Origin of the sequence: Streptomyces montanus, assembly GCF_005786655.1 — a bacterium.
Lineage (GTDB): Bacteria > Actinomycetota > Actinomycetes > Streptomycetales > Streptomycetaceae > Streptomyces > Streptomyces sporangiiformans.
Genome location: NZ_VBZC01000003.1, coordinates 93967 through 151637, shown reverse-complemented (window position 1 = coordinate 151637; position 57671 = coordinate 93967). Strand labels below are relative to the sequence as shown.

The 57671-nt window shown below is 70.1% G+C and carries 45 protein-coding genes, 4 pseudogenes and 1 riboswitch (1 of these 50 running past the window's edge); of the genes and pseudogenes, 28 read left to right on the top strand and 21 right to left on the bottom strand.

Annotation, left to right across the window (positions count from 1 at the left end):
* The 5 genes in view from FE633_RS03335 to FE633_RS03315 are tightly spaced (at most 11 nt apart) and all read left to right on the top strand, a layout consistent with a single transcriptional unit that may run on beyond the window.
* Positions 1-154, top strand: partial view of a glycosyltransferase gene (locus FE633_RS03335; protein ID WP_246113386.1) — the 3' end only. It extends 1292 nt beyond the left edge of the window; 154 of the gene's 1446 nt are visible here — the last part of the coding sequence; the start codon falls outside the window, past its left edge; it ends in the stop codon at positions 152-154.
* Positions 151-981, top strand: a complete 831-nt coding sequence (locus tag FE633_RS03330) for an SDR family NAD(P)-dependent oxidoreductase (RefSeq protein WP_138043549.1) — start codon at positions 151-153, stop codon at positions 979-981. The genes FE633_RS03335 and FE633_RS03330 overlap by 4 nt, the downstream gene beginning before the upstream one ends.
* Positions 978-1607 carry a DUF1349 domain-containing protein gene (locus tag FE633_RS03325; RefSeq protein ID WP_138043548.1) on the top strand — a complete coding sequence of 210 codons (630 nt, stop codon included), beginning with the start codon at positions 978-980 and terminating at the stop codon, positions 1605-1607. Before FE633_RS03330 ends, FE633_RS03325 begins: the two co-directional genes overlap by 4 nt.
* An 11-nt stretch (positions 1608-1618) precedes the next feature.
* The gene (locus FE633_RS03320) at positions 1619-2620 is read left to right on the top strand and encodes a methyltransferase (protein ID WP_246113385.1); all 1002 of its coding nucleotides are present in this window, start codon (positions 1619-1621) and stop codon (positions 2618-2620) included.
* The gene (locus tag FE633_RS03315) at positions 2611-3855 is read left to right on the top strand and encodes a hypothetical protein (RefSeq protein WP_138043546.1); all 1245 of its coding nucleotides are present in this window, start codon (positions 2611-2613) and stop codon (positions 3853-3855) included. The genes FE633_RS03320 and FE633_RS03315 overlap by 10 nt, the downstream gene beginning before the upstream one ends.
* Before the next feature lie 73 nt (positions 3856-3928).
* Here FE633_RS03315 and FE633_RS03310 read toward each other — a convergent pair whose 3' ends face one another.
* Positions 3929-4978: a Gfo/Idh/MocA family protein gene (locus FE633_RS03310; protein ID WP_138043545.1), complete on the bottom strand. Its 1050-nt coding sequence runs from the start codon at positions 4976-4978 to the stop codon at positions 3929-3931.
* 117 nt (positions 4979-5095) lie between these two features.
* A complete protein-coding gene (locus FE633_RS03305) occupies positions 5096-6034 on the bottom strand; it encodes an aldo/keto reductase (RefSeq protein WP_138043544.1) in 939 nt (312 codons plus the stop codon).
* A 371-nt stretch (positions 6035-6405) separates the two neighbouring features.
* Between FE633_RS03305 and FE633_RS03300 the strand changes: the two genes are divergently transcribed.
* The 12 genes and pseudogenes from FE633_RS03300 to FE633_RS48035 all read left to right on the top strand — a co-directional run.
* Positions 6406-7131 carry an HAD family hydrolase gene (locus FE633_RS03300; protein ID WP_240436713.1) on the top strand — a complete coding sequence of 242 codons (726 nt, stop codon included), beginning with the start codon at positions 6406-6408 and terminating at the stop codon, positions 7129-7131.
* Entirely contained in the window at positions 7125-8420 is a 1296-nt protein-coding gene (locus FE633_RS03295; RefSeq protein WP_171059779.1) for a ferritin-like domain-containing protein, read from the top strand. Before FE633_RS03300 ends, FE633_RS03295 begins: the two co-directional genes overlap by 7 nt.
* A complete protein-coding gene (locus FE633_RS03290) occupies positions 8417-9319 on the top strand; it encodes a hypothetical protein (protein WP_138043542.1) in 903 nt (300 codons plus the stop codon). The genes FE633_RS03295 and FE633_RS03290 overlap by 4 nt, the downstream gene beginning before the upstream one ends.
* Positions 9320-9445: 126 nt before the next feature.
* Positions 9446-10855, top strand: coding sequence for an APC family permease (locus FE633_RS03285; RefSeq protein ID WP_138043541.1), 1410 nt, complete (start codon positions 9446-9448; stop codon positions 10853-10855).
* A 96-nt stretch (positions 10856-10951) separates the two neighbouring features.
* On the top strand, positions 10952-13675 hold the full coding sequence (locus FE633_RS03280; RefSeq protein ID WP_138043540.1) for a helix-turn-helix transcriptional regulator: 2724 nt from the start codon (positions 10952-10954) through the stop codon (positions 13673-13675).
* 197 nt (positions 13676-13872) lie between these two features.
* Complete coding sequence (locus FE633_RS03275; protein ID WP_171059777.1) at positions 13873-16728, top strand: type I polyketide synthase; 2856 nt, start codon at positions 13873-13875, stop codon at positions 16726-16728.
* A 46-nt stretch (positions 16729-16774) separates the two neighbouring features.
* Entirely contained in the window at positions 16775-17866 is a 1092-nt protein-coding gene (locus tag FE633_RS03270) for a prephenate dehydrogenase (protein ID WP_138043538.1), read from the top strand.
* A gap of 252 nt (positions 17867-18118) precedes the next feature.
* A complete protein-coding gene (locus FE633_RS47000) occupies positions 18119-18271 on the top strand; it encodes a hypothetical protein (RefSeq protein WP_171059776.1) in 153 nt (50 codons plus the stop codon).
* 12 nt (positions 18272-18283) lie between these two features.
* Positions 18284-19198, top strand: coding sequence for a sugar phosphate isomerase/epimerase family protein (locus FE633_RS03265; protein ID WP_138043537.1), 915 nt, complete (start codon positions 18284-18286; stop codon positions 19196-19198).
* A 28-nt stretch (positions 19199-19226) separates the two neighbouring features.
* Positions 19227-19931 (top strand): EboA domain-containing protein, encoded by a 705-nt coding sequence (locus FE633_RS03260; RefSeq protein WP_138043536.1) that lies wholly within the window; start codon positions 19227-19229, stop codon positions 19929-19931.
* A gap of 2 nt (positions 19932-19933) precedes the next feature.
* Positions 19934-20800, top strand: a complete 867-nt coding sequence (locus FE633_RS03255; RefSeq protein ID WP_138043535.1) for a TatD family hydrolase — start codon at positions 19934-19936, stop codon at positions 20798-20800.
* A 7-nt stretch (positions 20801-20807) separates the two neighbouring features.
* Positions 20808-20981: pseudogene (locus FE633_RS48035) on the top strand (metabolite traffic protein EboE); the annotation flags it as partial.
* Here the strand turns inward: FE633_RS48035 and FE633_RS03245 are convergent.
* Positions 20969-22067 (bottom strand): annotated as a pseudogene (locus tag FE633_RS03245) (SWIM zinc finger family protein); the annotation flags it as partial. The pseudogenes FE633_RS48035 and FE633_RS03245 sit on opposite strands and share 13 nt — an antisense overlap.
* Positions 22068-22520: 453 nt before the next feature.
* Between FE633_RS03245 and FE633_RS03240 the strand changes: the two are divergent.
* The 3 genes and pseudogenes from FE633_RS03240 to FE633_RS03230 form a co-directional block, all read left to right on the top strand.
* On the top strand, positions 22521-24038 hold the full coding sequence (locus FE633_RS03240; RefSeq protein ID WP_138043534.1) for an AAA family ATPase: 1518 nt from the start codon (positions 22521-22523) through the stop codon (positions 24036-24038).
* A gap of 549 nt (positions 24039-24587) precedes the next feature.
* Positions 24588-25112 carry a hypothetical protein gene (locus tag FE633_RS03235; RefSeq protein WP_138043533.1) on the top strand — a complete coding sequence of 175 codons (525 nt, stop codon included), beginning with the start codon at positions 24588-24590 and terminating at the stop codon, positions 25110-25112.
* Between the two features lie 70 nt (positions 25113-25182).
* Positions 25183-25904 (top strand): annotated as a pseudogene (locus tag FE633_RS03230) (IS5 family transposase); the annotation flags it as partial.
* Positions 25905-26233: 329 nt separating this feature from the next.
* Here the strand turns inward: FE633_RS03230 and FE633_RS03225 are convergent.
* The 6 genes and pseudogenes from FE633_RS03225 to FE633_RS03195 form a co-directional block, all read right to left on the bottom strand.
* Positions 26234-27124, bottom strand: coding sequence for an alpha/beta hydrolase (locus FE633_RS03225; RefSeq protein WP_138043532.1), 891 nt, complete (start codon positions 27122-27124; stop codon positions 26234-26236).
* A gap of 140 nt (positions 27125-27264) precedes the next feature.
* Positions 27265-28191: pseudogene (locus FE633_RS49675) on the bottom strand (AraC family transcriptional regulator); the annotation flags it as partial.
* Positions 28192-28221: 30 nt separating this feature from the next.
* Positions 28222-28890 (bottom strand): thymidine kinase, encoded by a 669-nt coding sequence (locus FE633_RS03215; RefSeq protein ID WP_119102311.1) that lies wholly within the window; start codon positions 28888-28890, stop codon positions 28222-28224.
* Between the two features lie 277 nt (positions 28891-29167).
* Positions 29168-30412, bottom strand: a complete 1245-nt coding sequence (locus tag FE633_RS03205; RefSeq protein ID WP_138043530.1) for an alkaline phosphatase family protein — start codon at positions 30410-30412, stop codon at positions 29168-29170.
* Positions 30412-30999 (bottom strand): DUF5998 family protein, encoded by a 588-nt coding sequence (locus tag FE633_RS03200; protein ID WP_171059775.1) that lies wholly within the window; start codon positions 30997-30999, stop codon positions 30412-30414. The genes FE633_RS03205 and FE633_RS03200 overlap by 1 nt, the downstream gene beginning before the upstream one ends.
* Before the next feature lie 41 nt (positions 31000-31040).
* Entirely contained in the window at positions 31041-33845 is a 2805-nt protein-coding gene (locus tag FE633_RS03195) for a bifunctional acetate--CoA ligase family protein/GNAT family N-acetyltransferase (protein WP_138043529.1), read from the bottom strand.
* Positions 33846-33999: 154 nt separating this feature from the next.
* Between FE633_RS03195 and FE633_RS03185 the strand changes: the two genes are divergently transcribed.
* Positions 34000-34281 carry an HPr family phosphocarrier protein gene (locus FE633_RS03185; protein ID WP_138043528.1) on the top strand — a complete coding sequence of 94 codons (282 nt, stop codon included), beginning with the start codon at positions 34000-34002 and terminating at the stop codon, positions 34279-34281.
* Between the two features lie 146 nt (positions 34282-34427).
* On the opposite strand, the gene FE633_RS03180 is transcribed toward FE633_RS03185, so the two are convergent.
* The 4 genes from FE633_RS03180 to FE633_RS03165 form a co-directional block, all read right to left on the bottom strand.
* Positions 34428-35123: a GntR family transcriptional regulator gene (locus FE633_RS03180; protein WP_138043527.1), complete on the bottom strand. Its 696-nt coding sequence runs from the start codon at positions 35121-35123 to the stop codon at positions 34428-34430.
* Between the two features lie 210 nt (positions 35124-35333).
* Entirely contained in the window at positions 35334-36116 is a 783-nt protein-coding gene (locus FE633_RS03175; RefSeq protein WP_138043526.1) for a M23 family metallopeptidase, read from the bottom strand.
* A 12-nt stretch (positions 36117-36128) separates the two neighbouring features.
* Positions 36129-36287: riboswitch (cyclic di-AMP (ydaO/yuaA leader) on the bottom strand.
* A gap of 213 nt (positions 36288-36500) precedes the next feature.
* Positions 36501-37871 carry a M16 family metallopeptidase gene (locus FE633_RS03170; protein WP_138043653.1) on the bottom strand — a complete coding sequence of 457 codons (1371 nt, stop codon included), beginning with the start codon at positions 37869-37871 and terminating at the stop codon, positions 36501-36503.
* 17 nt (positions 37872-37888) lie between these two features.
* Positions 37889-39232, bottom strand: a complete 1344-nt coding sequence (locus FE633_RS03165) for a M16 family metallopeptidase (RefSeq protein ID WP_171059774.1) — start codon at positions 39230-39232, stop codon at positions 37889-37891.
* Positions 39233-39468: 236 nt separating this feature from the next.
* Between FE633_RS03165 and FE633_RS03160 the strand changes: the two genes are divergently transcribed.
* Positions 39469-41919: a DNA gyrase/topoisomerase IV subunit A gene (locus tag FE633_RS03160; RefSeq protein ID WP_138043524.1), complete on the top strand. Its 2451-nt coding sequence runs from the start codon at positions 39469-39471 to the stop codon at positions 41917-41919.
* 71 nt (positions 41920-41990) lie between these two features.
* Here the strand turns inward: FE633_RS03160 and FE633_RS03155 are convergent, their stop codons facing one another.
* Positions 41991-43100, bottom strand: a complete 1110-nt coding sequence (locus tag FE633_RS03155; protein WP_246113383.1) for a CobW family GTP-binding protein — start codon at positions 43098-43100, stop codon at positions 41991-41993.
* 356 nt (positions 43101-43456) lie between these two features.
* On the opposite strand from FE633_RS03155, the gene FE633_RS03150 reads away from it, so the two are divergent.
* Positions 43457-44008, top strand: coding sequence for a DUF6082 family protein (locus FE633_RS03150; protein ID WP_246113382.1), 552 nt, complete (start codon positions 43457-43459; stop codon positions 44006-44008).
* A gap of 183 nt (positions 44009-44191) precedes the next feature.
* Complete coding sequence (locus tag FE633_RS03145) at positions 44192-44428, top strand: hypothetical protein (RefSeq protein WP_138043521.1); 237 nt, start codon at positions 44192-44194, stop codon at positions 44426-44428.
* A 53-nt stretch (positions 44429-44481) separates the two neighbouring features.
* Here the strand turns inward: FE633_RS03145 and FE633_RS03140 are convergent, their stop codons facing one another.
* Positions 44482-45645 carry a citrate synthase/methylcitrate synthase gene (locus FE633_RS03140; protein WP_138043520.1) on the bottom strand — a complete coding sequence of 388 codons (1164 nt, stop codon included), beginning with the start codon at positions 45643-45645 and terminating at the stop codon, positions 44482-44484.
* Positions 45646-45754: 109 nt separating this feature from the next.
* Between FE633_RS03140 and FE633_RS03135 the strand changes: the two genes are divergently transcribed.
* The 4 genes from FE633_RS03135 to FE633_RS03120 all read left to right on the top strand — a co-directional run bounded on the left by FE633_RS03135 (position 45755) and on the right by FE633_RS03120 (position 50490).
* Positions 45755-47014, top strand: a complete 1260-nt coding sequence (locus FE633_RS03135) for a citrate synthase (protein WP_138043519.1) — start codon at positions 45755-45757, stop codon at positions 47012-47014.
* Between the two features lie 52 nt (positions 47015-47066).
* Complete coding sequence (locus tag FE633_RS03130; RefSeq protein ID WP_138043518.1) at positions 47067-48017, top strand: ferredoxin family protein; 951 nt, start codon at positions 47067-47069, stop codon at positions 48015-48017.
* A 71-nt stretch (positions 48018-48088) separates the two neighbouring features.
* Positions 48089-49813, top strand: a complete 1725-nt coding sequence (locus tag FE633_RS03125) for a sensor histidine kinase (RefSeq protein ID WP_138043517.1) — start codon at positions 48089-48091, stop codon at positions 49811-49813.
* Positions 49810-50490, top strand: coding sequence for a response regulator (locus FE633_RS03120; RefSeq protein ID WP_138043516.1), 681 nt, complete (start codon positions 49810-49812; stop codon positions 50488-50490). Before FE633_RS03125 ends, FE633_RS03120 begins: the two co-directional genes overlap by 4 nt.
* A gap of 10 nt (positions 50491-50500) precedes the next feature.
* Here FE633_RS03120 and FE633_RS03115 read toward each other — a convergent pair whose 3' ends face one another.
* The 6 genes from FE633_RS03115 to FE633_RS03090 form a co-directional block, all read right to left on the bottom strand.
* Complete coding sequence (locus FE633_RS03115; RefSeq protein ID WP_138043652.1) at positions 50501-52093, bottom strand: solute symporter family protein; 1593 nt, start codon at positions 52091-52093, stop codon at positions 50501-50503.
* A 20-nt stretch (positions 52094-52113) separates the two neighbouring features.
* Positions 52114-52677 carry a DUF485 domain-containing protein gene (locus FE633_RS03110; protein ID WP_138043515.1) on the bottom strand — a complete coding sequence of 188 codons (564 nt, stop codon included), beginning with the start codon at positions 52675-52677 and terminating at the stop codon, positions 52114-52116.
* Between the two features lie 68 nt (positions 52678-52745).
* On the bottom strand, positions 52746-53423 hold the full coding sequence (locus FE633_RS03105) for a response regulator transcription factor (protein WP_138043514.1): 678 nt from the start codon (positions 53421-53423) through the stop codon (positions 52746-52748).
* Positions 53420-54571 (bottom strand): sensor histidine kinase, encoded by a 1152-nt coding sequence (locus tag FE633_RS03100; protein ID WP_246113381.1) that lies wholly within the window; start codon positions 54569-54571, stop codon positions 53420-53422. Before FE633_RS03100 ends, FE633_RS03105 begins: the two co-directional genes overlap by 4 nt.
* Positions 54568-55092, bottom strand: a complete 525-nt coding sequence (locus FE633_RS03095) for a CcdC protein domain-containing protein (protein ID WP_138043513.1) — start codon at positions 55090-55092, stop codon at positions 54568-54570. Before FE633_RS03095 ends, FE633_RS03100 begins: the two co-directional genes overlap by 4 nt.
* Positions 55093-55277: 185 nt before the next feature.
* Positions 55278-57401 (bottom strand): DNA gyrase/topoisomerase IV subunit B, encoded by a 2124-nt coding sequence (locus FE633_RS03090; RefSeq protein ID WP_138043512.1) that lies wholly within the window; start codon positions 57399-57401, stop codon positions 55278-55280.
* Positions 57402-57671 lie beyond the last annotated feature (270 nt).

The window sequence follows — 57671 nt, the reverse complement described above, 5'->3', positions numbered from 1 at the left end:
GGCCTTCCCCCGCCTGCTGGACGCCCTGCTGCTCGAACCCCTGACATTCCGGCAGACCGCCGCTCAGCCGCCGTGCCCGGCAACGGACTTCGCCGCGGCCAGGGGGCCCGCCGGCTCGCCGGGCCCGATCGCCATGGACAAGGAGAGCTCATGACCACGCATCCGCAACGGTACGACGACCGAGTCGCCCTGGTGGTCGGCGGGGGCCGAGGCATCGGTGCCGCCGTTGTGGAGACGTTCGCCCAGCAGGGCGCCACCGTGGTGGCCGCCGACGCGGAGTTGCTCACCTCGGACGTCAACCACTACCGCAGCAAGCGGGTCGGCGGATACGCCGCCGCCCGTGAACTCGCGCAGAATCTTCAGGACAAGGGACTCAGCGTGTCCGCCGCCGATGTGGACGCCGGCGACGAGGACTCCGTACGCGCCCTGCTGGCCCGCGTCGACGAGGAGCACGGTCGGCTCGACGTGGTGGTGAACGCCTTCGGCATCACCCACATCTCCAAGGTCGAGGACATGACGCTCGCCCAGTTCGAGTCCGTCGTCTCCGGCAACCTCAACGGAGTCTTCCTCTTGTCCAGGTACGCCATTCCGTTGCTGCGCCGTGCCGGAGGCGGAGCCATCGTCAACTTCTCCTCCATCTCCGGACGGATGGGCTTCGCGAAGGAGGCTCACTACTGCGCCGCGAAGTTCGGGGTGATCGGTTTCACCGCGTCCCTCGCCAAGGAACTCGCGACGAGCGGCATCCGGGTCAACGCCGTGTGCCCCGGCATCGTCCGCTCGAACATGTGGGACTACCTGCTGAGCGAGTTCGTCCGCCCCGGGGAGACGGAGGAGGAGTGCTGGGAGCGGATGCGGGCCCTGATCCCGCAGGGCGAGTTCCAGACCCCGCAGGACATCGCCGACGCCGTCCTGTACCTCGCCTCGGCGCCCCGGGTCACCGGCCAGGCCATCAGCGTCGACGGCGGGATGGCCCAGCCGTGACCCAGGTCTCCAGGGCGCCCCGGCCCGAACCCGGGGCGCCCTTCCCTGGCGAGTGGTCCTGGCTGGGACCGCCGGCGGAGTGGACCGCGGGGCCGTCGTCGGGCGAGCTCCGGCTGACGGCCGGGGCCGGTGCCGACCTGTACGCGATGCCCGCCGTCCGGGAGGTCGACGCCCTGCCGGCCCTGGTGCGGCGCTTCGACGGCGACTTCCGACTCCAGACCCACGTCACCGTCGAAGACGGCGACACGTTCGCGGACGCGGGCGGGCTCGTCGTTCTGACCGGCGCCGGCTCCGTCAAGGTGTGCGTGGAGCGCACCACCTCCGGGTCCTGGGCCGTCGTCACTGTGGCGTCCCTGCCGCACTCCGACGAGGCCATGGGACCCTCCCTTCCCGGCCCTGCTGTCGAACTCCTGGTGACCCGTCAGGGACAGCGGTTCGCCGCACTGTTCCGCACTCCGGTCCGCACTCCGGCGGACGGGGACTGGCGGTTCGCCCGCACGTTCACCTTGCCCGATTCCCGTGAGGTCTGGGCGGGCGTGTTCGCCCAGGCCCCGCTGTCCGACAGATGTACGGCCGTTTTCCGCGGCCTGTCGTCCAGTCCCGTACCCCTGCGCGACCGCAGATGAAGGAGCCCGACGTGACCGTCGTCGCACCGACCCTGTTCAATGAACTCCATTGGAACTACTGGAAGACCAAGGTCTTCGTCAGCGCCATGCAACTGGGTGTCTTCACCCAGCTCACCGAAGGACCCGCCGACTCCGCGACCCTGGCCGACCGCCTCGGGCTGAGCGAGCGCACCGCCCCCGACTTCCTCGATTGCCTGGTGGCCATGGGGCTGCTCCGGCGCGACGCCGGCGTCTACACCAACACCGAGGAGAGCGCCCAGTACTTCGACCGCGGCACGTCCCACACCTACCTGGGCGATGTCATGCTCACCGAGGCCGGCCACCTCGGCAACGACCTGACGGCCGCCCTCAGGGCGGAGCGGTCCCGGGAGGGCGCCTCCAGTGCCCGCGAGTTCTACGACAACACCTATGCCGACGCCGACCGCACCGCTTCGTTCCAGCGGGCCATGACCGCGATGAGCTACGAGTCCGGGGCGGCCCTGGCCGACCGTCTGCCCTGGGGGCGGTACCGGACGTTCGTGGACGTCGGCTGTGCCGAGGGCGCCGTGGGCGTGCACCTGCTGCGGGCACACCCGCATCTGAACGGCATCGGCTTCGACCTGCCGGGTGCCCGGGCCGGCTTCGAGAAGTACACCGCCGCCCACGGTCTCGCCGACCGGGCAGTCTTCCAGGGCGGCGACTTCCTCCGGCAACCGCTGCCCGCCGCCGATGTCGTGATCTTCGGCCACGTCCTGCACAACTGGGACCTGGACGTCAAGCTCCACCTGCTGGGCCAAGCCCATGCCGCGCTGCCGCCCGGGGGGCTCGTCGTGGTGTACGAGGCGCTGATCGACGACGACCGCGAGCGCAACGTCGTCGGACTGCTGCTCAGCCTGATGATGCACCTGTCACTGCCCGGCGGCTTCGACTACACCCCGGCGGACTGTGCCGAGTGGCTGCGCGAGACCGGGTTCACGGACATCCGCGCCGAGCACCTGGCCGGGGCGGAAGCGATGGTCGTCGGATGCAAGTGAGCGGACTGGAGCGGCTGGCCCGGCGGGTGCCCGGCGACGCCACCCCCGAGTCGTTCGCCGACTACCTGGCCGAGGTCTCGCGGGACCTCCTGGACACACCCGAGCCGTTGTCCGCTCAGGAGGCCATTGCCTGGGCCGGGCGCAAGGCACGTGCGCTGGGCCTCGCCCCCGACCGGCTCGCGGAGGACCTGGGGCGGGCGCTCGCCCAGACGGGCTCCCTCGGCCCGGACGAGGTCGCCGAGTACCGCCGCAACCTCGCGACGCTGCTGCCCGGGGCCGCCGTGGCCCAGGGCGGGCGGCCGCCGGACCCGGCCGAGCTGTACGAGGCGCTGTACCAACTCGGCCGCGAGACGGTCGGGTTTCTGCGGAAGGCTCTCCTCGGCAACGACCGGACGGTGGTGTTCCTCGGCACGGACGCCGAGTTCCTGAAGATCTCGTACGACGTGTGGACGGGGGCCTCGGACGCGTCCCGCGCCTTCTACCTGAGCCGACTCTCGCTGCTCAGCGGTGCCGAGCAGCGGATCCTGGCCCGTACCCGGCACGAGGTGTTCGGCGCGGACGGAGTCTGTGACAACGCTGTCGGCGGGGCCAGCGGCGGACGGCACTTCGCCTGGATGGACAACGGGCTCGTGGCCTCGCAGCTGTACCTGCTGATCACGGCCGCCCGGGAGCGGGCGGCCGCCGGTGAGGCTGTATTCGGCGAGTTGTTCCCGCGGAAGTTCCGCGAGGAGCTGATCCACGGTCTTGAGCAGGCCAAACGGCGCGACCAGGGACCGCTGACTCTGTTCGGGACGGCCCACCCCCAGGTGGACGCGGTGATCCGGCAGGGCATGGACGAGGGTTTCTTCGCGGCGCGCTGCGGTGAACTGACCCGGCGTTTCCGCACCGAGGTGGGCCGCAACGCGTCCAACCCGGTGATCGTGGACATCGGGGCCAACGGCACCCAGCCCTGCCTGCTCCTCGGCGTCCTGACATCCGGGCTCGTACCGCCGCCGTCCGTGGTCCTGTTCACCTCGGGGCGCCGGGCCTGGGGCCCCGATTCCCCGGCGTTCCGCAGCATCGCGGTGACAGGGCGTTTAGCCATGGCCGTGGAGTCCGTGAAGACGTACATGACGAACTACCGGGGAACGGTGGAGGGTGACGCCCGGGAACTCGCCGTGACACCACCGGACCAGCAACTCCTCGCGTTTTTCAAGCAGTTGGCCTTCCATCGGGCGGCTTTGGAAGAGCGTTGACCCACTCCGGAGAATCACGGAAGCCGTACCACGGACCGCTGTGGTCCGTGGTACGGCTTCCTGCTGATGTCTGTCAGGACGCGGCGTCCGCCCGGGCCACCCGCACTCGCCCGCCGGTCGTCAGCGACTCCCGTACGGCCATCGCCAGCCGGACAGCGCGCACCCCCTCGGGGACGCCCGGCGCCGGGGGCGTGCCGGCTCCGACACAGTCGACGAAGTGGCGCAGGGCGGCGGCGCTGATCCGGCCTCGGGAAGGAAGCTCCCAGTTCTCTCGCACGGCCTCGGCGTGCTCGGCGGTGGCCCACGTCAGGGCGTTGACCATGTGGTCGCCTCCGGTCAGCACGGCCTGCCCCCGCTCGGTGCAGACGGACAGCCGGGCCGGGGTGCGCAGGGCCTCGACGCCGAGGTTGCCGCCGGTGACGACCGCGGTGCCGCCACCCTCGTACCGGATGGTCACGGCGATGCCGTCCTCCAGGGAGCCGCTGCGGTAGGCGCCGCCCTCGGCGTGCACGGAGACCGGCTCGCCCAGCAGGAAGCCCAGAGTGTCGAAGGTGTGGCAGGTGTTCTCGTTCACGATGCCGTTGCCGTTGGCCGGGTCCCACACCCAGGCGGGGCTGTCGTCGCGGGGCAGCACCAGATCGGCGTTGGCCACCAGGGGCCGGCCGAGCGGACCGTCGAGGAGTTCCCGCAGCCGTACGACCGCGGGCAGGTGCCGCAGGCAGAAGTCCAGCATCACCGGTGTCGCCGGGTACTCGGCGCACAACTGGGCCAGTGCCTCGGCGTGCGCGTCGTCCGTGGCGAACGGCTTCTCCAGGAAGAGGGCGAGCCCCGCCTCCGCCACCTCGCGGATCAGCTTCTCCCGGCCACGCGGCGGCACGGCGAGGACGACGGCATCCAGCTCCTCCTCGGCGATCATGCCCAGGCCGTCGCGGTAGGCCCTGGCGCCGAGTTCCCCGCCGAAGGCATCCAGGTCAAGGCCCTGGCTCTCGGGGTCGAGATCGGCCACCGCCACCAGGTCGGCACCGTCCATCCGGGCGATCTCCTGGGCGTGACACCGGCCGAAGCCCAGCCCCACCACCCCGAACCGGAGCGGACGGCCGGACCGGCCGTCGGACACAGACATACAAAACCTCCTGAGTCGTCGGGAAAAGCGGGACCCGGCGGGGCGGCCGGTCCGGCTGTCGAGAAAGTCACGGACTCGGGGAAGCCACGCGTTCGCCGCAATCACGGGGCAGAAAGGTCACGAACCCGGCGCGCCCCACGCGACGTCGCCGCTCGGCCACGTCCTCTCGGCGACATCGGCGAAGCACCCGAGCACCGCCTGAAGCAGCCCTGGCTCGGCGGCCGTCTCCACCGCCAGCAGGTTGCGGTCGAGGTGGACCGGATCACCGGCGCCGGTGAGCACCGCGTCAAGGTGCGGGCAGGCGAGGGCGTACCGCATGGCGAGGGAGGCGAGATCGGTGCCGTGTGCGGTGCACAGGGCGGCAGCCTCGCGGGCGGCAGCCTTGAGCGCGGGGTGAGCCGGGTGCCATTCGGGCGGGCCTGCCTGAGTGAGCAGGCCCATGGCCACAGGGCTGCCCAGTATCGTGGCCACCCCCCGGGCGCGCCAGTCGGTGGCCGGTTCGGCCAGGCTCTGGTCGTGGAGGCCGTAGCGGCAGTACGTCTGTACGACATCGACCCCGGCCTGCTCGACGGCCGTACCCAGTGGTTCGAGCAACAGCCCGGACACGCCGACGGCGCGGGTCTTGCCCTCGTCGCGGAGCGTGGCGAGCAGGGGCAGTACCTCGCCGAGTATCTGCTCCGGCCGCCCGTACTCGATGTCGTGGGCGAAGAGCACGTCCACATGGTCGGTGCCGAGTCGGCGCAGACTGTCCTCCAGGCCGGCGCGGATCCGGCCGGGGGAGAAGTCGAAGGTCTCGGGTACGTAGCTACCCACCTTGGTGGCGAGCACCACCTCGTCGCGGCGGCCGCGCAGCGCCCGGCCCACCATCTCCTCGGCCAGGCCATCGCCGTACGAGGGCGCGGTGTCGACGAGTGTGATGCCGGCGTCCAGGCCGCGTCGCAGGACGCGTACGCAGTCGTCCGGGGAGCGGCGGGCGAAGATGCCCATGAACGTCGTCGTCCCGAGGCCGAGCCGGGAGACCTTCAGCCCGGTACTCCCCAACGTGCTGTATCTCATGACGGCACCCTCCGTTAGGTCCCGGGCCGGTCCGCGCCCGGGTGGCGCCGGACCAACGGCTCCTGCCTGGGGAAGCGTCGCACCGAGACGCGGGGTGCCACACCACGTGATCGAGTAGTGCGCTCGGCGCGGCACCGCATCCAGTAGGTGGCCTGTGGAGGGATTGCTTCCGCTTGGCCCTGAACAGGACCCGCACCCGGCCGACTTACCAGCAGGTAATGATCGATTGGGTGGTGTGGGCGGGCAGGCCTGGCCGCAAGACTGGCCACCGGGCCCGATCACGGTGGCAGGCGCCCCCGTCCGCTGTGTCGGCCGAGCGCTGAGTCCGGTCCTGCCCGGCACCGGAGAGAGATAAATCTGAGGCTGTCATAGTGATAACAGAGGCACAGGACGATCGCGAGCGGACCGCGCTACCGGTCGCCGCGGTGATCTTCGACTTCGACGGCATCATCGTCGATTCCATCCAACCCGACCTGCTGGCGTGCAGCGCCCTGTACCGCGAGTACGGCCACGGTGAACTGCCGGTCGAGTGGTGGGCCAGGGAGGTGTGCGGCCAACCCGCCAGCTATGAGCGGCTGTTCGACCGCCTGCTCGCGGCCCGCGAGGGCGCCCGCCACCCCGACCGCACCCGGCTGCGCCAACGCCTCGACGAGTTGTGGAACGTGTACTTCACGGACGAACACGTACGGCTCATGCCCGTCGTGCGGGAGACCCTGGCCTCGCTGCACGCGGCCGGACTGCCGCTGGCCATAGCCTCTGCCTCGCCCCTGCGATGGGTGGAGCGCTGGCTGCGGCACTACGAGCTGACCCAGTGGTTCACCACCGTCGTCACCAGCGACGACGTCACCGATCGGAAACCGGACCCGGCCGTATACCTTGAGGCGCTGCGCCGCTTGGGCGTCCCCGCCCAGGCGAGCGTGGCGTTCGAGGACTCGCTCAGCGGCATCGCGGCGGCACGGGCCGCCGGGATGACGGTGGTGGCCGTCCCCACGTCGGCCACCCGCTTCCTTGACCACTCCACCGCGCATGCGGTGCTCGACGATCTCTCGGCCGTCTCACCGAAGTGGCTGGCGAAAGTGAGGCGTACGGCGTGCTGACCGACGATCGGGCGTGGGCCGCGCGGGCCCAGCTCACTGAGGCGCTCTGCGAAGTGGCGGAGCTGGAGCACTCACTGTGCCTCCAGTACCTTTACGCGGCCTTCTCCCTCAAGACACGGCCCGACGAGGGCGGCCTCGACGAGGTCCAGGCCGAGTTGGTCCGCGAGTGGAAGGGCCAGCTGCTGCTGCTGGCCCGCGAGGAGATGCTCCACCTGGGTCTGGTGCTCAACCTGCTGGCCTCCGTCGGTGGCGCCGCGTACCTGCGTCGCCCCAACTTCCCGCAGCCCGAGCGGTATTACCCGCTGGGCACGGTCGCCGCGCTGGAGCCGTTCTCCGCGACATCGCTGGAACGCTTCCTCTCCTACGAGTTACCGTCCGCGCTGCTGCGCGCCCAGCCGTCCGACGACGAAACGGGAGAAGACCTGCGGCTGACGGTGGGCCAGCTCTACGACCGGATCCGGCACATCATCACGACGGTAGAGGAGAAGGACCTGTTCATCGGCTCCGAGCTCCGCCAGGTCGACACGGCGGCCGTGATCGACCCCGAGGGCGTCTTCGACGACGACGTGACGGTGGGATACGGCGTCGAGCCCTTCGTGATCAACAACCGGGCCTCGGCGCTGCGTGCCGTCGATCTGATCGTGGAACAGGGCGAGGGGGCCACCGAGGACGAGGAAGACTCCCACTACAACCGGCTGCTGCGCATCAAGGCCCAGCTCACCGCCGAGGTGGAGGAGGCCACCCGTAGCGGCCGGCCCTTCGAGCCCGCCCGTCCCATGCTCGACAACCCGGTCGTACGGCTCGCCGCCGACGCCGAGGGCTCGATCGTCATCCGCGAGCCGCTGGCCCGGGAGGCGGCCGAACTCTTCGACGCCGGTTACAGCCTGCTCGTCCTGATGCTGCTGCGCTTCTACAGCCGAGTGGACGAGTCACCGGCCGAGCAGAAGCGGATCCAGCGGATCGCGTTCTTCCCCCTGATGACGATGTTCACCCGCCCCCTCGGCGAGATCCTCAGCGAACTCCCGGCGCTCACCGGGAACCCGTCAGTCACGGCCGGCCCGCCGTTCGAGTTCCAGCGAGGCCTGGCCCTGATCCCCGAACGCGACGTGGCGCACCGGGTGTTCGCCGAGCGCCTGGCCGACCTGGCAGGCCGCGCCCGCCGCTTCGCCGACCACATGAACGCGGCGCCCGTGCCACCCCGTCTGCGGCACCGCGCGGAACTCATGGCCAAGGACGTGGAACGGATGTGCCGCTCCTTCGTCGAGGACGAGATCGGGATTCGCCCATGAGTGATGAGCGGGCAATGCGCATCGAGTTCGGCGGCTGGTTCATGTGCCGACTGGCCACGGACCCGGACCCCACGGACGAGCCCAGGGGCGCGAGCGGCAGCACCTTCGCGCTGGCCGGAGAGCCTGACCTGGACCGCGTGATCGTGCTGCACGATCCCCCGCCCGGCACCGTACGCAGCCACGCCCCCGAAGTCGGTGTACGGGTGACTCGTGCCACCGTCGCCGGGACGGACCTGCCCGACGGTCTGGTGGGGGGCCGGGTGGAGCTACTGGACCGCCCCCGGTTCGAGAACCGCAACTTCGTACTGAACGTGGCCGGCCAGGAGCCGATCGTGCCGTTCCGCCTGAGGGTCGGCGGCGCCGACGGGAAGCCCCGGCTGGAGCGGACCATGGTCATGGCCCCCGAGGCCCCGGATGCCGACGTGCACAGCGTGCCGCAGTCGGTGCTCCAGGCATACGGGGGCCGCTCCTTCCGCACGGACGCGGCGCTCGTCGCCTCGGCCACCGGCATCCATGGCCCGTACGTCAACCGCGTCGAACGGCGGGCCGAGCTCGCCGCCGAACTCGCCGACCCCAGCCTCTCCCGGGTGCAGAAGGCGGCCCTGGGCAAGCGGATCCGCGAACTCGACATCGCGCTGAAGAACCCCGCCGACGAGCGCGTCGTCAACATGACGGCCGTCGAAGAGTTCGACTTCCCGCTGCTGGGCACACCCATCCTCCACGGCGAACTGCCCGGCGGCGCCGGACTGGACCTCAACGCCCCCTGGCGCGTGACGTTCTGGATGGGCGGCTGGGACCCGGACGTCCTGTGCGGATTCATGCGCGGCGACCTGACCGTACCGCTGAGGGAGCGCCCCTGCCTGCGGACGGGATCCGCCGTACGGATATCGGATGCATGAACGGCGAGGCTCGCCGCACCCCTGAAGACCGTTGCCGCCCCGTCCCACGACCGAGGTGAGACCGACGTCCTCGTTCACCGACGCCCACTCCACCACCGCTGACCGAAAGGACCGGGTAGCACAGCCATGGTCGAATCCCTGACCCCGCAGGCCGTCGCGCCTCCCGACCAACGGCTCAGGCAAGGAGCCCTCGGGACCTCCGGGATCACCCTCATGGTCCTGTCCGCCGCCGCGCCGCTCACCGTGATGGCCGGCATCGCGCCGCTCAGCATCCTGCTCGGCGGCATCGGCGCCCCCGCGGGCTATCTGATCGCCTGCCTGGTCATGGCCCTGTTCGCCGTGGGGTTCATCGCGATGACCAAGTACGTCGACCGTCCTGGCGCCTTCTACGCGTACGTGGAGCGAGGGCTGGGCCGACGGGCAGGCTCGGGCGCGGGGCTGCTGGCCCTGCTTGCGTACAACGGCATCCAAATCAGCGGCTACGCCATCCTGGGCAGCTCCGCCGACCTGGTCCTGCGCACCTTCTTCGGGGTGGGCGTGCACTGGGCGGTCCCCGCGCTGTTGGGCGTCCTCCTGGTGTGGTTCCTGGGGCACCGGGGCGTCGAGGTCGGGGCGCGGGTGCTCGGGGTGCTGCTGGCCGCCGAGGCGGTCGTACTGGCCCTGGTGGCCGGGGCCGTCGTCGTCCAGGGCGGGGCGAACGGGCTTTCCCTGGAGTCGTTCCACCCTGCGCACACCTTCACCGGCGGTATGGCAGCCGCCCTGACGGTGTGTTTCGGCTCCTTCCTCGGCTTCGAGTCCACCGCCGTATACCGCTCGGAGGCGCGTGACCCCGACCGGTCCGTGCCCCGGGCGACCGTGGTGACACTGGCCTTCCTCGGCATCTTCTACACCTTCGTGGTGTGGAGCGTCATCCAGGCGTTCGGGCCGGAGCGGGTAGTCGCCGTCTCGGTCGAGAACACCAAGGACATGTTCTACATCGCCGCCGAACGCTACGCGGGCGCCTGGATCGCCGACGTCATGAAGGTACTCATCCTCACCAGCGTGATCGCCTCGGCGCTGGCCTTCCACAACACCGTGAACCGCTACGCCCACTCCCTGGCCGTGCGGGGCATGCTGCCCGCCACGCTGTCGCGGGTGCATCCCCTGCACCGGTCACCGTCCACCGCCGGGACGTGGCAGAGCCTGGTGTCAATCGTGGTGATCAGCGGTTTCGCGGCGGCCGGCAGCGACCCGTACCGGACGATGCTGATCTGGCTGAACACCCCAGGGATCATCGGTGTGGTGCTCCTCCAGGCAATCACGGCCCTGGCGGTCATGGTGTTCTTCTGGCGCAACCCGGAGTTGCCGCGCAGATCGCCCATCCTCGGCGTGGCGCTTGTGTCGCTGGTCCTGATGGCGGGCGTCACGGGAGTCCTGGTCCGCTACACGGACATCCTCACGGGCGCGGGCATGACGACCAATGCCGTACTCGTCGGTCTGGTTCCGGTCGTCCTGCTACTCGGGTTCACCCGGCCCGCGCCCCGCTCCGGTAAGTGACCGATTCTCGATGGCGTCCAACTGCGGGCGGCCAGGAAAACGCCATCCTGATGGATCACGGCGGCGCATCTTTCGGCGCGACATGTGAGGTGTCAGATGACTTGCCTATACGGACGGAATAAAGAACTGGGTCTTCTGGACACGCTGCTGACGAGAGGCAATGAGGCCGGAACAGGACTCATGATCATCACCGGTGCTCGCGGCATGGGGAAAACACGGATCCTGGAATCGTCATGCCGGCACTCCGCCAAGGCCGGATTGGAAGTCGTACGGCTCAACGGCGCAGGACTGTCTGGAATATCACTCCGGTACTTCCTCGACGATCTGTCCGACGCCCCGACACTCGAGCGGTTCGCTCACCGCTGGTCCGACTGGGTCGACTTCTACCACCCGGGCAACAGCCTGGAGGGGCCCGTCGTCATCGCGATCGACGACATCGACTGGGTGAGGTCCGTCATGTCGGGCGCACGGATCTTCCGCATCATCGGGCGGCGGCTGCGCCGCCCCCTCGTGGTCCTGCTCTCCTGCTCCGACGACTGCACGGACCCGCTCCAGTCCGACGACGAGCAGGTGCAGCAGCACGGCGACCAGACCTTGGCCGTGGTTCGCTGCAGGCTGCTGTCGCTGTCGCACGAGGCGGTCGGGCAGATCGCAGCCGAGGTCCTGGGGATGCCCCCGGGGCCCGCGATCATGGACATCTGCGCCTATGCCGATGGCGTACCAGCACAGCTCTTCCGCATCCTGGATGGTCTCGTCGAGGCCGGCGTCATCGAGGGGCAGGACGGTACCGCCCGGCTCGCCCCCCAGAGTGTGCTGCCGGCGAAGATCCGTTCACTTGCCCGCAGCCGGCTCGTGGGCCTGTCCGTCGGTACTCGCCGGATGGTCGATGTCGCCTCGGTCATGGGGGAGTCGTTCAACCTGGAGGAGCTCTCCACCGCCCTCGGCCAGACCCCGCTGAGCCTGCTGCCCGCCATCCGGGAGGCGCAGGAAGCGGGGGTGTTGGTCGACGGCGGCTCCTGCGCCACTTTCAAGGACACGCTCGTCTGGCAGACCGTCAGGGAGAATGTGCCGCTCCCAGTCCGAGGTGCCCTCCTGCGGGACGTTGGTCACCAGCTCCTCGTCTCCGGCGACCAGGACACCGTGGGTGAGGAATATCTGCTGCGCGCGGCCCAGAGCGGGGACCGCCGGGCCGCCACGAGCCTGCCCGAGGCAGTGGCGCGCCGGGCGACGACCGATCCCGGCGGCGCCGCGGACCTCGCCGCCGAGGCGCTGCGGCTGTCGCTGCTGGACGAGTACGAACAGTTCCGGCTGCTGCAGATCAGGGCCGACGGGCTGGCTTTCCGCGGCCTCATGACAGAGGCCGTCAGCTGTCTGAGCGACGCCCTGAAACGGCCGCTGAAGCCGGACTCGGTCGGCGCGCTGCGGACCAAGCTCGCCTTCCTGCACATACTCAGCGGCGATTTCCAGGCCGCCACCGCCGAGGCCCAGCAACTGCTGGACCGACCCGACCGCGCCTCACGTGAGATCGCGCTGCTGGTGGACTACCTCGCCCACCGGTGGGGCTACGCCGATGCGGGGCCGCAGATATCAGGGGTCGCCACACAGGAGAACGGCTTCGGCGGGGCGGCTGACCTTCGGTATCTCAGCAGTTTCCGGTCTTGGTGCGACGGGCGTATCGAGGAAAGCCTCAGCTTGCTCGGCGACCACACCGAGACCGGCCTCTCCTCGGCCGGAGGCAGTCACGCGGGTGCCTTCCTTTGTCACTCGATCCACATCCAGTGCCTGGTGAGCCTGCGCCAGTTCGCTGAAGCGGAGGTGGAGCTGCGGGCGCTCGTCGCTGAGGCCGACGAACGAGGCAGCCATGGGTGGCACGCGGTGACCGAGAGCCTGCGCGCGTTGCTCGCACTCGAACGGGGGGACATCGGGGCCGCGGTGACGGCCGCCACCACGGGGCTCGAGCTCGGTGAGCAGTACGGCACGGGTACGCTCGCCCTCCTTGCCCACGCGGTCCTGGCGATCGCGTCGCTGCGGCGCACGCAGATGCAGGCCGCCGTGAGGCATGCCGGAATCCTCAGCGACCCGCTGCTCGCAGGCCGGTCCAGCGGGGTCACGCAGCCGACGCTGTGGGCCGTGCTTATGGTGACCGAGGCCCACGAGGGCCCCCGGGCCGCCGTGGACCTGGCCGAGCGGCTGCTCGCCGAGGGAATCACGACGTACGCGATGCTTCTCTACGCCCCCTACACCGCGCCCTGGCTGGTGCGCACCGCGCTGGCCGCCGACCGGCCAGAGCTCGCCGCCCGGACCGTGGTCGCGGCGGACTCGCTGGCCGATACCAACGCCGACTGGCACGTCCTCAGTGCGGCGGCCGAGCACGCGCGGGGGCTGCTGGAGGGAGATGCCGATGCCCTCCGGGTCGCGGCCGACCTGCACCAGGACCCGTGGTCACGGGCCTGGGCGGAGGAGGACCTCGGCGGTATGACCGAGGACCGGGACACCGCCATAGGCCATCTGGAGACGGCCGCCGAGACCTATGTGCGGTCCCGCGCGCTTCGGGACGCCGCCCGGGTTCGCCACAGCCTGCGGGAGCGGGGTGTGCGCAGGCGCCATTGGAACAACGTCGATCGGCCGAGTACGGGATGGATGGCGCTGACGGATACCGAGCAGGCCATCGCTCGTCTGGTCGCTGCGGGGATGACCAATCGTCAGACGGCACAGCAGATGTCGCTGTCGCCCCACACTGTCAACTTCCATCTGCGAAACATATATCGAAAGCTCGACATATCGTCACGCGTCAAGCTGGCGGCAATAGTTAACCAATAGTGAACCCAGGGTGGCGACGCCCCCGGGAAAGGGTGAGGGAAATGTCACGAGAGGCTGCGGGAGACACTCATTTTCAGCCTTTGGGGAATCCGTCGTTCCGCTCGACGGAACATCGCCCCTATCGCTCGTCTCAAAACAGCTTGCTCCCGTCGGAGAGCACGTCTTCCCAGCCACCGGAAAACTCCCGGCAGGACGCGTTGGAAAGGCTGGCGGAGCTGTCGCGGGACGACCGTCTGCGTGCCCTGGAGGACCTCGTACTCAACGTGATGGCACAGACCGGGAAACGCATACGGCGTTGGGACATGCACCGCTCGTTCAGGGAACTGGGGGTGAGCGGTGGACGGGCCATGCGGCTGCGCCGGGCGCTCGCCGACCGCACCGGACAGACCGTGACGAGCTCCGTCTTATTGGACCACCCCACCCCGCAGGCGCTCGCCCGGCACTTGGAAGCGAGCCTCCTGCGGGACGGCGGCGCGTCGGTGGGGCCGGCCGGTTCCGAGAGCGGGGGTCCCGCCCCGCGCGACGAGGACGAGACGGTGGCCGTCATCGGCATGGCGTGCCGCTACCCCGGGGGCGTGCAGGGCCCCGACGACCTGTGGCGGCTCGTGGATCAGGGCACGGACGCGATCACCCCGCTGCCCACCGACCGAGGCTGGGACCTCACGGCGCTGACCGACACCGAGCGCGGGAGCCACAACACGACCTATTCCCGAGGCGGTGGATTCCTGACGGAACCCGGTCTGTTCGACGCCGAGTTCTTCGGGATGACTGACGCCGAGGCGTACGCCACCGACCCCCAGCAGCGGCTGTTGCTGGAGACCTCGTGGGAGGTGATCGAGCACGCCCGGATCGACCCCTCATCCCTGCGCGCCACCCCGACCGGCGTGTTCGTCGGCGTGGCGCACCAGTCCTACTCGGCGCCCCTGGACCAGGAGCCCGAGGAACTTCAGGGCCACAGCCTGGTGGGCAGCCTCGGCAGCTCACTGTCCGGACGGATCGCGTACGCGCTGGGCCTGGAAGGTCCCGCCCTCACCATCGACACCGCCTGCTCCTCGGCCCTGGTCTGCGTCCACCTGGCCGCGCAGTCCCTGCGTTCCGGCGAGTCGTCCCTGGCGATCGCGGGCGGGGCGTCCATCAACTCGACGCCCGGCGCATTCGCGGCGATCAGCCGGCAGCGGGGGCTCGCGCCCGACGGCCGCGCCAAGTCGTTCTCGGCCCACGCGGACGGCTTCGCGCTCAGCGAGGGCGTCGGCCTGATCCTGCTCGAACGGCTCTCGGACGCGCGCCGGAACGGGCACCCGGTGCTCGCCGTGATCCGTGGCTCCGCCGTCAACCAGGACGGCACCAGCAACGGCATGACGGCCCCCAACGCTCCCGCCCAGGAACGGCTGATTCGCCGCGCGCTGGCCGACGCCCGTCTACGCCCCGACCAGGTGGACGTCGTCGAGGCACACAGCCCCGGTACCGAGTTCGGCGACCCCGTCGAGGTACGGGCACTCCAGGCCACCTACGCCCGGGACCGCGCCCCCGAGCGCCCACTGCTGCTCGGCACGTTCAAGTCCAACATCGGCCACTCGCTCGCCGCCGCGGGAGCGGCCGGCGTCATGAAGATGGTCATGGCATTGCGGCACGGTCGCATCCCCCGGACCCTCCACGTCGAAGAGCCCACCACCCGTGTCGACTGGTCCTCGGGGACTATCCGGCTGCTCGCCGAGCCCGAGCCATGGCCCGAGACGGGCGAACCGCGCCGGGCCGCCGTGTCCTCCTTCGGGATCACCGGCACCAACGGACATGTGATCGTGGAGTCGGCGCCGCAGGAGAGGGCCGATGAGACGGTGGGGCTCGCCGGAGCCGGCAGCCCTGCCGGGGATGTCCCCGCTGCGGTCGCGATCGCCGACATGTCGTCACCTTCCGTTCCCGTACCAGGTTCCGCGGACGCTTCTAGCGCCCCGGCCGTGCCCTGGCTGCTCTCCGCGCGCACCGCATCCGGGCTGTGCGACCAGGCGGCCCGGCTGCGCGAGCACGTGGCCGCCCGGCCAGGTCTGTCGGACCTGGACATCGGTTGTTCGCTCGCCACCACCCGGGCACGCTTCGAGCATCGCGCGGTCGTTGTGGCCCACGACCGCTCCGCCCTGCTGCGTGGCCTGGACGCTCTCGCGGGCGGTGGCACCTCGCCGGGACTCCACCGCTCCTGCGCCGACGACCCCGACGCGGACGCCTCATGCGTCCTCACCCTCGACGCTGCCGGAGCGAGGCTGGTGGCCGAGGAAGCCCCTCGCCTGCACCAGGCGTTCCCGGCGTTCGGCGCCCAGCTCCGCGCGCTGTGCGAGCGGGCCGGGGAGGAGCTGGGCGAGTCGGTCGACGCCGACGCACTCCTGCGAGCCCCGGAATCCGGGGCGGCTCCGGCCGACGAACTGCGAGCCTTCCTCTCGGGACTGGCGCTGCTGCACCTCTTGGAGAGCTGGGACGTCCGGCCCGGCAGCGTGACGGCTCACCCGGACGCCCTTGCCCTGGCCGCCCACGTGACGGGCGCGCTGCCGTTCGCCGACGCCCTGAGGATTGCCACGGTCCGGGCCCATCGGGCGGAGGGCGGACCGGACGAGGACCACCAGGAGGCAGCGGAGCACCTTACGAAGCTCGTGGCCGAACTGTCCCCAGAGACGCCGTGGATCCCGCTGTCCCTCACCGCCGGGCAGCCACTCACCCCGGACGACCTCTGCAACCCCGCCCTCTGGCTGCGGAGCCAGGCCTCGGAGGGCACCCCAGCCCCGGGCACCACCCTGGAGCTGCGCGGCAGCGGCACCGACGTGACGACACGGCTCCCCCTGCTCCCGGACGCAGTCGGCACCGACGCCCCGAATGTCGAGGACCGTGCGATGCGCCGGGTCGGCGGCCTGCTCACGGCCCTGGCCCAGTACGAGGCCCACATCGGTGGCGTGGACTGGGGAGCCGTACTCGCTGAACGCGGAGCTCGTACGGTCGACCTGCCGACGTATCCCTTCCAACGACGCCTCTTCTGGGCGCCGTTCAGGGCTGCTCAGGAACAATCCTGAGCCGCTGATCCCGATCGGCAAGTCCGCTCAAGAAGGCAGGATCCCGATGATTCGTACGACGGCCATAGTGGGTACGGGGCTGATCGGCACCTCCGTCGGACTGGCACTCACCAGCCGAGGTGTCGATGTGCACCTCATCGACACCGACGAGCGTTCCGCTCGCGTCGCCGCCGCGCTGGGGGCGGGCACGGTCGGTGCTCCGTCCCAGCAGGTGGACATCGCGGTGCTCGCGGTGCCGCCCCAGCTGATCGGCGAGGTTCTGGCCGAGCAGCGGGCACGCGGTCTGGCCCGTGCCTACACGGACGTGGCCAGTGTCAAAGACCCCGCGAGCCTGGGGTTGCCCAGCGGCCACAGGCCGGCCGACTACGTGGGCGGTCATCCCATGGCCGGCGGCGAGCGGGCCGGGCCGCTCGCCGCCCGGCGGGAGCTCTTCGAGGACCGCACCTGGGTGCTCACCCCGAGCCCCGACAACAGCCAGTCGGTCCTCAACGGCGTCCTGGAACTCGTCGCCCTGTGCAAGGCCGTTCCGGTGGTCATGGACAGCGCCGAACACGACCGCGCCATCGCCCTGGTGTCCCACACCCCCCACCTGGTGTCCTCCTTGATGGCGGCGTGCATCCAGGAGGCGCCGAGAGAGGCCGTGCGGCTCGGCGGCCTGGGACTGCGGGATATCACCCGGATCGCGGGAGGCGATCCACAGTTGTGGACAGAGATCCTCCGCGCCAACGCGTCGGCCGTGGCAGAGGTGCTCGGCGGCCTGGCCAAGCAACTGGACTCCGTACTCAGCGCGTTGCACGATCTCGCCCTCGACGACCCGCAGGGGCGGCAACGGGCTCTCTCCGGCCTCGAGGACCTGCTGTACCGAGGACAGACGGGCGCCAGTGCTGTCCGCGGCAGGGTCGCGAACCGCGGAACCCGCGCCGAGACCGTCAGCGTTGCCGTCGCCGACCGCCCCGGCGATCTGCGTCGGCTCCTCTCGGTGGTGGAGGAGTTCGATCGCCACACAACCAGCGTCAGCGTCGTACAGTCCACCGAGCCCTCCGGCCTCCAGCTCCAGATATCGGCCCCACCGTTGGCCGCCGGGTTGCTTGAGGCGCGGCTGGAGAAGGAGGGGTGGAACATCCTTGTACCCGCCTGAGCCCAACACCGCCGCAGGAATCCCGTCAGCAGGTTCACTCCCCGGGGCTCGGGACACCGCACCGGTGCGCGGGGGCGTGCCGGTCGAGTTCGTAGGCGACCCGGATGAGGGGCACGAGGGTGAACACCTATGGGAAGTTGCCGAGTTGGCGGCGGGGACATATTCCTCGGCGACCAGGCCGACGTCGTTGAGCAGCGGGAGCGGCCGCTTGCCCCTCAACGACTACGCCAACGCCATCGTGGGCGTTGTCGAATGCTGGGAGCGCTTTCGCCGGCGGGACTGGTCTGGGCGTACGACCTGAAGCTGAAGTCCACCCTGGCCGGCGCGGCCGCGATGGCCGGCAATCACACCGCGGGACGCCGGCCCGGCGCATATCCCCGACCTGAGACCCCCGCCTCCGTGTGAGGAACTGCCCGTATGAACGCACCCCCCGCCCACCTGAAGTTCGGCTACGGCACCAACGGCTTCACCCACCACCGCCTCGCCGACGTCCTCACCGTCCTCGCCGACCTCGGCTACGACGGCGTGGCCCTCACCCTGGACCACGGCCACCTCGACCCCTACGCCGACGACCTGCCCCGGCGCGTGGCCGTGCTCGCGCGGCAGCTCGCCCGGCACCGGCTGGACGTCACCGTCGAGACCGGCGCCCCCTACTTCCTCGACCCCTGGGGCAAGCACCGGCCCACCCTGATGTCGGGCGGCGCCGAGCAGCGGATCGACCTGCTGCGGCGCGCCATCCGCATCGCGGCCGACCTCGGGTCGCCCACCGTCCACCTGTGCAGCGGCCCCGCACCCGACGGGCTGCCCGAGCAGGACGCGTGGAAGCGGCTCGCCGACGGCGTCCGCACGGTCCTGGAGACCGCCGAACTGTGCGGGGTGGCCCTCGCGTTCGAGCCCGAGCCGTACATGTTCGTCGACACCGTGGAACGCTGCCTGGAGCTCGCCCGGCGGGTCGACGGCCACGAACTGTTCGGAATCACCCTGGACATCGGGCACGCCCACTGCGTCGACGAGCATCCGGTGCTGGACTGCGTGGCTCTGGCCGCCCCGCTGCTGCGCAACGTCCAGATCGAGGACATGCGGCGGGGCGTCCACCAGCACCTCGAATTCGGCGCAGGTGAGATCGACTTCCCGCCCGTCCTGGCCGCGCTCCGCGATCTCGGACACCGCGGACTGGTCTCCGTCGAGATCCAGGGCGGCTCCCTCGACGCGCCCGACGTGGCCCGCCGCTCCCTCGAGTTCCTGCGCGCCGCGGCGGACCGACCACGCCCGCCGGCCGTGTCCCGGCCGAGCCGTCGTCGCCCCGGCCCCGGCGGCCACCCCCTCCAGTGACCCGACCCTCCCCAGGAGGTCGACCCCCATGGCTGTCACGACCCCGAACCCCTCAGCGCCGGCGGACCCCCGCCCGGCGCTTGCCGCCGCTCTCACCCCGCAGGGCCGCGCCTGGCTCAACGAGGCCACCGCCCGGATCGCCGCCCGGCCCACCGCGATACGCGCCCTGTTCCCCGCCGCCCGAAGACGCTGCGGGCACACCCCCCTCACCGGTCACCGGACCGTCGACGAGGCCGCCCGCGCCGTCCTGCTCACCGCCCTTCCCCTGCGCGGGCCGGCCCTCGCCGACGAACTGACCCACCTCCACTGCCACGGCGACCCAGCGGAACAGCGCGCCGTGCTGTGCGCCCTGCCCCTGCTCGACCCTGGCGGCCCCGACGGCGCCGGAGACCTCGGCGACCTCGCCCTGCCCCTCCTCCGCCAGGCCCTGCGCGGCAACGACAACACCCTGATCGAGGCCGCCCTCGGCCCGTACGCCGCCGCGCACCTCCCGGACGCCGTGTACCGGCAGGCCGTCCTCAAGTGCGTCTTCTGCGAGATCCCGCTCGACCGAGTCGCCGGACTCGGCGACCGGGCCGATGTCGAACTCGCCCGGATGCTCGCCGACTTCGCACGTGAGCGCATCGTGGCCGGGCGCGCCGTGCCCGAGGACATCCTGCCGATCGTCCGTTCCCTCGCCTCGGCCAACGCCGCCGCCCTGTATGGAACCGATGGACTCGATGGAGTTGCCTGACCATGCGTATCTTCGATCCCCACATCCACATGACCTCGCGCACCACCGACGACTATGAGGCGATGTACGCCGCCGGGGTGCGGGCCCTCGTCGAACCGGCCTTCTGGCTGGGCCAGCCCCGCACCTCGCCCGAGAGCTTCTACGACTACTTCGACGCCCTGCTCGGCTGGGAGCCGTACCGCGCCGCTCAGCACGGCATCCAGCACTTCTGCACCATCGCCCTCAACCCCAAGGAGGCCAACGATCCGCGCTGCGTACCGGTGCTGGACGAGCTGCCCCGCTATCTCGCCAAGGACCGGGTCGTCGCCGTCGGTGAGATCGGCTACGACTCGATGACCCCCGAGGAGGACGACGCGCTCGCCCGCCAGCTGCGCCTCGCGATCCACCACGGCCTGCCCGCTCTCGTGCACACCCCGCACCGCGACAAGGCCGCCGGCACCCGCCGCACCCTCGACGTCGTCAAGGAGTCGGGCATCGACCCCGCCCTCGTCGTCCTCGACCACCTCAACGAGCTCACCGTCGGCATCGTCCTCCAGAGCGGCTGCTGGGCCGGGTTCTCAATCTACCCCCGGACCAAGATGAGCGAGGACCGCATGGTCGAGGTCCTCAAGGAGCACGGCACCGAACGCGTCCTCGTCAACTCGGCCGCCGACTGGGGTCGTTCGGACCCCCTGAAGACACGAAGGACCGGCGACGCGATGCTCGCCGCCGGGTTCGACAAGGCCGCGGTGGAGCGCGTCCTGTGGGACAACCCGGTCGCCTTCTTCGGGCAGAGCGGTCGCCTCGAACTCGACCCCGAGCCCGACGCACCGGAGCCCGACGAGTCGTCGTCCTTCGAGGGCAATTCCATCCGGCGCGGGGGTGCGTGAGCGGGCCATGCGCTTCCGGCACCCGGACGGCTCCACCGTCCACCTCGGCTACTGCAGCAACGTCCACCAGGCGGAGACGCTCGGACAGCGTGATCGACCACTCGCCCGCTACGCCGGGCCCGTCCGCGAACGCCCCGCGGTCGACCGGCTCGGCATAGGGCTGTGGCTGGCGGAGAGTTCCCGGGCGTCGCGGATGCCGCGTTCTGCCCAGTCCAGGGCTTCATCGGGGCGCCGGGCGGCATCCAGCTCTTGGGCGATGACCAGGTGCGTGTGGCCGTTCGGTGCGAGGTCGGCCGCGTGCACGGCGATCACCGCGTCTACATCGCCTCCCGCTTTGGCCAGACGTTCCATCAGGTATTTCTCCGCCCAGCCGCGATGGTTTCCGCCAGGCCTCGACTGCCGACTTCCGCAGGACGGCCATTCCTTCTTCGCCGAGGACATCCTCGTAATCGAGCGGATCGATGTCGGTCAGGCCATCGTCGATGTCGCCGAGCGCATGGCCGACCAGCCAGCGCGCGAGCTCCACGGGATCGGGGCGTGCCGCACGGCACGCGTCGAGGTGGGCGTCGGCGAGGTCTGCACCGATCTGCCCGAGCCAGCCGTCTGAGTCGTCGACACTCTCCACCGCCTCGGCCAGCAGCCGCATCGCCTCCCGCGCCAGGGTGATCGCGTCGGCGGCCCGGCCCGAGCCGGTCAGCGCGCTGATCGCGGACACCGCCTGCCCGGCCTGGTCGGCGTAGGCGCGGGCATCGGCGTACTCGACATACCCGTATTGCGCGAAGGGGCCGATGTCGAGCAGATCACGGATACGGGACCGGACCGCGGCGAGGTCCCCGCGAGCGCTCGCGGCCCGCAGCTCCAGGCGGTGCCGCAACTGCCGGTCCTCGTCGATCTGTTCCCTCAGCAGGGCGAGCAACTCGTCCTTGGAGAGGGCGGACAGCCACCCGTCGAGGTCCTGCGCGCGCTCCCGGGCCGCCTTCCGCTGCCGCGGCAGGCTCTCCCGCTGGGCGAGCACCGTCAGGCCGAGAGCGACCAGGTGCTTGCAGAAGTTGCCCTCCAGGCCGTATGGGCAGTCGCACTCGCCGGACAACCCACCGGGCCCGTCCAGGGACAGCTCCACCTCATATCGTTCGGTGCCGTGGACGCTCGCGGTGACCCAGCCGTCACCGACCTCGACCTCGGACACCGCGTCGAGATACCCGAGGCCGCGTTCGAAGGAACGGGCACCGGCCAGCGTCTTGAGGTTCGCCTCGGTGAGGCCGCGCATGATTCTTACCCGCCCTGCTGTGGTTGTGCAGTTGATACCCCGCCAGCCTAGGGAGGCCGAGAGTGCGAGCCGACAACTTCGGTGGGTTTGACCTCCAACTTGACCGGTGCCAGGGGTCGTCGGCCGGTCACAATCCCCTCCCCCGGTCTCATGGAGTTCACGATCCTCGGCTGCCACCTCGAGGACGGTGACTCACCCGAGGCTCTGGCTCTCGCAGGCCGCCAGCTCCGTCGGGCGCCCGGCCTGCCGGATGCGGTGGGACTGCCGCCGCCACCGCACCTCGTCCCGGGTCTGTCACCTGCTCCGGCCGGAGCTCACGCGGAGCGGCGGCACCGTCAGCGGGAAGAATCCGCAGGGGTGACCCATCCGCGACGTTACGCTCACGGCCGCACATAGGTAAGATTCAGCTATACGGATCTGGTTAGGGCTGGCCTGAACGAATTCGGAGAAGCCATGGGTGGACGGCTGGGCAAACCGGAGCGGCTGCTGGACCGTGATCATGAATGGGCACTGCTCAACGACTTCCTCGCCGATCCAGCCCCCGAGCTGCGGCTGGCCATCGTTTCGGGGCGTCGGCGGAACGGGAAGTCGTTCCTGCTGGAGGCACTCACAGAAGCAGTGGGCGGGCTGTATCTGACCGCCGTGCAGGAGGAAGGCCGGGTGCCCTCGCTGCACCGATTCACCGAGGCGATCGCCGCGCACGCGGGAGTGCGGCCCGGGGCGATGCGGTTGGACGACTGGCGGGATGTGCTCACCGCCGCGCTGGAGGTGGTGAACCGGGCGCCGGGGGCGCCGCTGATCGTCATCGACGAGCTGCCGTACCTGCTCCAGCACTCCCCGGAGATCCCCGGGTTCCTGCAACTGCTGTACGACCAGTCGCAGTCCGGCAAGGCGCCCGGCGGTCGCATCGTGCTGTGCGGCTCGGCCATGAGCGTGATGTCGGAGCTGCTGTCCGGCACCAAGCCGCTGCGCGGCCGGGCCGTGCTGGACCTGCGCCTGCCGGCCTTCGACTACCGCACCGCCCGCACCCACTGGGGGATCGAGAACCCGGCGGTGGCGCTGCAGGTCGACGCCGTGCTGGGCGGCGCACCCGGCTACCGGCCGCTTGCCGCTGGGCCGGCGCCGCAGAGCGAGGCGGAGTTCGCTCCCTGGGTGGAACGCACCCTGCTGGACCCGGGGCGGGCCCTGTACTCGCGCGTGGAGGCGGAGTACCTCCTGCGCGAGGATCCGCGGATCACCCACCGCACGCTGTACTACGACGTGTTGTCCGCGGTGGCCCTGGGCGCCTCGACGCCGGCGAAGGTCGGCTCGACGCTGGAGCGGTCCCGCTCCGCCATGGTCGCCCCGCTGGAGGTGCTGGAGTCCACCGGCTACGTCCGCAAGGAGCAGGACCTGCTCAAGGCACGGCACCCGGTCATCAGCGTGGCGGACCCGGTGATCCGCTTCAACCAGCTGATCACCCTGCCCATGGTGGAACTCGTCGAACGTCGGCGCGGAGCCCAGGTGTGGCAGTCGTCCCGGCCGACGTACCACTCGAAGATCCTCGGCCCGCACTTCGAGGAGACCGCGCGCGAGTGGGCCCGCTCCTTCGCCGTCGACGAGACGGGACTGTCGCTCGGCGCGGTGGGCACAGCGGAGATCGCCGACCCGACCGCCCGGACCAAGCACGAGGTCGACCTGCTCGCCATGGCTCCCGGAGAGCGCCCGCAAAGCCCTAGGGCCGCCATCACCCTGATCGGTGAGGCGAAGGCCACCGTCCAGCCCCGCGGGCTCAAGGACCTCGAGCGCCTCGAACACATCCGGGGCCTCCTCGCCGACCAGGGGCACCGGCCCAATGACGCGGCCCTCGCTCTGTTCTCCCTGCACGGCTTCCATCCCGATGTCATCGACGCCGCCCAACGCCGCGCCGACGTCCTTCTGATCGACATCAATGCGCTGTACGGCGACGGGCCCATCCGCGGACTGACATGACATGGGCCAGTGTTGCGTGACTCACGGAGGCGCCATGGTCCAGCCCCGGCGGCCGACCGGGACTGGACCGAAGCTGACCGGCACCCGAAAGCCGAAAGTGCGGCTTGCCGGTCTATCGCTTCAGCGGAACGACCGCATGAGCGGAACGACCGCATGAGCGGAACGACCGCATGAATGGTCAGCACAGCCCCGTTGACATGCGGCTTTTCCCGTTCCCACGCTCCGTGTCCCCCGCCGGGGGCACCCTGTATGAGGTGCCTAAAGACCCCGTCATCAGCGGAAACGCTGTGGTCGGGGTCTTCGCGTATGCGCCGCCAGTTGCCGTCGGATGCAGCTCCATGACAGTGATCACGTTGTAATGACGTGTTGATCTTGAGGCGCTTCACAGCAGGTCAACGGACGCTTACTGAGGCGCGCGCTGCGTGTTCTCGCCGCTCAATGCACCGCGTCAGTGCTTGGTCATGAGGCCGCCGGAATGACTGCAACGTGCTCGTGGAGGCACTCAGTCTCTGGCCTGAAACAGCCAATCGCGTCGTATCGTCCCCAGCCATGGAGATAGGCGACCTGCCTGGGTGGGCAGCTCTGGCGGTATCGATCGTTTCGGTGATCATCAGCTACCGGCTCGGCGTCCGTTCTGCTCGGGCATCGGAGCAGTCAGCTCAGGCATCGCAGGTGTCTGCACGGGAGGCACGACGTTCGTCGGATGCTGCCGAGCGGTCAGCAAGCGCGGCGGAGGGCTCACTCGCTCTTCAGCGGCAGGAAGCTGAAGAGCGGCAACGAGCGGCAGAGCCACAGGTGGAGTTGCGAGTCGAGCGCACGGGAGGCGGCAGTCGCTTGCGTCTTCGCAACGTTGGTGGAGCCGTGGCAACGGGAGTGACGATTCACGATGCCCCGGGCATCAGCACCCAAGATCGAGCGTTCAACTTCCGAGCCGGGATCAGCAACGTGGAACTCGCTCCTGGAGAGGCGCGCGAGTTCTTGATCTATCGGACGGGAAGCCCGCGCATGCCGACGCACCTTTGGGTCACATGGCAAGGGCAGGAAGAGCGGGTCGCACTCGCGGTTCCGGCGTGACGATGAAGTCCAGCAGTCCCGCTCACGAGTCCACTGCCCTGGGATGGCCTGAGATAAGACATCTTCGCGGCAAGGCGGATGTCGTCGGCGGGCCGGTGACCGGGAGACGCTGGCGGCGATCATCTTCGTGGCTTCCTAGGGCTGCACGTGGCGGCAGTTGGCGCCGGTGTTCGGGCCGGCTTGGCCCACCGTCTATCGGCGTTTCGCCCAGTGGAGCCGGGCGAGGGTCTGGGCCAGGCTGCACCGGGTCATCCTCGACGAACTCGGTGCCAGAGGTGAGCTGGACTGGTCGCGGTGCGCGATCGACGCCGTCAGTGTGCGGGCGGCAAAAGGGGGCCACTGACCGGACCGAATCCGACCGACCGTGGCAAACCGGGATCGAAAATCCACCTGATCACGGACCGGAACGGACTGCCCTTGTCGCTGGGCGTCTCCGGCGCCAACATGCACGACAGCCAGGGCCTCGAACCGCTCGCGCGCGGTATCCCGCCCATCCGCTCACGGCGCGGCCCGCGCCGTCGGCGCCCTGCCAAGCTCCATGCCGACAAGGGCTACGACTACGACCACCTGCGCCGATGGCTGCGCAAGCGCGGCATCCGTCACCGCATCGCCCGCAAGGGCATCGAGTCCTCACAGCGGCTCGGCCGACACCGTTGGGTCGTTGAGAGGACGGTGTCCTGGCTCGCCGGATGCCGACGCCTGCACCGCCGCTACGAACGCAAGGCCGAGCACTTCCTGGCCTTCGTTGGCATAGCAGCAGCTCTCATCAGCTACCGCCGACGCACCAACTGAAACGACGTCTAAGCTTCCCAAGCTGAGAGCGCGAGTTCGCTTCTCGTCACCCGCTCCATGCGAAACCCCCAGGTCAATGACCCGGGGGTTCTTTGTTGTCTGGACAGTGGGCGGGGGTCGCACCACATCCGCACCAGTAACCGTCACGGCAATTCAACCAGACTCACCCCAGTTCAGACCCTGATCCGAGTTGCTTCGGGTCGAAGAGGTCGCGTGAGCCGACTTCGCCAGCGGGCGTGCCGCCCGGCCCTCGACGGACCGTGGCGGTCGCACGCGCAAGGACCCATCCGCACGGTCCACGAGGCCGGCCCGCGTGCGCGGCGGCAGCGTCAGGTGGTGAGTGCGGTGCGCAGGGCGTTGGCCATCAGTTCGATGGCCTCCTTGCCGGCCGGCACCGGGCCGGTATGTGTGAAGTAGTGGTCGACGCCCTCGAAGACGCGGTGGGTGACTGGGACGCCTGCGGCGTCCAGGGCCTTGGCGTAGGCGTCGCCCTCGTCCCGCAGGCGGTCGTTCTCCGCGGTGATGACCAGGGCGGGCGGGAGCCCGGCAAGGTCGTCGGCCAGACCGGGAGAGACGAGGGGATGGGCGCGGTCGGCAGGATCCGGGACGTAGGCGGCGGTGAAGACACGCATGAGGTGGGGGCTGAGCAGCGGCTTGGCGATGGGGGAAAGCTTGGTGGCGGGGTCGGAGAGCTGGTCGAGCGGTGCGGAGTCGATGATTTGGAGCCGGGGCGAGAAGGTGCCGCGGTCTCGGGCCGTGCGACAGACCGCGGCGGTGAGGTTGGCCCCGGCGCTGTGTCCGCCCACGGCGAGTCGCGAACCGTCCCAGTTGTTGGCGGGGCCGTTCTCGGCGACCCACGCGGTGACGTCGTATGCCTGGGTGACGGGTGCGGGGTACGGCCGCTGCGGGGCGACGGCGTAGTCCACGTTGATCACGACACAGCCGGCCGTGGCAGCTATGTAGCGGCAGATGTGGTCGTCCTGCTCGGGGCGGCCGACGACGAAGCCGCCACCGTGGAAGTTGACGTACGCGGGGGCGGGGGTGCCGGTGGCCGGCGGGCGGTAGACGGTGCAGGTCACCGGTCCGGCACCGGTCTCCACCCGGAGGGATTCGGTGCGTTTCGGGACGTCGGTGAAACGCAGGTCCTTGTGCACGCGGGCCATCATGCCGCCGAGCAGCAGCTGGATCCCTCTGGCCTGGATTCTGGGACTGATGGGCATGGTCCGATCCGCCTAGCGCTACAAGTTTAAAATGACAGGATTCCTGATGATGGACGCTGATCTCGCGTCGCGCAACAGTGAGCGCACTGTCTCCCGAACGGGAGCACTGGGTGACGGGCACGTCCCCGGGCCTCTGCTGATCATCGCGATCGCCGGCTCGTGCAGCTTGGTGATCGCGTCGCGGTCGCCACCGCCCCGGCCGGCCTCTGAGCCCTCGTTCTCGGGGCCGGCGTCAACTTCCGGGCGAAGTACGGCAGTTGGTGGGGCTGGTGCCGTACCGTGCCTTGAACGCCCGGGAGAAGTGTGACGGGTCCTTGAAGCCGACGCGAGGGCGATGTCGGCGATCGTCGGGCGTCATGGCCCGGCCGCCTCAGCAGCATGGTGCGGGCCCGGTCGAGTCGCCGGTCGTAGAGCCAGGTCCGGGGCGTGGTTCCCGCTTCCTGGAAGAGCTGGTGGAGATAGCGCAGGGAGAAACCGAGGGCGTGGCCGACGGCGAGCAGAGTGAGCCCGGGATCGTGCAGCCGTTCGTCCAGGTACTCCTTGGCCCGACTCAGGTCGCGGCGGTGGACGGCCGACCCCGCTGCGTCGACGCTGTTTCCATGGGCGTCGCACACAGTGGCGAGAAGGTCCAGGACGTTCGCCGTAACCGAGCGGGCCAGCCCTTCGTCGAGAGCGCGGCCCTCTTCGGAGAGCGCGCGCAGGACGGCGCTGACGAACGCGCCCGGGCCGCCCGTGGCCCGGAACGGCACGGCTGTGATCCGTTCGGCCGCCGCGCACCGGGAGGTGAGCATCCCGCGCGGTATCTGCAAGACCACCGAGCGGAAGCGCTCCTCGAATCGGAAGGCGCACGGCCTGACGCTGTCGACCAGTGTGAAGTCGCCCGGTCCCATCGCGCCCGACCGGTCGTCCTGCCGCACGGTCCCGGACCCCTCGCAGATCAGGGTGAGGAAGAAGTCCTCCCCCTCCGCCCGGCGGACAAGTGCGGGGCCCCCGACCAGCGGCTTTCCGTGTTCCCATGTCCCACATCCCCCGCCGGGGGCTCGAACCTGCGACCACGAAGCATCCGTCCCGGCGCGTGCCCCTACCGTTCGAGCCCTTCAAGCAGCCCCTTCATCCACCTCTGCCCCAACCGGCAGCACGTCGGGAGACAGTGCCGCTGCCCGAGCCGCGGCACTGGTCATCCGCTTACGGTGGTGGCGCCGACACAGCACCTCGTACCCCACGTCCTCCGCCGGCCGGTGCACGTCTCCGACAACGACCTGCTCGCCCTCGATGACCATCTCCCCGCCTACCGTCCGCGCATTGTGCGTTGCCCGGGCACCGCACCAGCACATCGCCTCGACCTGCAGCGTCGCCAGCCGGTCGGCCAGCTCAATCAGCCGCTGCGAGCCAGGGAAAAGCCGGGTGCGGAAGTCGGTGGTGATACCGAACGCGAACACGTCCAGATTCAGGTCGTCGACGATGCGGGCCAGCTGGTCGACCTGCTCCGGCGCGAGGAACTGCGCCTCGTCCACGATCACGTAGTCGACCTTGCCGCCCCGCGACAACTGCTCCACCACATAGCCATACAGATCCCTACCCGGGCCCGCCTCCACCGCCTCGGTCACCAACCCCAGCCGAGACGACAACTTCCCCTCCCCCGCGCGGTCGTCCCGCGTGAAGATCACACCCTGGAGCCCTCTGGCCGACCGGTTGTGGCCAATTTGCAGCGCCAAAGTTGACTTCCCACAGTCCATCGTCCCGGAGAAGAACACCAATTCGGACATCAGGACCGCGAGACCTTCCGGATCGAACGAAGACGGCACACACCGCCAAGACGAACAACAGCAACAGACGACACAACCCCGCCCACAACACCGGCAACACATGGCGAAAGCCCCAGCAAATCGGTGGACTTCCCGCAGTCCATGGTTCCTGAGAAGAACACCAGCTCGGGCATGGGGAGTTGAGCACCTTTCGGCAGCCGGGACGTACAGCGGCGGTGGAGGCGATGAGGGCCGGTGAGAGGCGTAAGAGGCGTTTCAGAGGCGTCAGGGGCAGTGATCAGGAACGTACCTCGAGCAGCGGGACCAGTTGCTCCACGGGGGTCAGCGAGCCGTGGTTGCCGACCATCGCCGACTCCTTCGGCTCCCGCTCGGAGGCGATGATCAGCACGTCGTCGCGAGCCGCCGCGATCACGTCGCCGATACGGGCGTACACCCGCTCGTCGACCTGATCGGGCCGACCGAACCAGCCCGCCGCGATCGCCTCGTCCCGGGACGCCACCCAGAACTGCTCGCCGAGCACCTCGCGCCAGCAGGTCAGGACGTCCGACTCGGCCCCCGGGACCGCGTACACATGCCGGGCGCGGCCTTCGCCGCCGAGCAGGTTGACGCCGGCGCGCAGCTCCCAGTCCGCGTCGAAGTCGATGCGGTGTTCCTCGTCGAAGGGGATGTCGATCATGCCATGGTCGGCGGTGACGTACAGAGCGGTGCGGGGCGGCAGTTGCTCCGCCAGACGCTGGACCAGGCGGTCCACGTACATGAGTTGTCCGCGCCAGGGGTCCGAGTCGACGCCGAAGCGGTGGCCCTTGCCGTCCACCTCGGCGTAGTAGGTGTATACCAACGAGCGGTCACCGGCGGCCAGTTGCTCGGCCGCGAGATCCATGCGCTCCTCGCCGGAGAGGCGCCCGTGGAACGTGCCGCCGCTCAGCGCGATCTGAGTGAGGGGCGTGTTCTGGAAGGCCGGTGACGAGACCTGCGCCGTGTGCACGCCCGCCTGGTCGGCGAGTTGGAAGATCGTGGGGTGCGGCTGCCATACGCGCGGCGCGGTCCACGGCTGCCAGCGCAACTGGTTCATCAGCTCGTCCGTCTCCGGGTTCCGCACGGTGTAGCCCGGCAGCCCGTGCGCGCCCGGCGGCAGGCCGGTGCCCACGGAGGCGAGCGAGGTCGCGGTGGTCGCCGGGTAACCCACGGTGATCGGACGGCCCGTGCCGCCGCGTGACGACGCCAGCAGCGAGGTCAGGAACGGGGCCTCGTCCGGGTGCGCCTTCAGCTGCTCCCAGCCCAGCCCGTCGATCAGAAACACGCAGTTCCGGTCGGCGGTGGCCAGCTCCGGGATGAGGGCGGTCGTCCCGGGCACGTCCATGCCTGCCGCGAGGGTGGGCAGGAGATCGGCCAGCGAGCCGACGCCGTACTCGGGCACGGGCGCGGAGCCGACGGCGAGCGGTTCCGGATGGTCCCAGAAGGGAGAGGCAGGGGCGGGCACGGAGCGCCCTCCGTCATGGGCCGGCGGAGACGGGTGGGACATCAGTGCGTGACATCCGCGGTCGCCTCGGAGAGCGACTGTGCGAAGGCGAGCGTCTGCCGTACGGCGTCCGGGCCGTCCCCGGCCTCACTGACGCGCAGGCTGAGGTCGTCCGCCGTCGCGCTGCCCGTGTACCCGTGGTCCGCCTCGCAGTTGGGGTCGCCACAGGCCGCCGGCTCCAGGTCGAGGCGGGAGACCGCGCCCCAGCCGATGGTCAGCACGACCTCGCGCGGCAGCGTGCCCGGGACGTACTTCTCCGGGTTGGCGACGACCCTGCTGAGTACGACCGACGAGATCCGGCCGAGCTTCACGGATTCGGTGGACGTCGTCGCGTACGGCGTCGGCGACGTACTGTCCGCCGCCTGCTCGTCGGTGTGGCTCACGATGAAGCGGGTGCCGGTGAGGACGAGCACGGTCACATGGCGACGCACCTCGTTGGCGTCGAAGGTCGTCTCCTGATGGACCAGATACGACTGGATGGCCTCGCCGCCCACAGCGGCCTCCACCGCCTCGGCCACGAGGGCCGGGTAGTAGCCGCTGCGCTCGATCGCCGCTCGCAGCCCCTGCGTCGTCGTACTGGTCTTGGCCATGACGCCCATCCTACGGGGGCGCACTGACTGCGAGGCACCGCTCAGTACACAGGAAGTGTGCGCGGGCCGAGGTCGTCGCGGGCGGGCGGGGGCGCGAGCCGCACTGAGGCGCCGAGCGCGGTCAGACCGCGCGGGGCGACGACCACGGGCTCCAGGGCCACGGAGACGACCTCCGGGTGGTCGTCGACGAGGCGCGACAGGCGCAGCAGCAGTTCTTCCAGTGCTTCCGTGTCGACCGGTGCCGAGCCACGCCAGCCGAAGAGGAGCGGCGCGGTCCGGATCGACCGGACCAGCGAGGCCGCCTCCCGGTCAGTGACCGGAATCAGTCGGTGCGCGGTATCCCCGAGCAGCTCCGACGCGGCCCCGGCGAGCCCGAACGAGAGCACCGCTCCCACCGCCGGGTCTATGACCGCGCGGACGACGGTGTCCACCCCGCGCGGCGCCATCGGCTGCACCACCGGACGCAGCACCGCGGGCGTCCCGAAGAGGCTGGTCAACTCGGCGTACGCCCGCCGCAGTTGCTCCTCGTTCGCCAGATCCAGCCGTACGCCGCCCAGGTCGGCGCGGTGTCGCAGGTGCGGGGCGGTGGTCTTGAGCGCCACGGGATAACCGAGGTGGTCCGCCGCCGCGACGGCGTCGTCGGGCGTAGGCGCGGGCAGGGCGCGGCGTACGTCGATGCCGTACCGCCCGAGCAGCGCGTGGGTGTCGTCGGGGCCGAGGGTGAGCCCTCCCAGGGATCCGTTGCCGAGGAGTCCGGCGATCTGCTCGGCGGCGCCCTTCTCGTCGATGTCCTCGTACTCGGGGACCCGGCCGGGCTCGGCCGCCTCGCGGCGCCACTGGCTGTAGTTGACCGCTTCGGCCAGGGCCCGGACGGCACGCTCGGCGGCGGGATAGGCGGGGATGGGGCGGGACTCCTCGACAGGGGTGCGCACCGCGGGGCGTTCCGCCACAGGGGGCACCTGGGGCTCGGTGGCCTGGGGCGCCGTACTGGTGGCCGCGGAGAGCGCCTCGGCGAGCCCGCCGAGTTCGACGTGGACCACGAGCACCGGCTTCGCCGGGGATGCCGCCGCGGCCGAGCGGAGTGCCTCGGCCAGGGGCGCGTCGGCCGGGGACCTCTCCCCCACCGCCGGGATTGCGGTGACCACGACGGCGTCACAGGCGTCGTCGGCCAGCGCGTGCGAGAGCGCGGCGTGGAAGTCCTGCGTGGACGCCGCCGTGGTCAGGTCCATGGGCGGCAGCGGCCGCAGGCCCTCGGCCAGACACGCGTCGTACGTGAGCAGTCCCAGCGACTCGGAGTTCCCGAGGATCGCCACGCGAGGCCCGGCGGGGAGAGGCTGGCGTGCCAGCAGGAGTCCCGCGTCGACCAGCTCGGTGATCGTGTCCACCCGGATGACCCCGGCCTGCCGCAGCAGCTCGGAGACGGTCGCGTAGGGAAGCCGCGTGGCGCGTACGGCGTGCCCGGGGGGTGTGGCGCCGCTGTGCCGCGCCCCTTGCACGACGACGAGCGGCTTGGCCGCTGCGGTACGCCGCGCGAGACGCGTGAACTTCCGCGGGTTCCCGATGGACTCGAGGTACATGAGCGCGACATCGGTGTCGGGGTCGTCGTACCAGTACTGCAGTACGTCGTTGCCGGACACGTCCGCGCGATTGCCCGAGGAGACGAACGTGGACACTCCGGTCACGCCCGTGACGCCGCCGCCGCGCCGGTACAGCCGGGACAGCAGCGCGATCCCGATGGCGCCGGACTGCGCGAACAGACCGATCCGCCCGGGCCGCGGCATCTCGGGCGCGAGGGAGGCGTTGAGCCGAACCTCCGGGGAGGTGTTGATGACTCCGAACGCGTTGGGACCGATGATGCGCATGCCGTACGTGCGCGCCTGGCGCACGAGCTCGCGCTGGCGGTCCCGGCCCTCGGGGCCGCTCTCGGCGTAGCCCGCGGAGATCACGACGAGTCCCTGTACGCCGTGCTCACCGCACTCCGCGACGGCCTGGGGGACATGCTCGGCCGGGACGGCGACGACAGCGAGGTCGACGGGCTCGGCGATGTCGCGGATCGAGCGGTGCGCCGGAACGCCGGCGAGCTCCTTCTCCTGAAGTGCGCTGTTCACCGCGTACAGACGCCCGGTGAACCCGACGTCGCGAAGGTTCTCGAGGACGCTGCGGCCCACGCCCCCTGGAGTGCGGCCGGCGCCGATGACGGCGACCGAACCCGGCGCGAGCAGTCGCGCCACGGACCGGGCCTCGGCTCGCTGCTCCCGCGCGCGCTGCACGGCCAGCGAGCGGTCGGTGGGCTCCAGGTCGAACTCCAGGCGTACGACGCCGTCTTCGAAGCTGCGCTTCTGCTGGTAGCCGGCGTCCGTGAACACCTTGATCATCTTGGAGTTGGCGGGCAGCACCTCGGCGGCGAACCGGCGGATGCCGCGTTCGCGGGCCACGGCGGCGACGTGCTCGAGGAGCGCCGAGGCCACGCCACGGCCCTGGTGCGCGTCCTGCACGAGGAAGGCGACCTCGGCCTCGTCGGCGGGAGAGGAGGCGGGCAGCCCCTCGGCGTTGATGCGGTCGTAGCGTACCGTGGCGATGAACTCGCCGCCGACCGTGGCCGCGAGTCCCACCCGGTCCACAAAGTCGTGGTGCGTGAAGCGGTGGACGTCCTTGGCGGACAGGCGCGGGTACGGCGCGAAGAAGCGGTAGTACTTCGACTCGTCGGACACCTGCTCGTAGAAGCTGACCAGGCGGTCGGCGTCCTCGGCCGTGATCGGCCGGATGCGCGCGGTGCCGCCGTCACGCAGCACGACGTCGGCCTCCCAGTGGGCGGGGTACTCGTGCCGGTCCGACGAGGTCTGCATGGGCCCCAGAGTACGGCTCGCCTCCGACAGGAGCGCGGGGCAGGCTCGGGCCCGACGTCCGGCCCGGGTTCGGGACTCCACGCCCATTCCGGAGGCGGCTTCACGTATGGAACAATGGTCTAGACAACTGTGAACACCTGAAGGGCAGCATCACATGGCTGAGCGCCGCGTCAACGTCGGCTGGGCCGAGGGCCTCCACGCCCGCCCCGCCTCCATCTTCGTCCGTGCGGCCACGGCCGCCGGCGTCCCCGTGACGATCGCCAAGGAAGGCGGCAACCCCGTCAACGCCGCTTCCATGCTTGCGGTACTGGGCCTGGGCGCCCAGGGCGGCGAGGAGATCGTCCTGGCCTCCGACGCCGAGGGCGCGGACGCCGCGCTCGACCGCCTCGCGAAGCTGGTCGCCGAGGGCCTCGAGGAGCTTCCCGAAACGGTCTGAGCGCAAGCCGGCCTTTCCAAAAGAATCACTCGCGCACACGCCAAAGGGCTCGCCTGGAATATCAGGCGGGCCCTTTGCATTTCCTGATTGCGGGCAGCAAAAATAATCCCCCCGCGAATTACTCCTCTTTGTATACGGTGCTCGTGTTAATGCCGCAGGCCCGTCACGTTTACGGGATGTTGCGAAGTCCTCACACGCTCCACGCGATCACCGCGGCCGGGAAAGCGCAGCCGGTGCGTGGTCGCCGCCCGCTCGGTGTGCAGCGCCGTGATCGACCGGGCCCGCTCGCTGTCGCCGCGCGCGACGGCGTCCACGATGCCGCCGTGCTCCGCCCAGGACTCGGCGGGATGGGCCGACGCCTCGACCGCGTACATCCACGCGATCTTGTGCCGCAGCTGGGTGAGCATCGAGGTCAGCGCGGGGCTGCCCGAGGCCTGCGCGAGCGTCTCGTGGAACCAGCCGCCCAGGGAGCGCAGATCCTCGCTGTGCCCTCGCCTGGCCCGCTCCTGGCCCAGCCTGACCAGGCCGCGCAGCACCTTGAGGTGTGCCTCGGTACGGCGCTGGGCGGCGCGTGCGGCACCCAACGGCTCCAGGAGCATGCGCATCTCCAGGAGGTCGGCGGCCTCCTCCTCGGTGGGTTCCGCGACGCACGCGCCCGCGTGCCGACGGGTGACGACGAAGCCCTCGGCCTCCAGAGTGCGCAGCGCCTCACGCACGGGGACGCGCGAGACGCCGTAGCGACGCGCGAGCAGTTCTTCGGTGAGCCGGCTGCCGCGCTCGTAGACACCCGCGACGATGTCGTCACGGATCGCCGTGCATACCGAGTGCGCGGGAATACGCATGACCCGACCTCCGCCTTAATCCCCGCGAAAACGCGGTCGATCGACGCTTGCCCGGTGACTCTATTGCAGAAAGCCGGAAATTCCGACGGCGGACCGGAATCCGTGGGTATTTTTTGGACACACCGGGACTTGGAACGGGCAGTCATCCCGTCATACGCAGGAAAGCCCCGGCTCGGTGAGCCGGGGCCTTCGAGAGCGATGCGATGGTCGTCAGACGTTCACACCGTGCGAGCGGAGGTAGGCGAGGGGGTCGATGTCCGAGCCGTACTCCGCGGACGTACGCGCCTCGAAGTGGAGGTGCGCCCCCGTGACGTTGCCGGTGGCCCCGGAGAGGGCGATCTGCTGGCCCGGAGTGACCTTCTGGCCGACGGAGACGGAGATGGACGACAGGTGGGCGTACTGGGTGTACGTGCCGTCGTTCATCTTGATGACGACCTGGTTGCCGTACGAGCCCTCCCAACCGGCCTCGACGACGCTGCCGGAGCCCACGGCGTGCACCGCCGTGCCGCTGGCGGCGTGGAAGTCGATGCCGGTGTGGCTGCCGGAGGACCAGAGGGAGCCGCCGCTCTGGTAGCCGGTGGAGACGTACGAACCGCTGATCGGCGCCTTGTAGGAGCTGAGGAGCTTGCGCTCGGCCTCGCGGGCCGCGCGCTCCTTGGCCTCACGTTCCTTCTCGGCCTTCTCCTTGGCCTGCTCCGCGGCCCGCTTCCTGGCGGCCTCCTGGGCGGCCTTCTTGAGAGCCTCGGCCTCCACGGCCGCCTGCTCCTGAGCGGCGGCCTGGGCGTCGAGCTGCTCGGCGACCGAGTCGCGGATGGTGATGGCCTGGGTAAGCCCGGTCTGCTCGGCCGAGGGCTCCTCGGCGGCGAGCGCCGGGGCGGCCAGGGTGCCGATGACACCGGTGGTGGCGAGCGCCGCGACCCCCACGGTCTTCGTGGACGTGCGCTTCGTGCGGCTCGGACGACGGTGCTTCCCGGTGGCGCGCGTGAACGCCATGAAGTGGCTGGTCCTTTCCTTCCCTCTCGCCTACCGGGTTAGCTGACGGGTTCGGAGCAGGAAGGTCTCCTACGAGCCCCCTCCAGGAGGGCGCCCGATTCACCCCAGGGACTGCGATGGGTCCCCGGCTCCCCTGGCTCGCGCCGTACGGGGACTCGGCGATGACTGTCCGGTGCCGCGGATGCGACGCACTGCCTGACGAACAGCCGGACTGACGCTAAGCGGGCCGTCGTGCAACCAACAAACGGAACACGGGATTTGTAGCGCATGCCACAGGGCAGACAGGCAACCACCCTGCCAATACGGACAAACTGTCCGGCAGGTCCGACAGGCAGGGGCCCTGGAGCCTCATCGGTCTCCAGGGCCCCACCGTGCCGGCCGGCACTACTCGGCCGTGACAACGCTCACTTCACCGATTCCGAGCGCCTTGACGGGCTCCTCGATCGTCGCGGCGTCCCCCACGAGGACGGTCACCAGACGGTCCATCGGGAAGGCGCTCACGGCGGCCGCGGTGGCCTCCACGGTGCCCGTGGCGGCGAGTTGCTGGTACAGCGTCGCCTGGTAGTCGTCGGGCAGATGCTGCTCGACCTGATCGGCGAGCGTGCCCGCGACGGCGGCCGCGGTCTCGTACTTGAGGGGCGCCACACCCACCAGGTTCTGTACGGCGACGTCGCGCTCGGGGTCCGTCAGACCCTCGGCCGCGAGCGTGCGCAGCACCTTCCAGAGGTCGTCGAGCGCCGGTCCCGTGTTCGGGGTGTCCACGGAGCCGCTGATGGCGAGCATCGCGGCACCGGTGCCGTCCGGTGCGGAGCGCAGCACCTGGCCGAAGGCCCGCACCCCGTAGGTGTATCCCTTCTCCTCGCGCAGGACGCGGTCCAGGCGCGAGGTGAGGGTGCCGCCGAGGCAGTACGTGCCGAGCACCTGGGCGGGCCAGACACGGTCGTGCCGGTCGGCGCCGACGCGGCCGATGAGCAGCTGCGTCTGCACCGCTCCGGGGCGGTCGACGATGATCACGCGGCCGGTGTCGTCGGCGGTCACCGGCGGCACGGGACGCGCCTCGGCCGACGAGCCGGTCCAGGCGCCGAGCGTGTCGCCGAGCAGCGCGCCGAGGTCGACGCCGGTGAGGTCGCCGACGACGACCGCGGTGGCCGTGGCGGGGCGTACGTGCTTCTCGTAGAAGGCGCGCACGGCCGCCGAGTCGATGTTCTCGACCGTCTCCTCGCTGCCCTGGCGCGGGCGCGACATGCGCGAGGCCGCCGGGAAGAGCTGCTTGGAGAGCTCCTTGGCGGCCCGGCGGGCCGGGTTGGCGGTCTCGTGCGGGATCTCGTCGAGCCGGTTGCGGACGAGCCGTTCGACCTCGCTGTCCTCGAAAGCGGGTGCCCTCAGGGCGTCGGCAAGCAGGCCGAGCGCCTTGGCGAGCCTTGACACGGGGACTTCGAGGCTCAGGCGTACGCCCGGGTGGTCGGCATGCGCGTCGAGCGTGGCGCCGCAGCGCTCCAGCTCCGCGGCGAACTCCTCGGCGGAGTGCTTGTCGGTGCCCTCGGAGAAGGCGCGCGCCATGATCGTGGCGACGCCGTCCAGGCCCTGCGGCTCGGCCTCCAGCGGTGCGTCCAGGAGGACCTCGACGGCCACGACCTGCTGGCCCGGGCGGTGGCAGCGCAGCACCGTCAAGCCGTTGTCGAGCGAGCCGCGCTCGGGCGCGGGGAAAGCCCAGGGCTTGGGTTCGCCCGCCTGCGGCTGGGGGTGGAAGTCCATGGTCACGGTGACTCCGGTCACTGGGCCGTCTCCTCGTCGTCCTCGTCGTCCTCGTCGGTGGCGATCGGCTCGTACACGAGCACCGCGCGGTTGTCGGGGCGCAGGCGGGACTTGGCGACCTCCTGGACCTCCTCGGCTGTGACGTCGAGCACGCGCTGGACGGCGGTCAGGGCGAGCTGCGGGTCGCCGAACAGCACCGCGTACCGGCACAGCTCGTCGGCGCGGCCCGCGACCGTACCGAGCCGGTCCAGCCACTCGCGCTCCAACTGGGCCTGGGCGCGCTCCATTTCCTCGGCCGTGGGGCCCTCCTCGGCGAACCGGGCGAGCTCCTCGTCGACGGCGGCCTCGATGACGGGGACCTCGACATCGCCGGAGGTCTTCACGTCGAGCCATCCCAGGGAGGGCGCTCCGGCGAGGCGCAGCAGGCCGAACCCGGCCGCGACCGCGGTGCGGTCACGGCGTACGAGCCGGTTGTAGAGGCGGGACGACTCGCCGCCGCCGAGGACGGTCAGAGCGAGGTCGGCCGCGTCACTCGCGCGCGTGCCGTCCTCGGGCAGCCGGTAGGCGGCCATCAGGGCGCGCGCCGGGACCTCCTCCTCGACGACTTCGCGCAGCTGCTCACCGATGGTGTCCGGCAGGGCCCCGTCGCGCGGAGCGGGCTTGCCGTCGTGCCCGGGGATGGAGCCGAAGTACTTCTCCACCCAGGCGAGCGTCGCCTCCGGGTCGATGTCGCCGACGATCGACAGGACCGCGTTGTTCGGCGCGTAGTAGGTGCGGAAGAACGCGCGCGCGTCCTCCAGGGTCGCCGCGTCCAGGTCGGCCATCGACCCGATCGGGGTGTGGTGGTACGGGTGGCCCTCCGGGTACGCGAGAGCGGTCAGCTTCTCGAAAGCGGTGCCGTAGGGGACGTTGTCGTAGCGCTGGCGGCGCTCGTTCTTGACGACGTCCCGCTGGTTCTCCATCGACTCCTCGTCGAGCGCGGCGAGCAGCGAGCCCATGCGGTCGGCCTCCAGCCAGAGGGCGAGCTCCAGCTGGTGGGCGGGCATGGTCTCGAAGTAGTTGGTGCGCTCGAAGCTGGTCGTGCCGTTGAGCGAACCGCCCGCGCCCTGCACGAGCTCGAAGTGGCCGTTGCCCTTCACCTGGCCCGAGCCCTGGAACATCAGGTGCTCGAAGAGGTGGGCAAGTCCGGTACGACCCTTGACCTCGTGGCGCGAGCCGACGTCGTACCAGAGGCACACCGCCGCGACCGGGGTCAGGTGGTCCTCGGAGAGCACCACGCGCAGACCGTTGGCCAGGCGGTGCTCGGTCGCTGTCAGCCCGCCGGAGCCGGCCTCGATGGTGGCCGTGTGACCCATGGGCATGTACATCCCTTCGATCGCGGAAAACTGCCGAATTCCTGCTAGTCATGCCACTGTATGCAAGCGCACCGACAGCTGGCGAAGTTCCCGGAGCGGGTACGCCGAGAGCGAGCGGACCTGGGCCCCCGGGGGCTCCAACAGATGGGTCGTGGTCCGCGTTGTCAGTGGCGCGGTCCACAATGGAGGGCGTCAGATCCCGTTCTTGCCCCGGCAGACACTGTGAAGGAGTCGCAGCAGCGATGGCCCGCCGCAGCACGAAGACCCCGCCGCCCGACGACTTCGAGGAGCGGATCCTCGACATCGACGTCGTCGACGAGATGCAGGGCTCCTTCCTCGAGTACGCGTACTCGGTCATCTATTCCAGGGCCCTGCCGGACGCCCGCGACGGCCTGAAGCCCGTGCACCGCCGCATCGTCTATCAGATGAACGAGATGGGGCTGCGCCCCGAGCGCGGCTATGTGAAGTGTGCCCGCGTCGTCGGCGAGGTCATGGGTAAGCTCCACCCGCACGGCGACGCGTCGATCTACGACGCCCTCGTGCGCCTGGCTCAGCCCTTCTCCATGCGCCTGCCCCTGGTCGACGGCCACGGCAACTTCGGTTCGCTGGGCAATGACGACCCGCCGGCCGCCATGCGGTACACCGAGTGCCGGATGGCCGACGCGACGTCGTTGATGACGGAGTCGATCGACGAGAACACGGTCGACTTCGCACCGAACTACGACGGCCAGGAGCGGGAGCCGGGCGTCCTCCCGGCCGCGTATCCGAACCTGCTGGTGAACGGCGCGCAGGGCATCGCCGTCGGCATGGCCACGAACATGCCGCCGCACAACCTCGGAGAGGTCATCGCGGCCGCCCGCCACCTGATCCGCCACCCGGGAGCCGATCTCGAAACGCTGATGAAGCACGTCCCGGGGCCCGACCTGCCCACCGGCGGCCGCATCGTCGGCCTCTCCGGGATCAGGGACGCCTATGAGTCCGGCCGCGGCAGCTTCAAGATCCGCGCGACGGTCGCCGTGGAGAACGTGACGGCGCGCCGCAAGGGCCTCGTCGTCACCGAGCTGCCCTTCACCGTGGGCCCGGAGAAGGTGATCGCCAAGATCAAGGACCTGGTCGGCGCCAAGAAGCTGCTGGGCATCGCCGACGTCAAGGACCTCACGGACCGCGCGCACGGCCTGCGTCTGGTCATCGAGATCAAGAACGGCTTCGTGCCGGAGGCCGTCCTGGAGCAGCTCTACAAGCTGACGCCGATGGAGGAGTCCTTCGGCATCAACAACGTCGCGCTGGTGGACGGCCAGCCGCTCACCCTCGGCTTCAAGGAGCTCCTGGAGGTCTACCTCGACCACCGCTTCGAGGTGGTACGCCGCCGCAGCGAGTTCCGCCGCGGCAAGAAGCGCGACCGGCTGCATCTGGTCGAGGGTCTGCTGGTCGCCCTCCTGGACATCGACGAGGTCATCCGCCTCATCCGCTCCAGCGAGAACTCCGCGCAGGCCAAGGAGCGCCTGATGGAGCGCTTCTCGCTGAGCGAGATCCAGACGCAGTACATCCTGGACACCCCGCTGCGCCGTCTCACCAAGTTCGACCGCATCGAGCTGGAGTCGGAGCGTGACCGGCTCCATCGCGAGATCGACGAGCTGACCGCCATCCTGGATTCGGACGCGGAGCTGCGCAAGCTGGTGTCGGGCGAACTGGCCGCGGTGGCCAAGAAGTTCGGCACTCCACGGCGCACGGTGCTGCTGGAGTCCTCCGGTGCGGCCGCCACGGTGGTGCCGCTGCAGGTGGCCGACGACCCGTGCCGGGTGCTGCTGTCGTCGACAGAACTTCTCGCGCGTACGGCGAACGGTGACCCCTTCGGGGAGAGCGACGGCAAGCGCGTCAAGCACGATCTGATCGTCTCCGCCGTTCCGGCGACGGCCCAGGGCGAGGTGGGCGCGGTCACGTCGACAGGACGACTGCTGCGGATCAATGTCATCGACCTCCCCCAGCTGCCAGAGACGGCCACGGCGCCCAACCTCTCCGGGGGCGCGCCGATCTCGGAGTTCCTCACCCTGGAGGGCGACGAGAAGGTGGTCTGTCTGACGACCCTCGACGAGTCGTCGCCGGGCCTCGCACTCGGCACACAGCAGGGTGTCGTCAAGCGTGTGGTGCCCGACTACCCCTCCAACAGGGAGGAGCTGGAGGTCATCACGCTCAAGGAGGGCGACCGGATCGTCGGCGCGGCCGAGCTGCGCACGGGCGAGGAGGACCTCGTCTTCATCACCGACGACGCCCAACTGCTGCGCTACCAGGCTTCCCTGGTCCGCCCGCAGGGCCGGCCCGCGGGCGGTATGACGGGCATCAAGCTCACCGAAGGGGCCAAGGTGATCTCCTTCACCGTCGTCGACCCGGCCGTGGAGGCCGTCGTCTTCACGGTGGCGGGCTCGCGCGGCACGCTCGACGACTCGGTCCAGACGACCGCCAAGCTGACGCCCTTCGACCAGTACCCGCGCAAGGGCCGCGCCACGGGCGGCGTGCGCTGTCAGCGGTTCCTGAAGGGCGAGGACTGCCTGAGCCTGGCCTGGGCCGGTCCGGTTCCGGCACGCGCCGCGCAGAAGAACGGCACGCCGGCCGAGCTGCCGGAGATGGACCCGCGCCGCGACGGCTCGGGCGTCTCGCTGCCCAAGACGGTGTCGGTGGTGGCGGGGCCGGTGTGATCAGTCCGGGGAGGCCGGTGTAGTCACCTGGGAGGCCGGTGCAGTCAGGCCTGTCGGATCCGTTCCGTGGCTCACGGGCTGTGTTCCGTGGCCTCCGGGCTCTGCTCCGGCACATAGCGCAGGACGCCCCACATGCTGTGCTCATCGGCGTGTGGGGCGTCCTCTTTGCACGCCTCCAGTTCCTTGCCAAGGGCAGAGGTGTCGACGCCGGAGCCGATGAGGACGAGCTGGGTGAGGCGCTCACCCGGGGGCCAGGGCTCCGGATGGAAACGCAGGAAACGCCCCACGGCGTGCACGGTGTACCGGTTACGGGTGTCGGCGGCGCCGAAGTCGACGTACCCCTTGATGCGGTAGAGGCCCTCGGGCCTGCTGTCGAGGAAGTCCATCAACCTGCGGGGGCTGAGGGGCACTTCGGAGGTGAAATCGAGGGACTCGTAGGCGGAGTGCAGGTGTCCGGCGTGACGGTCGCCGTGCTCAGGACCGTCCTCATGACCGTGCTCATGACCGGGCCCATCTCCGTGCTCGTCACCGTCGTCATGGAGGTCGTCGAAGGACAGCTGCCCGATCCGCTCCCTCGATGGTTTGCAGTCGAAGAGGAGCTCGGGGGCGATCCGCCCGTACACGGCGGAGACGACGGCGGCGCGGTCGGTGAGTGTCCGGACGAGACGGAGTACCCGCTCGGGGTCCTCGGCCCGGTCCTCCTTGTTGACGACCACGAGGTCGGCGAGGGCGAGGTGGCGGTCGATCTCGGGATGCTTCTCCCGGGTGTCGTCGAACTCGGCGGCGTCGACGACCTCGACGAGTCCACCGTAGACGACGCGCGGGTTCTCGCTGGCAAGGAGCATCCGTACGAGCTCCTGCGGCTCGGCGAGGCCGCTCGCCTCGATGACGATGACGTCGATGCCGGTGGAGGGGTGGGCGAGCCGCTCCAGATAGTCGTCGAGTTCACTGGCGTCGACGGCGCAGCACAGGCAGCCGTTCCCGAGGGAGACGGTGGAGTCGCCGAGCGCGCCGGCGACCGCCATCGCGTCGATCTCGATCGCGCCGAAGTCATTGACGACGGCCCCGATACGGCTGCCTCCGCTGCGGTGCAGGAGGTGGTTCAGCAAGGTGGTCTTCCCGGAGCCCAGGAAGCCGGCAAGGACGACGACCGGGATCTGCTGGGGGCTCGCTGGACTCAACGCGCGACCTCTCTCACACCGATGCGTGCACCGGCTCGTAAACCGGCGCTCGTTACGAGGAATGAATGCCGACTCAGGATACGAGCCGGTGGAAACCCCGCGAAGTGAACGATTGTTAGCGGCGCTCACGGGGCACACGTTGGGCATGGCGCCAGGAAACGTGACCCGCGCTTCCCTCTGTGCGCCCTCCTCGCCGCCTCCCAGCCGATCAGAGCCGCTCGGCACTCTGGAAGACGGCAAGCGTGCGCCGCCCATCGCTCGCCGGTCCGCTCCCTGTCGACCCGCACCCGACGACCGGCGGACGGTCGCCTGATCCGGGGGTTGACATGGTCACACAGAATCACGGGGTACGTGGGTTGAGCGCCGCAGCCGCGGTGCTCGCGCTGACGGCCGCCGGTGCCGTCGCCGCCCTGGCCGCACAGCGCCGCGCTCTGGAGGGCCAGTTCCGCGACTACGCGGACCTGCTGCGACGCATGGAGACCCTGGAGGCGGAGCGCCGGCGCGAGTCCCGACGCGCCGAGCTCATCGAGTACCAGCGGGATCATCGAAATCTGCTGATGAAGGCGATTCACGACCCGAGCCTGCTCCCGGTGGTGGACACCTACGACCGCCAGTTGCCGCCGGAGACGCAGCGCCAGTATCTCTTCGCCAACGCCCTCTACGTGCACGCCCTGCACGGTTACCGGATCGGCGTCCTCACCCTCCCCGAGCTGCGCGGTCACATACGGGGGATATTCCAGAGCACCAAGGTCCGCGAGTACTGGGACGCCACCCGGCACCACAGGGCGAGCCTGCAGGACGGGTCCGAGGAGGCTCAAATCGGCGCAATGGTGGATGAGTTGCTGCAGGAACTGGACGAAGCCGAGACCGACGAATGGTGGGTGATCGGCGAGACTCCAGACGAGTGAGGTCGCGGAATCACTCACACGGAGCCCGTCCCGCCACACCACCGGTCGCCTCAGGCGCTAGGTTGTCCCCGCCTGCCCGGAGCACACCCGCCACAGCAGGCGTCATACGTCCTCGCCTGCCTCGGCCACACCCCCGGTCTCGGCAGGCGATGTCATCACTGCCAACCAAGGACCGGGATCCACTTGAAGATCGTGCGCCGTATCGGTGCGTCTCCCCGCGAGAGAGGAAGTGTGTCGGGCCAGACCTGCCCCGACATCTTTGAACTGCAGGACGGACGTTTTGCAGTGATCGGCACGGACAGCACGGAACAGCTCGATGCCGAGCTGCCCTCCGACGCCGCCCGTGCCGACTACGAGCGGATCGTAGTGATCACCCGCGAGACGCTTATCCGCGCAAAAGCCGATATTCCGGACGCATAGTAGCCGACCTCGGATCGGTCCTCCCCTGAGATCCGATCCGAGGCTCTATACCGTCAGCAACTCGGCACCGGCTGGGGCGCAGGCGCTCCCACATACCGGGCCCCCGGACGGATGATCTTCGAATCCTCCGCCTGTTCCAGGATGTTGGCACACCAGCCGACGACGCGGGCCGTGGCGAAGGTGGGCGTGAACATCTCACGAGGGACGCCGCACAGCTCCATGACGACGCCCGCGTAGAACTCGACGTTGGCGTGCAGTTCACGACCGGGCTTGAGCTCCGCGAGGATCGCCTCCACACGGCGCTCGACTTCGACGGCGAGGTCGACACGTGGGCCGCCGAACCGCTGGGCGATACCGCGGAGCATGCGGGAGCGCGGGTCCTCGGTGCGGTAGACGGCGTGGCCGAAGCCCATGATGCGGTCGCCCGCCAGGACGCGTCCGCGCACCCAGGAGTCGATGCGGTCAGGCGTACCGATCGCATCCAGGGTGTCCAGGGCCCGGCTCGGGGCGCCGCCGTGCAGCGGTCCGGAGAGGGCCCCCACCGCACCCACAAGACAGGCCGCCACATCCGCCCCTGTCGACGTGATCACCCGGGCAGTGAATGTTGATGCATTGAATCCATGGTCAATGGTTGAGATCAAGTACTGCTCGACGGCTCGGGCGTGCTCCGGGTCCGGCTCCGAACCGGTCAGCATGTAGAGATAGTTGGCGGCATGGGGCAGATCCTCGCGTGGCTCGACGGGCTCGAGACCACGGCCGAGCCGGTGAAGCGCCGTCAGCAGCGTCGGTACGGCGGCCGCCATGGCGAGTGTGTCCGCACGGCGCCGGTCCGCGTCGATGTCGTACACCGGCCGGAACCCGAGCGCGGCGCCGAGCAGGGACAGCGCGGTCCGCATCCCGGCCAGCGGCCCGGAACGCCCGCTCGCCGCCGCGATCGCGGGCAGCACTGCCCGCACCTCGTCGGGCAGTCGCCGCATGGCCGCCGTCCGCGTCAGGAAGGCGGAACGCTGTGCCGCGTCCGGCAGTTCACCGTGGACCAGCAGGTGCCACACATCCTCGAAGCCGCGTGACTGCGCGAGGTCGACGGCGGAGTACTGGCGATAGTGATAGAAGCCCTCGAACCCTCTGACGTCACCCAGCACGGTGTCGGTGACGACGACGCCCGCGAGTCCTCGCGGCACGTCGACGGGGGCGGTCGCGGCCTGGTTGATCGACATGTTTCCTCCCTGGACTTGATTCGACTGTCCATGCTTGACTTAATTTCTGTCAATATTGATTGAATCAATCCCAATCATGCAGAACCCCGCCGCAGATACGGTGACGCCCATGAGAGATCAAGAACCGGCCCCTGGACACGAGGGCCGGCGGATCAGCACCAAGAAGACCGCCGAGCTGCTCGGCGTGAAGCCCGAGACCGTGTACGCGTATGTGAGCCGCGGACAGCTCAGCAGCCGACGCGATCCGGGTGGCCGCGGCAGCACCTTCGACGCCAAGGAGGTGGAGGCGCTCGCGCGACGCAACAGGCGGGGTGCGAGCGAGGGTTCACCGAGTGCGGGCAAGTTCTCCCTCCGCACCCGCATCACCCTGATCGACAAGGACCGCTACTACTTCCGGGGCGTCGACGCGACCGAACTGGCCACGCGCCACTCCTACGAAGAGGTCGCCGAATGGCTGTGGACGGGCACCATGCGCCCGGGGGCGTCCTTCACCGCCCCGGAGGCGTCCGTCGCCGTCGCCCGCCGCGCCGTCGACGCGCTGCCCGAGCACACGAGTCCGACAGACCGGCTCCGCGTGGCGACCATCGCCGCGGCCACCGTGGACCCCCTGCGCTTCGACCTCTCCGAGGAGTCGGTGCTCGGCACCGCGCGCACCCTCATCCCCACGCTCGTCGCCGCCCTCCCGCCCCTGCGGCACGACCATCGGGACCGAGGTCCGCTCGCGAACCGCCTGTGGGCGCGGCTCAGCGGCAGGAAAGCCGACGACGCCTCACTGCGGGCCCTGGACACCGCGCTTGCCCTGCTCGTGGACCACGACCTGGCCGCCTCGACCCTCGCCGTCCGGGTCGCCGCGTCCGCCCGCGCACACGCGTACGCCGCCGTCTCGGCGGGCCTGGGCGTCCTGGAAGGGCCCCTGCACGGAGCGGCCGGCGGACTCGCGCACCGGCTGCTCATGGACGTACTGGACCGGGGCTCAGCGACGCCCGTGGTCGCGGACGAACTGCGCGCCGGACGCCGCATCCCGGGACTCGGCCACATCCTCTACCCGGCCGAGGACCCCCGTGCGCGTGCGCTGTTCGCCCTCCTGGAGGACGTTCCCGGGGCGGAGCCCGCCCTGGCGGCAGCTCACGACATCGTCGCCACCACCGCCCGCCACGCCCCTCTGCACGCCAACGTCGACCTGGCCCTCGCCGTCCTCACGGCCGCGTCCGGCATGCACGCGTCCGCGAGCGAAACGATCTTCGCCGTCGCCCGCACGGCGGGCTGGATCGCCCACATCCTGGAGGAGTACGAGGAGCCTCCGATGCGTATGCGTCCGAGCGGGCAGTACGCGGGGCCGCGGCCACCTCAGCCACTTCCGAACCACTGACAACAGGAGCACCGGAAGTCACTCCTGTCCAACTCAGGTTAGGCTCACCTTCGTGAGTACGTGCACGAAGGCCTCCTGGGATCTGGACGAGCCCCTCGCGGGGACCGCAGCCACCGCGAGGACGTGGCTGCTGCTGGAGCAGCCCGGCCCCTGGGGTGCCTCCGCGCTGACCTCGAGCCATCTGGACCCCGCGCTCGGTCGCGCTCTTGAGAAGGCCGTGGAGAACACCGGCGTGCGCATCGCCCTGATCCGCCGGCCGGGACGGCACGCCGACTGCCGCACCATCGCCGAGCGCCAGGTGTACGCGGCCCACACCGCTCCCGGAAACACATGGCTCCGCAGCGCCACCACATCGGCCCCCGAGCAACTGCTCGAGCTCGATCTCGCCGCGCTCGGCGCGGGCATGCCCCAGACCTTCGACGAGGTGCTCGACGGCCGCCCCCACACCGGCGATCCGCTCGCCCTCGTCTGCACCAACGGCAAACGCGACCGCTGCTGTGCCCTCCTCGGCCGCCCCCTCGCCGCCGAACTCGCCTCCTCCGGGGTGGACGGCACATGGGAGGTCACCCACCTGGGGGGACATCGCTTCTCGCCGACGCTGCTCGTACTGCCGTTCGGCTACGCGTACGGGCGTGCCGAGGCCCACGCCGTAAAGGAGGTCCTCCAAGGTGTCCGGGAAGGGCGTGTGGTCACCGAAGGGTGCCGCGGGAGCTCCGCCTGGGAACGCCCCGGACAGGCCGCCGAGCTGGCGGTGCGCAGGGCGACGGGCGAGGGAGCGGCGGATGCGCTGACCGTCGTCCGCACGGACGGCGTGGCACCGCGCTGGGAGGTGAGCGTGGCTCACGCCGACGGCCGTGTCTGGCAGGTCACGGTCGCCCAGGGCGCCGCTCTGCCGCCCCGACCGGAGAGTTGCGGATCGCCCCTCGGCTCCCCGGCCCGGATGGACGTGCTTGCGGTACGCGAACTGCTCCCCGCGGCCGTGGCGAGCCTCGTACCCTGCTGATCCCTTTCACCACACGAGATCCACGCCACACCCCTACGGCACGGCGCGCCTGCGGCCGTACCGTCATAGGCATGAGCCGCACTCCCCCCGCACGACGACTCCGCCTCGGCATGCCGAAGCGGATGTTCTCGCAGGTGCTGCTGATGCAGCTGGCGATCGCGGCCGGAGTCGTCGTCCTCGCGACCGGTCTGTTCCTCGCACCGCTCAGCGACCAGCTGGACGACCAGGCGATGCGCCGCGCGCTCGCGATCGCGCAGACCACGGCGGCGCAGCCGCAGCTCGCCGAGGAGCTCAAGTCCACACGCCCCTCGGCCGACGGGCCCGTGCAGGCCGAGGCGGAACGGATCCGCAAGGCCAGTGGAGCCGAGTACGTCGTGGTGATGAACATGGACGGCGTGCGCTGGTCGCACACCGACCCCGCCCGGATAGGCGGCAAGGTCTCGACCGATCCGCGTCAGGCCCTGGCCGGCCGCGACGTCATGGAGATCGACAGCGGCACATTGGGCCGCGCGGCCCGCGGCAAGGTGCCGTTGCGCGACTCCGAGGGTCACATCGTCGGCGCGGTCTCCGTCGGCATCGAATACGACAGCGTGCGCGCGCGGCTCATCCACGCGATCCCGGGCCTCTTCGCATACGCGGGCGGTGCCCTGGCCGTCGGCGCGCTGGCCGCGTATCTGATCTCCAGGCGGGTCCACCGGCAGACGCGCGACCTGGCGTTCTCCGACATCGCGGCGCTCCTCGCCGAACGCGAGGCGATGCTGCACGGCATCAGGGAAGGCGTCGTCGCGCTGGACCGCGGTGGCAGGATCCGGCTCCTCAACGACGAGGCGCGACGCCTGCTGGGCATCGGCGACGAGGCCGTGGGACAGCCGCTCGACGAAGCCCTCGGAAAGGGGCGTACGACCGATGTGCTGGCCGGGCACGTGACCGGCACCGATCTGCTCACTGTCCGCGGTCAGCGCGTCCTGGTGGCCAACCGCATGCCCACCGACGACGGCGGCGCCGTGGCCACACTGCGCGACCGCACGGAGCTGGAGCAGCTCGGCCGTGAACTCGACTCCACCCGCGGCCTGATCGACGCCCTGCGCGCCCAGGACCACGAGCACGCGAACCGGATGCACACGCTCCTGGGTTTGCTGGAACTCGAGATGTACGACGACGCCGTGGAGTTCGTCGGCGAGGTGGTCGGCGACCACAGGGCCACCGCGGAGCAGGTCACCGAGAAGATCCACGACCCGCTGCTCGCCGCCCTGCTGGTGGGCAAGGCCACCGTCGCCGCTGAGCGCGGGGTGGCCCTGTGGATCTCGGACAGGACACTGTTTCCCGACCGGCTGATCGACTCCCGGGGTCTGGTCACCATCGTGGGGAACCTCGTCGACAACGCGCTCGACGCCGTCGCGGGCGACCTGCACGCGCGCGTGGAGGTCGAATTGCGCGCGGAGGGACGTACGGCAGTGCTCAGGGTGCGGGACACCGGCCCCGGAGTTCCCGCCGAACAGCGCGAGTTGATCTTCACGGAGGGGTGGTCCACCAAGAAGCCTCCGGCGCACGGCAAGCGCGGGATCGGCCTCTCCCTGGTGCGAAGGCTCGCCGAGCGGCAGGGTGGCAGCGCGCGCGTCGATCAGGCGGGCGGCGGGGGCGCGGAGTTCACCATCGTGCTGCCGGAGGCGCTGGCGGAGCAGGACCTCGCATCCGGGTCCGGGCCCGCACAGGGGCCACGCACCGCGGCCGAGCCGGGTCCCTCCCGGAAAGCCGCCGCGGCGGGCACCACGACCACCAAGGAGGAGCCGCGATGATCGAGGTACTGGTCGTGGACGACGACACCCGGGTCGCTCGGGTCAACGCCGCGTACGTGGAGAAGGTCGCGGGCTTCCATGTCGCGGGCGAGGCGCACTCCGCGGCGGACGCGCTGCGGCAGATGGAGACCCTGCCCCGCCTGGACCTGGTGCTGCTCGACCACTATCTGCCCGACAAGACGGGCCTCGCGGTCGTCCAGGAGATGCGCCGTCGCGGCCATCAGACCGACGTGATCATGGTGACCGCGGCGCGTGACGTGTCGACGGTCCAGGCGGCGATGCGGCACGGAGCACTCCAGTACCTGGTCAAACCGTTCGCCTTCGCCGGACTGCGGGCCAAGCTTGAGGCCTACGCAGCGCTGCGCCGCACGCTGGACGGCGGCGGCGAGGCCGAACAAGCCGAGGTCGACCGGATCTTCGGCGCCCTCTCGGCGGGTTCCGAGCCGGATCTGCCCAAGGGTCACTCCCCCACCACCGCGGAGGCCGTACGCCGGGCGCTGGTGAACGCCGAAGGCCCTCTGTCGGCCCAGGAGATCGCGGACCGGACCGGACTCAGCCGGCAGACCGCCCAGCGTTATCTGAAGCTCCTGGAGCGCACGGGACGGGCCACACTGTCGCTCAAATACGGCGATGCGGGCCGCCCGGAGCATCGCTACGTCTGGGCGACCCGCACCTGAGGCGGCATCTTCAGGCCGCCCCCGCCCCCGTGAGCGACCGCACCTCGGTCTCCGCGTGTTTCGCCTCGTCCGGTGTCTCCGCCGAGGTGACGGTGCCGAGCCAGCCCGCGAAGAAGCCCAGCGGGATCGAGACCAGGCCGGGGTTCTGCAGCGGGAAGTACTGGAAGTCGGCGGCCGGGAACAGCGATTCGGGGCTTCCGGACACCACGGGCGACAGCACCACGAGCACCATCGCGGGCACCAGTCCCCCGTACACGGCACACACCGCGCCACGCGTCGTGAAGCTCCGCCAGAACAGTGAGTACAGCAGTACGGGAAGATTGGCCGACGCGGCGACGGCGAAGGCGAGCCCCACCAGGAACGCCACGTTCAGGTCGCGGGCGAGCAGACCGAGAGCGATGGCGACCACGCCGATGCCGACCGCGGCGACGCGCGCGACGGACACCTCGCTGCGCGGCTTGGTCCGCCGGCGCCGCAGCGACGCGTACAGGTCGTGGGCCACGGACGCCGACGAGGCGAGCGTGATCCCGGCGACCACGGCCAGGATGGTGGCGAAGGCGATCGCGGCGACGATCGCGAACAGGACCGTTCCGCCGGTCGACGCCGCGCCACCGCCCAGTTCCAGCGCCAGCAGCGGAACCGCCGTGTTCCCGGCCGCGTTCGACCCGCGTACGGCGTCGGGGCCGACGATCGCCGCCGCGCCGAACCCGAGCACGATCGTCATCACGTAGAAGCCGCCGATCAGACCGATCGACCAGACGACCGAGCGACGGGCGGCCCGCGCAGTCGGGACGGTGTAGAAGCGCGACAGGATGTGCGGCAGACCGGCTGTGCCGAGCACCAGCGCCAGGCCCAGGCTGATGAAGTCGAAACGCGCGGTCCAGTCCCCGCCGTACTTCAAACCGGGCGCGAGGAACGCGTCACCGTGCCCGCTGCGCTCCGCCGCCGTACGCAGCAACTGGTCGAAGTCCCCCTGGAACCGCACCAGCACGAGCGCGGTCAGGGCGATCGCCCCGCCCATCAGCAGGACCGCCTTGACGATCTGGATCCACGTGGTGGCCCGCATCCCTCCCAACGACACATACAGGACCATGAGCGCACCGACGCCGATGACCGTCCAGGCCTGCGCCGCCTCGCTCGAACCTCCCAGCAGGAGCGCGACCAGGCTGCCCGCGCCCACCATCTGCGCCACCAGATACAGAACGGACACGGTCACCGAGGAAGTTCCCGCCGCGATCCGCACCGGCCGCTCGCTCATCCGCGCCGCGACCACGTCGGCGAGTGTGAACCGCCCGCAGTTGCGCACCAGTTCGGCGACCAGGAACAGCACGACGAGCCAGGCGACGAGGAAGCCCACCGAATACAGCAACCCGTCGTAGCCGAAGAGCGCGATGAGTCCCGAGATACCGAGGAAGGAGGCCGCGGACATGTAGTCGCCCGCGATGGCAAAACCATTCTCCATCGGCGAGAAGAGGCGGCCGCCCGCGTAGAACTCCTCCGCCGAACCGCGTCGTTTGCGGCTCGCCCAGGTCGTGATCGCCAGGGTGACCGCGACGAACGCGCTGAACAGCAGCAGCGCCAGCGTCTGATGGCCGCCCGGCACCAGCGTCTGATGGTTGCCCGTCACCGCTCACCGCCTCTGACGCTCCGCGTCAACTCCTGTGTGTCCCAGCGCAGATCCAGCGCGGCCCGGTCCCTGCGCAGCCGTGCGTGGCGCGCGTACGCCCAGGTGAACAGGAACGTGGTGAGGAACTGCCCGAGCCCCGCGATCATCGCGACGTTCACGGAGCCGGCGAGAGGTCGCGCCATGAAACCGGGCGCTGTCGTCGCGGTCACGACATAGCCCACGTACCAGGTGAAGAAGACGGCGACGGCCGGGACCACGAACCTTCGGTACCGGCCGCGAACCTCCTGGAAGGCCGCGCTGCGCTGCACCTCCAGATAGATGTCGGCCGGGCGGGCGGTACGGCCCTCGTGCTCCCCGCGCGCGGGCTGCACGACGGGAGCGGGCGCGCCCGTGCCGTCCAACTCACCCCAGCCGGAGGCGAACGCGTCGTACCAGGGGTCGTCGAACGGCACCTGCCTGGCCCCCGAGCCCACGGGGGCAGGGTCACGACCTGCGTGGTTCTCCACCGAACTCTCAGGTCGGTCCCCGCGTCGGCGGGGACGACCGGTGCTTGACTGCATACCCAAGGATGGACAGAACGGGAAGAGCCGTGACTCTTCTCTCCACGCTCTTCACCCCATCAGGTGACTCAAAGGCCGGGCGGCCGCACCAGACCCTTTCCATAGGCGTAACGCACCGCCTGAGCACGGTCTTTGAGCCCCGTCTTGCCGAAGAGGTTGTTGATGTGCGTCTTCACGGTGGCCGTGGAGACATGGAGTTTGCGGGCGATCTCCTGGTTGGTCAGGCCCTCGGCGATCAGGACGAGCACCTCCGTCTCCCGTGCGGTGAGCCCGTCCGGGGCCTCGGCGGGCGCCGACGACTCCGGCTCGGACAACTGCTCCAGCAACCGCCGCTGGATGCTCGGCGAGAGCCCGGCGTCCCCGGACAGCACGCTCCGCACCGCCCGTACGATCTCGTCACCACCTGCGTCCTTGGTGAGATAGCCACGAGCCCCCGCCCGGAGCGCGGGAAACAGCGACGCGTCGTCCGCGTAGGTGGTGAGCACGACGACCTGCGTGCTGGGATGCTCGGACCGGATGCGCCGAGTCGCCTCCACCCCGTCGCAGCGAGGCATGCGCAGGTCCATCAGCACCACGTCCGGGGCGAGTTCGGCCACGAGCCGTACGGCCTCGTCGCCGTCTCCGGCCGCACCGACGACCTCGATTCCGGGCAACAGCCCGAGCAGCATCACGATGCCCTCACGCACCACGGTCTGGTCGTCCGCCACCACGACACGGGCCGGTGTACCGCCCGCCCCGTCCGTCATACGGGCACCTTCAGCGTCACCACGAACCCCTCCTCGTACGGCCCGGCCTCCAGCGAGCCGCCCAGCAGCTCGGCGCGCTCCCGCATTCCGAGCAGACCGTACCCGGCCCCGGAGCGGGCGAATTCACCTGGCGTCCCGCCCGAATCCCGTACGTTCAGCGTCACTTCGTGCTCGCCGTAGTCCAGACGTATGTGGACCTTGGCGCCCGGCGCGTGCTTGCGGACGTTCGTCATGGCCTCCTGAGCCACCCTGCGAACCGCCTGTGACGCCTCGGCCTGCAGCGGCTGCCGTTCACCCGTGACAGTGACATCGGCGCCGTCGCCCGCCGTGACGAGCTCGGCCAGGAAGTCCTCGACCGGGGAGATCTCGCCCCGCAGCGCGGAGAGTGCCTGCCGCGTCTCGGCAAGTCCCTCGCGGGCCATCCCCCGTGCGGCCACGACCCGTTCGAGGAGCTGGTCCCGGTCGGCTCCCCGCTCGATCAGCAGCCGAGCCGCCTCCAGGTGCACGAGCTGGGCCGAAAGGCTGTGCGCCAGCACGTCATGTATCTCCCGTGCGATCCGGGCCCGCTCCGCCAGCGCCGCCGACTCCGCTTCGGCCGCCCGAGCCGCCCGCTCCTGGGCCAGCAGCCGCAGGGCGTTGCCCCGCGCCTCGGCGTCCAGACGCAGCACGCATCCGGCGAGGACAAGCCCCACCACGGTGACCGCAGTCGTCAGCCATGCGTCGTCGTTGGCCACCGCGTACGCCCCCAGCGCCACGGCTGTGGAGGGCAAGGCAGCCGCGAGGGGCAGCCGCTCCAGCGCGGCAATGGCGCCCGCGCACCACAGGACGAGGGCCGGAACCCTGAAGCCGGCGCTCTGTGCCGCGGTGGCGATGCCGAACAGCAGGGCCAGCAACCCGAGCGAGGTCAGCAGGCGCTGGTGAAGGGTGCTGCGGGCAAAGGCCCAGGCGGCCAGGCCGCACAGGATTACTCCCACAACGGTGGCGGCGAGCCGCCAACCCTGAACGTCCTTGTCCGAGAAGGTCGTCCACAGCACCATGCCGACGGCCAGCGCCCGAGTGGTCCGGGAGAGCACACGCCGGGGCCGCGACACTCCCATGCGGGAGAGTGCCTCCGGGGAGGGCCAGCGCATCGATGCGTTGTCCCTCACACATGCTCCTTCCGCGAAGGCAGGGGCACGCCGACACCATACGCCGCGCTCTGCCTGTCCACAGGGTCGAGGGACTTCGATCGTAGGACCAGGATCCCGGAGCGGACCAGCAGCGTCGCCGCGAGGGCGAGCAGGAGGGCGGAACTGTCCTGGCGTACGCCGAGTGCGGCGCCGAGACCGAACAAGCCCACGCGCACGGCTATGCCGACGATCCAGACGAGAACACTGGCCTTGGTGCTCCTGCTCCACACCGCGCCGTCCGGCGCCGTCCACAGCCGCGTGGTCCACGCCCAGCCGGCACCGGTGGCCAGGCCGATGAGGAGTTCGGCGCCGAGCAGGAGAACCGACTCCGTCGGATGGTGGGAGTCGATCACACCACCCTCGCGCAGCGCGAGCACGACCAGGACCGCGGGCACGATCCACCAGCTCCGGTCCGCCGCTATCCGGCGTGCACGGAACTGGCGCACGATCACCAGAACCACAACGGCGAGGATCACCAAGGCATCGACGAGCCCGGACATCACGGCCTCCGTGGGCGAGAAGGGCGAGTAGCGAGTGCTGACAACGCCTTCGACGCTACGGAAATCGCCTGGTCGAAAGATCGGAGCCGGGGTGGATCCTGGGTGGATCCCGGACCTCGACCGGCCTCCACCCACGGGTGGAGGCGCCCACATGGACGCCTCCTGCCCCCTGGAACCCGGTAGCCCTACGCGTCGATGCGCGAGCGGTCCAGTGTCGCCGCCGAGTTGGAGATGAACTCCTTGCGCGGCGCCACCTCATTCCCCATCAACAGGTCGAACACCTGCTCAGATGCCTCCAGATCGGTGATGTTGATACGGCGCAGAGTGCGGTGACGCGGGTCCATCGTGGTCTCGGCCAGCTGGTCGGCGTCCATCTCGCCGAGTCCCTTGTAGCGCTGGATCGAGTCCTTGTACCGGATGCCCTTGCTCTGGAACTCCAGCAGCTTGTCGCGCAGCTCGCGGTCCGAGTACGTGTAGACGTACTTGTCCTGGCCCTTCTTCGGCTGCGTGAGTTCGATCCGGTGCAGCGGGGGCACCGCGGCGAACACCCGGCCCGCCTCGACCATGGGGCGCATATAACGCTGGAACAGCGTGAGCAGCAGAATGCGGATGTGCGCGCCGTCGACATCGGCGTCGACGAGAAGGATGATCTTCCCGTAGCGGGCCGTGTCGATGTCGAAGGTCCGGCCGGACCCCGCCCCTATGACCTGGATGATCGCGCCGCACTCGGCGTTCTTGAGCATGTCCGTCACGGACGCCTTCTGAACGTTGAGGATCTTGCCGCGGATCGGCAGCAGCGCTTGGAACTCGGAGTTCCGGGCGAGCTTGGCGGTGCCGAGCGCGGAGTCCCCCTCGACGATGAACAGCTCGCTGCGCTCGACGTCGTCGCTGCGGCAGTCGGCGAGCTTGGCGGGCAGCGAGGAGGACTCCAGAGCCGTCTTCCGGCGCTGCGCGTCCTTGTGCTGGCGGGCCGCGATGCGCGTACGCGCGGCGGCGACGGCCTTCTCCATGACGGCGCGGGCCTGGGCGGCGGCATCGCGCTTCGTGGAGGTCAGGAACGCCTTGAGCTCCTTGGAGACCACGTTCGTCACGATGCGGCGGGCCGCCGAGGTGCCGAGCACCTCCTTGGTCTGCCCTTCGAACTGCGGCTCGGCGAGGCGCACGGTCACCACAGCGGTGAGGCCTTCCAGGGCGTCGTCCTTGACGATGTCGTCCTCGGCGACGCGCAACAGCTTCTTGGACCGCAGTACTTCGTTGACCGTCTTCGTGACGGCCTGCTCGAAGCCCGCCACGTGGGTGCCGCCCTTGGGCGTGGCGATGATGTTCACGAACGACTTGAGCGTCGTGTCGTAGCCCGTGCCCCAGCGCATCGCGACGTCGACGCCGAGCTCACGGGTGACCTCGGTGGGGGTCATCTGGCCGTGGTCGTCCAGGACCGGGACCGTCTCCTTGAAGGTGCCCTGGCCGGAGAAGCGGAGTACGTCACAGACGGGCTTGTCCCCGGCCAGGTACTCGCAGAACTCGCTGATGCCCCCGTCGAAACGGAAGGACTCCTCGCCCTTGCTGCCGTCTGGGCCGAGGCCGTACTCGTCGCGGACGACGATGGTCAGCCCCGGAACCAGGAACGCGGTCTGGCGGGCGCGCTGGTGCAAATTGTCCAGGGAGAGCTTGGCGTCCTTGAGGAAGATCTGGCGGTCGGCCCAGTAGCGCACGCGCGTGCCGGTGCGGGTCTTGGGAATCCTCTTGAGCTTGCGCAGGCCGGCCGACGCGTCGAAGGCCGCGTCCGGCCCGGACGCCTTGAACGCGCCCGGGGTGCCGCGCCGGAAGCTGACGGAGTGCGTGTGGCCTGCGCGGTCCACCTCGATGTCCAGGCGGGCCGACAGCGCGTTCACCACGGAGGCACCCACGCCGTGCAGGCCGCCGGAGGCCGCGTACGAGCCACCGCCGAACTTGCCGCCGGCGTGCAGCTTGGTCATCACGACCTCGACACCGGAGAGGCCGGTCTTGGGCTCCACGTCGACGGGGATGCCGCGGCCGTTGTCCCGCACCTCCACCGAGGCGTCGTCGTGCAGGATCACCTCGATGTGGTCGCAGTACCCGCCCAGGGCCTCGTCTACGGAGTTGTCGATGATCTCCCAGAGGCAGTGCATCAGACCGCGGCTGTCGGTCGATCCGATGTACATGCCCGGGCGCTTCCGCACGGCCTCGAGCCCCTCGAGGACGAGCAGGTGCCGCGCGGTGTAGTTGGAACCGTCCCGGTCTGCTCCGGTCAGCAATGCTGTGGACGGCACGGACGTGTCGGCGGTCACGCGGTTCGCTCCTCGCTGAATTTCAGGTGGGGCCCTGTTGGGTAAGGGCCCCGGCTTCGGTCGCCGGTCCGAGGGTACCGAGGCCTGGTAGAGCCGTTGTAACGCCACCCTCGTCCGAAAGTCAGACTAGACCAGGCCCGCCCAGAGTCGCATGCATGTTCGATCCCTCGATCGAGTGAAGTACACATCACGTTCCCTTCCAGGCATGAACCATTTAGGCTCCGGGCACGTCCTCATGAACAAACCGGCAATCCAGCCGGGAGGACCGAC

Coding starts and splice junctions, on each gene's coding strand:
- FE633_RS03330 (WP_138043549.1), top strand. CDS start 151: ATGACCACGCATCCGCAACGGTACGACGACCGAGTCGCCCTGGTGGTC.
- FE633_RS03315 (WP_138043546.1), top strand. CDS start 2,611: ATGCAAGTGAGCGGACTGGAGCGGCTGGCCCGGCGGGTGCCCGGCGAC.
- FE633_RS03310 (WP_138043545.1), bottom strand. CDS start 4,978: ATGTCTGTGTCCGACGGCCGGTCCGGCCGTCCGCTCCGGTTCGGGGTG.
- FE633_RS03305 (WP_138043544.1), bottom strand. CDS start 6,034: ATGAGATACAGCACGTTGGGGAGTACCGGGCTGAAGGTCTCCCGGCTC.
- FE633_RS03290 (WP_138043542.1), top strand. CDS start 8,417: ATGAGTGATGAGCGGGCAATGCGCATCGAGTTCGGCGGCTGGTTCATG.
- FE633_RS03285 (WP_138043541.1), top strand. CDS start 9,446: ATGGTCGAATCCCTGACCCCGCAGGCCGTCGCGCCTCCCGACCAACGG.
- FE633_RS03280 (WP_138043540.1), top strand. CDS start 10,952: ATGACTTGCCTATACGGACGGAATAAAGAACTGGGTCTTCTGGACACG.
- FE633_RS03270 (WP_138043538.1), top strand. CDS start 16,775: ATGATTCGTACGACGGCCATAGTGGGTACGGGGCTGATCGGCACCTCC.
- FE633_RS47000 (WP_171059776.1), top strand. CDS start 18,119: ATGCTGGGAGCGCTTTCGCCGGCGGGACTGGTCTGGGCGTACGACCTG.
- FE633_RS03265 (WP_138043537.1), top strand. CDS start 18,284: ATGAACGCACCCCCCGCCCACCTGAAGTTCGGCTACGGCACCAACGGC.
- FE633_RS03260 (WP_138043536.1), top strand. CDS start 19,227: ATGGCTGTCACGACCCCGAACCCCTCAGCGCCGGCGGACCCCCGCCCG.
- FE633_RS03255 (WP_138043535.1), top strand. CDS start 19,934: ATGCGTATCTTCGATCCCCACATCCACATGACCTCGCGCACCACCGAC.
- FE633_RS03240 (WP_138043534.1), top strand. CDS start 22,521: ATGGGTGGACGGCTGGGCAAACCGGAGCGGCTGCTGGACCGTGATCAT.
- FE633_RS03235 (WP_138043533.1), top strand. CDS start 24,588: ATGGAGATAGGCGACCTGCCTGGGTGGGCAGCTCTGGCGGTATCGATC.
- FE633_RS03225 (WP_138043532.1), bottom strand. CDS start 27,124: ATGCCCATCAGTCCCAGAATCCAGGCCAGAGGGATCCAGCTGCTGCTC.
- FE633_RS03215 (WP_119102311.1), bottom strand. CDS start 28,890: ATGTCCGAATTGGTGTTCTTCTCCGGGACGATGGACTGTGGGAAGTCA.
- FE633_RS03205 (WP_138043530.1), bottom strand. CDS start 30,412: ATGTCCCACCCGTCTCCGCCGGCCCATGACGGAGGGCGCTCCGTGCCC.
- FE633_RS03200 (WP_171059775.1), bottom strand. CDS start 30,999: ATGGCCAAGACCAGTACGACGACGCAGGGGCTGCGAGCGGCGATCGAG.
- FE633_RS03195 (WP_138043529.1), bottom strand. CDS start 33,845: ATGCAGACCTCGTCGGACCGGCACGAGTACCCCGCCCACTGGGAGGCC.
- FE633_RS03185 (WP_138043528.1), top strand. CDS start 34,000: ATGGCTGAGCGCCGCGTCAACGTCGGCTGGGCCGAGGGCCTCCACGCC.
- FE633_RS03180 (WP_138043527.1), bottom strand. CDS start 35,123: ATGCGTATTCCCGCGCACTCGGTATGCACGGCGATCCGTGACGACATC.
- FE633_RS03175 (WP_138043526.1), bottom strand. CDS start 36,116: ATGGCGTTCACGCGCGCCACCGGGAAGCACCGTCGTCCGAGCCGCACG.
- FE633_RS03170 (WP_138043653.1), bottom strand. CDS start 37,871: ATGGACTTCCACCCCCAGCCGCAGGCGGGCGAACCCAAGCCCTGGGCT.
- FE633_RS03165 (WP_171059774.1), bottom strand. CDS start 39,232: ATGCCCATGGGTCACACGGCCACCATCGAGGCCGGCTCCGGCGGGCTG.
- FE633_RS03160 (WP_138043524.1), top strand. CDS start 39,469: ATGGCCCGCCGCAGCACGAAGACCCCGCCGCCCGACGACTTCGAGGAG.
- FE633_RS03140 (WP_138043520.1), bottom strand. CDS start 45,645: ATGTCGATCAACCAGGCCGCGACCGCCCCCGTCGACGTGCCGCGAGGA.
- FE633_RS03135 (WP_138043519.1), top strand. CDS start 45,755: ATGAGAGATCAAGAACCGGCCCCTGGACACGAGGGCCGGCGGATCAGC.
- FE633_RS03125 (WP_138043517.1), top strand. CDS start 48,089: ATGAGCCGCACTCCCCCCGCACGACGACTCCGCCTCGGCATGCCGAAG.
- FE633_RS03120 (WP_138043516.1), top strand. CDS start 49,810: ATGATCGAGGTACTGGTCGTGGACGACGACACCCGGGTCGCTCGGGTC.
- FE633_RS03110 (WP_138043515.1), bottom strand. CDS start 52,677: ATGCAGTCAAGCACCGGTCGTCCCCGCCGACGCGGGGACCGACCTGAG.
- FE633_RS03105 (WP_138043514.1), bottom strand. CDS start 53,423: ATGACGGACGGGGCGGGCGGTACACCGGCCCGTGTCGTGGTGGCGGAC.
- FE633_RS03095 (WP_138043513.1), bottom strand. CDS start 55,092: ATGTCCGGGCTCGTCGATGCCTTGGTGATCCTCGCCGTTGTGGTTCTG.